General features: G+C 68.2%; 52 protein-coding genes and 2 tRNA genes (2 of these 54 only partly in view). 33 read left to right on the top strand and 21 right to left on the bottom strand.

Going from position 1 to position 57671, the window contains the following annotated elements:
* The 3 genes from ACQUQD_RS20560 to ACQUQD_RS20550 form a co-directional block, all read left to right on the top strand.
* On the top strand, positions 1-121 hold the 3' portion of the coding sequence (locus ACQUQD_RS20560; protein ID WP_428953588.1) for a helix-turn-helix transcriptional regulator. 557 nt of this gene lie to the left of the window's left edge; only the last 121 of its 678 coding nucleotides appear in the window; the start codon falls outside the window, past its left edge; it ends in the stop codon at positions 119-121.
* Between the two features lie 43 nt (positions 122-164).
* Entirely contained in the window at positions 165-1247 is a 1083-nt protein-coding gene (locus tag ACQUQD_RS20555) for an inositol-3-phosphate synthase (RefSeq protein WP_428953587.1), read from the top strand.
* A 116-nt stretch (positions 1248-1363) separates the two neighbouring features.
* Positions 1364-2635, top strand: coding sequence for an MFS transporter (locus ACQUQD_RS20550; protein ID WP_428953586.1), 1272 nt, complete (start codon positions 1364-1366; stop codon positions 2633-2635).
* A 110-nt stretch (positions 2636-2745) separates the two neighbouring features.
* Here the strand turns inward: ACQUQD_RS20550 and ACQUQD_RS20545 are convergent, their stop codons facing one another.
* Positions 2746-4218 (bottom strand): CCA tRNA nucleotidyltransferase, encoded by a 1473-nt coding sequence (locus ACQUQD_RS20545; protein WP_428953585.1) that lies wholly within the window; start codon positions 4216-4218, stop codon positions 2746-2748.
* A 221-nt stretch (positions 4219-4439) separates the two neighbouring features.
* On the opposite strand from ACQUQD_RS20545, the gene ACQUQD_RS20540 reads away from it, so the two are divergent.
* From ACQUQD_RS20540 to trxA, 7 genes are all read left to right on the top strand, one after another.
* Complete coding sequence (locus ACQUQD_RS20540) at positions 4440-6773, top strand: DUF6049 family protein (protein ID WP_428953584.1); 2334 nt, start codon at positions 4440-4442, stop codon at positions 6771-6773.
* A 45-nt stretch (positions 6774-6818) separates the two neighbouring features.
* Positions 6819-9062, top strand: coding sequence for a murein biosynthesis integral membrane protein MurJ (murJ, locus tag ACQUQD_RS20535; protein ID WP_428953583.1), 2244 nt, complete (start codon positions 6819-6821; stop codon positions 9060-9062).
* A gap of 120 nt (positions 9063-9182) precedes the next feature.
* Positions 9183-10916, top strand: a complete 1734-nt coding sequence (locus tag ACQUQD_RS20530; RefSeq protein WP_428953582.1) for a serine/threonine protein kinase — start codon at positions 9183-9185, stop codon at positions 10914-10916.
* A 319-nt stretch (positions 10917-11235) separates the two neighbouring features.
* Positions 11236-11955, top strand: coding sequence for an RNA polymerase sigma factor SigM (sigM, locus tag ACQUQD_RS20525; RefSeq protein WP_428953581.1), 720 nt, complete (start codon positions 11236-11238; stop codon positions 11953-11955).
* On the top strand, positions 11952-12869 hold the full coding sequence (locus ACQUQD_RS20520) for a hypothetical protein (protein WP_428953580.1): 918 nt from the start codon (positions 11952-11954) through the stop codon (positions 12867-12869). Before sigM ends, ACQUQD_RS20520 begins: the two co-directional genes overlap by 4 nt.
* A 141-nt stretch (positions 12870-13010) precedes the next feature.
* The gene (gene trxB / locus ACQUQD_RS20515; RefSeq protein ID WP_428953579.1) at positions 13011-13988 is read left to right on the top strand and encodes a thioredoxin-disulfide reductase; all 978 of its coding nucleotides are present in this window, start codon (positions 13011-13013) and stop codon (positions 13986-13988) included.
* Positions 13989-14035: 47 nt separating this feature from the next.
* On the top strand, positions 14036-14368 hold the full coding sequence (gene trxA, locus ACQUQD_RS20510; protein ID WP_428953578.1) for a thioredoxin: 333 nt from the start codon (positions 14036-14038) through the stop codon (positions 14366-14368).
* Positions 14369-14464: 96 nt separating this feature from the next.
* On the opposite strand, the gene ACQUQD_RS20505 is transcribed toward trxA, so the two are convergent.
* The 9 genes from ACQUQD_RS20505 to rpmH all read right to left on the bottom strand — a co-directional run bounded on the left by ACQUQD_RS20505 (position 14465) and on the right by rpmH (position 21414).
* On the bottom strand, positions 14465-15082 hold the full coding sequence (locus tag ACQUQD_RS20505) for a GNAT family N-acetyltransferase (protein ID WP_428953577.1): 618 nt from the start codon (positions 15080-15082) through the stop codon (positions 14465-14467).
* 307 nt (positions 15083-15389) lie between these two features.
* The gene (locus tag ACQUQD_RS20500) at positions 15390-16493 is read right to left on the bottom strand and encodes a ParB/RepB/Spo0J family partition protein (protein WP_428953576.1); all 1104 of its coding nucleotides are present in this window, start codon (positions 16491-16493) and stop codon (positions 15390-15392) included.
* Positions 16490-17566: a ParA family protein gene (locus ACQUQD_RS20495; protein WP_428957611.1), complete on the bottom strand. Its 1077-nt coding sequence runs from the start codon at positions 17564-17566 to the stop codon at positions 16490-16492. Before ACQUQD_RS20495 ends, ACQUQD_RS20500 begins: the two co-directional genes overlap by 4 nt.
* A gap of 298 nt (positions 17567-17864) precedes the next feature.
* Complete coding sequence (gene rsmG, locus ACQUQD_RS20490; protein ID WP_428953575.1) at positions 17865-18581, bottom strand: 16S rRNA (guanine(527)-N(7))-methyltransferase RsmG; 717 nt, start codon at positions 18579-18581, stop codon at positions 17865-17867.
* A 106-nt stretch (positions 18582-18687) separates the two neighbouring features.
* Positions 18688-19200 carry a protein jag gene (locus tag ACQUQD_RS20485; protein WP_428953573.1) on the bottom strand — a complete coding sequence of 171 codons (513 nt, stop codon included), beginning with the start codon at positions 19198-19200 and terminating at the stop codon, positions 18688-18690.
* 27 nt (positions 19201-19227) lie between these two features.
* Positions 19228-20529, bottom strand: coding sequence for a membrane protein insertase YidC (gene yidC, locus ACQUQD_RS20480; RefSeq protein WP_428953572.1), 1302 nt, complete (start codon positions 20527-20529; stop codon positions 19228-19230).
* A gap of 8 nt (positions 20530-20537) precedes the next feature.
* Positions 20538-20888: a membrane protein insertion efficiency factor YidD gene (yidD, locus tag ACQUQD_RS20475; RefSeq protein ID WP_324774652.1), complete on the bottom strand. Its 351-nt coding sequence runs from the start codon at positions 20886-20888 to the stop codon at positions 20538-20540.
* On the bottom strand, positions 20885-21256 hold the full coding sequence (rnpA, locus tag ACQUQD_RS20470; protein ID WP_428953571.1) for a ribonuclease P protein component: 372 nt from the start codon (positions 21254-21256) through the stop codon (positions 20885-20887). Before rnpA ends, yidD begins: the two co-directional genes overlap by 4 nt.
* A gap of 20 nt (positions 21257-21276) precedes the next feature.
* The gene (rpmH, locus tag ACQUQD_RS20465) at positions 21277-21414 is read right to left on the bottom strand and encodes a 50S ribosomal protein L34 (protein ID WP_006381191.1); all 138 of its coding nucleotides are present in this window, start codon (positions 21412-21414) and stop codon (positions 21277-21279) included.
* Positions 21415-21796: 382 nt separating this feature from the next.
* On the opposite strand from rpmH, the gene dnaA reads away from it, so the two are divergent.
* The 9 genes from dnaA to ACQUQD_RS20420 all read left to right on the top strand — a co-directional run bounded on the left by dnaA (position 21797) and on the right by ACQUQD_RS20420 (position 34531).
* Positions 21797-23815, top strand: coding sequence for a chromosomal replication initiator protein DnaA (gene dnaA, locus ACQUQD_RS20460; RefSeq protein WP_428953570.1), 2019 nt, complete (start codon positions 21797-21799; stop codon positions 23813-23815).
* Between the two features lie 903 nt (positions 23816-24718).
* Positions 24719-25849 (top strand): DNA polymerase III subunit beta, encoded by a 1131-nt coding sequence (gene dnaN / locus ACQUQD_RS20455; protein WP_428953569.1) that lies wholly within the window; start codon positions 24719-24721, stop codon positions 25847-25849.
* 155 nt (positions 25850-26004) lie between these two features.
* Entirely contained in the window at positions 26005-26880 is an 876-nt protein-coding gene (gene gnd, locus ACQUQD_RS20450; protein ID WP_428953568.1) for a phosphogluconate dehydrogenase (NAD(+)-dependent, decarboxylating), read from the top strand.
* A gap of 42 nt (positions 26881-26922) precedes the next feature.
* Positions 26923-28047, top strand: a complete 1125-nt coding sequence (recF, locus tag ACQUQD_RS20445; RefSeq protein ID WP_428953567.1) for a DNA replication/repair protein RecF — start codon at positions 26923-26925, stop codon at positions 28045-28047.
* A gap of 68 nt (positions 28048-28115) precedes the next feature.
* Complete coding sequence (locus ACQUQD_RS20440) at positions 28116-28622, top strand: DUF721 domain-containing protein (RefSeq protein ID WP_428953566.1); 507 nt, start codon at positions 28116-28118, stop codon at positions 28620-28622.
* A gap of 275 nt (positions 28623-28897) precedes the next feature.
* A complete protein-coding gene (gene gyrB, locus ACQUQD_RS20435) occupies positions 28898-30970 on the top strand; it encodes a DNA topoisomerase (ATP-hydrolyzing) subunit B (protein ID WP_428953565.1) in 2073 nt (690 codons plus the stop codon).
* 42 nt (positions 30971-31012) lie between these two features.
* Entirely contained in the window at positions 31013-33625 is a 2613-nt protein-coding gene (gene gyrA / locus ACQUQD_RS20430) for a DNA gyrase subunit A (RefSeq protein ID WP_428953564.1), read from the top strand.
* An 18-nt stretch (positions 33626-33643) separates the two neighbouring features.
* Positions 33644-34312 carry a DUF3566 domain-containing protein gene (locus ACQUQD_RS20425; RefSeq protein ID WP_428953563.1) on the top strand — a complete coding sequence of 223 codons (669 nt, stop codon included), beginning with the start codon at positions 33644-33646 and terminating at the stop codon, positions 34310-34312.
* 145 nt (positions 34313-34457) lie between these two features.
* Positions 34458-34531, top strand: a tRNA-Ile gene (locus ACQUQD_RS20420).
* A gap of 58 nt (positions 34532-34589) precedes the next feature.
* On the opposite strand, the gene ACQUQD_RS20415 is transcribed toward ACQUQD_RS20420, so the two are convergent.
* The 4 genes from ACQUQD_RS20415 to ACQUQD_RS20400 are packed head-to-tail and all read right to left on the bottom strand — an operon-like array spanning position 34590 to position 37690.
* Positions 34590-35747: a tyrosine-type recombinase/integrase gene (locus ACQUQD_RS20415; RefSeq protein ID WP_428953562.1), complete on the bottom strand. Its 1158-nt coding sequence runs from the start codon at positions 35745-35747 to the stop codon at positions 34590-34592.
* Entirely contained in the window at positions 35747-35932 is a 186-nt protein-coding gene (locus tag ACQUQD_RS20410) for a helix-turn-helix domain-containing protein (RefSeq protein ID WP_385710979.1), read from the bottom strand. The genes ACQUQD_RS20415 and ACQUQD_RS20410 overlap by 1 nt, the downstream gene beginning before the upstream one ends.
* The gene (gene repSA, locus ACQUQD_RS20405; RefSeq protein ID WP_428957610.1) at positions 35925-37316 is read right to left on the bottom strand and encodes a replication initiator protein RepSA; all 1392 of its coding nucleotides are present in this window, start codon (positions 37314-37316) and stop codon (positions 35925-35927) included. The genes ACQUQD_RS20410 and repSA overlap by 8 nt, the downstream gene beginning before the upstream one ends.
* Before the next feature lie 26 nt (positions 37317-37342).
* Positions 37343-37690, bottom strand: coding sequence for a hypothetical protein (locus tag ACQUQD_RS20400; RefSeq protein ID WP_428953561.1), 348 nt, complete (start codon positions 37688-37690; stop codon positions 37343-37345).
* Between the two features lie 166 nt (positions 37691-37856).
* Here ACQUQD_RS20400 and ACQUQD_RS20395 point away from each other — a divergent pair, with 166 nt between their 5' ends.
* The 3 genes from ACQUQD_RS20395 to ACQUQD_RS20385 all read left to right on the top strand — a co-directional run bounded on the left by ACQUQD_RS20395 (position 37857) and on the right by ACQUQD_RS20385 (position 39861).
* On the top strand, positions 37857-38627 hold the full coding sequence (locus tag ACQUQD_RS20395) for a GntR family transcriptional regulator (RefSeq protein WP_428953560.1): 771 nt from the start codon (positions 37857-37859) through the stop codon (positions 38625-38627).
* Positions 38628-38640: 13 nt separating this feature from the next.
* Positions 38641-39162 (top strand): N-acetyltransferase family protein, encoded by a 522-nt coding sequence (locus tag ACQUQD_RS20390; protein ID WP_428953559.1) that lies wholly within the window; start codon positions 38641-38643, stop codon positions 39160-39162.
* Between the two features lie 474 nt (positions 39163-39636).
* Complete coding sequence (locus ACQUQD_RS20385) at positions 39637-39861, top strand: hypothetical protein (RefSeq protein WP_428953558.1); 225 nt, start codon at positions 39637-39639, stop codon at positions 39859-39861.
* Positions 39862-40760: 899 nt separating this feature from the next.
* On the opposite strand, the gene ACQUQD_RS20380 is transcribed toward ACQUQD_RS20385, so the two are convergent.
* Positions 40761-41093, bottom strand: a complete 333-nt coding sequence (locus ACQUQD_RS20380; protein WP_428953557.1) for a DUF6344 domain-containing protein — start codon at positions 41091-41093, stop codon at positions 40761-40763.
* A gap of 324 nt (positions 41094-41417) precedes the next feature.
* On the opposite strand from ACQUQD_RS20380, the gene ACQUQD_RS20375 reads away from it, so the two are divergent.
* Positions 41418-41546 (top strand): DLW-39 family protein, encoded by a 129-nt coding sequence (locus ACQUQD_RS20375; RefSeq protein ID WP_003999697.1) that lies wholly within the window; start codon positions 41418-41420, stop codon positions 41544-41546.
* A 215-nt stretch (positions 41547-41761) separates the two neighbouring features.
* Positions 41762-43249 (top strand): hypothetical protein, encoded by a 1488-nt coding sequence (locus tag ACQUQD_RS20370; protein WP_428953556.1) that lies wholly within the window; start codon positions 41762-41764, stop codon positions 43247-43249.
* 234 nt (positions 43250-43483) lie between these two features.
* Here the strand turns inward: ACQUQD_RS20370 and ACQUQD_RS20365 are convergent, their stop codons facing one another.
* Both ACQUQD_RS20365 and ACQUQD_RS20360 read right to left on the bottom strand, forming a co-directional pair.
* Positions 43484-45367: a protein kinase domain-containing protein gene (locus ACQUQD_RS20365; protein ID WP_428953555.1), complete on the bottom strand. Its 1884-nt coding sequence runs from the start codon at positions 45365-45367 to the stop codon at positions 43484-43486.
* Positions 45368-45502: 135 nt separating this feature from the next.
* Positions 45503-46054, bottom strand: a complete 552-nt coding sequence (locus ACQUQD_RS20360) for a helix-turn-helix domain-containing protein (protein WP_428953554.1) — start codon at positions 46052-46054, stop codon at positions 45503-45505.
* Between the two features lie 183 nt (positions 46055-46237).
* On the opposite strand from ACQUQD_RS20360, the gene ACQUQD_RS20355 reads away from it, so the two are divergent.
* A tRNA-Ala gene (locus ACQUQD_RS20355) sits at positions 46238-46310 on the top strand.
* Between the two features lie 87 nt (positions 46311-46397).
* Here ACQUQD_RS20355 and ACQUQD_RS20350 read toward each other — a convergent pair.
* Positions 46398-47096, bottom strand: coding sequence for a DUF5324 family protein (locus ACQUQD_RS20350; protein ID WP_428957609.1), 699 nt, complete (start codon positions 47094-47096; stop codon positions 46398-46400).
* A 264-nt stretch (positions 47097-47360) separates the two neighbouring features.
* Between ACQUQD_RS20350 and ACQUQD_RS20345 the strand changes: the two genes are divergently transcribed.
* Complete coding sequence (locus ACQUQD_RS20345; protein ID WP_428953553.1) at positions 47361-47888, top strand: peptidylprolyl isomerase; 528 nt, start codon at positions 47361-47363, stop codon at positions 47886-47888.
* A gap of 138 nt (positions 47889-48026) precedes the next feature.
* A complete protein-coding gene (locus tag ACQUQD_RS20340; RefSeq protein ID WP_428953552.1) occupies positions 48027-48932 on the top strand; it encodes a rhomboid family intramembrane serine protease in 906 nt (301 codons plus the stop codon).
* Between the two features lie 277 nt (positions 48933-49209).
* Here ACQUQD_RS20340 and crgA read toward each other — a convergent pair whose 3' ends face one another.
* Positions 49210-49467 carry a cell division protein CrgA gene (gene crgA, locus ACQUQD_RS20335; RefSeq protein WP_428953551.1) on the bottom strand — a complete coding sequence of 86 codons (258 nt, stop codon included), beginning with the start codon at positions 49465-49467 and terminating at the stop codon, positions 49210-49212.
* 152 nt (positions 49468-49619) lie between these two features.
* Between crgA and ACQUQD_RS20330 the strand changes: the two genes are divergently transcribed.
* The 6 genes from ACQUQD_RS20330 (at position 49620) to ACQUQD_RS20305 (ending at position 53977) form a co-directional block, all read left to right on the top strand.
* A complete protein-coding gene (locus tag ACQUQD_RS20330) occupies positions 49620-50387 on the top strand; it encodes a DUF881 domain-containing protein (RefSeq protein ID WP_428953550.1) in 768 nt (255 codons plus the stop codon).
* Between the two features lie 30 nt (positions 50388-50417).
* The gene (locus tag ACQUQD_RS20325) at positions 50418-51119 is read left to right on the top strand and encodes a class E sortase (RefSeq protein ID WP_428957608.1); all 702 of its coding nucleotides are present in this window, start codon (positions 50418-50420) and stop codon (positions 51117-51119) included.
* A 72-nt stretch (positions 51120-51191) separates the two neighbouring features.
* Complete coding sequence (locus ACQUQD_RS20320; protein WP_428953549.1) at positions 51192-51353, top strand: hypothetical protein; 162 nt, start codon at positions 51192-51194, stop codon at positions 51351-51353.
* On the top strand, positions 51350-52006 hold the full coding sequence (locus tag ACQUQD_RS20315; protein ID WP_428953548.1) for an aminodeoxychorismate/anthranilate synthase component II: 657 nt from the start codon (positions 51350-51352) through the stop codon (positions 52004-52006). The genes ACQUQD_RS20320 and ACQUQD_RS20315 overlap by 4 nt, the downstream gene beginning before the upstream one ends.
* Positions 52003-53193, top strand: a complete 1191-nt coding sequence (locus ACQUQD_RS20310; RefSeq protein ID WP_428953547.1) for a class E sortase — start codon at positions 52003-52005, stop codon at positions 53191-53193. The genes ACQUQD_RS20315 and ACQUQD_RS20310 overlap by 4 nt, the downstream gene beginning before the upstream one ends.
* 49 nt (positions 53194-53242) lie before the next feature.
* Positions 53243-53977, top strand: coding sequence for a class E sortase (locus tag ACQUQD_RS20305; protein ID WP_428953546.1), 735 nt, complete (start codon positions 53243-53245; stop codon positions 53975-53977).
* 92 nt (positions 53978-54069) lie between these two features.
* On the opposite strand, the gene pknB is transcribed toward ACQUQD_RS20305, so the two are convergent.
* Together pknB and ACQUQD_RS20295 are read right to left on the bottom strand one after the other, a co-directional pair.
* On the bottom strand, positions 54070-56061 hold the full coding sequence (gene pknB, locus ACQUQD_RS20300; RefSeq protein WP_428953545.1) for a Stk1 family PASTA domain-containing Ser/Thr kinase: 1992 nt from the start codon (positions 56059-56061) through the stop codon (positions 54070-54072).
* A 207-nt stretch (positions 56062-56268) separates the two neighbouring features.
* A protein-coding gene (locus ACQUQD_RS20295) for a peptidoglycan D,D-transpeptidase FtsI family protein (RefSeq protein ID WP_428953544.1) crosses the window boundary here: on the bottom strand, positions 56269-57671 show its 3' portion. Its footprint extends 58 nt past the window's final position; the window shows 1403 of its 1461 coding nt (coding positions 59-1461); its start codon lies off the right edge, out of view; the stop codon is at positions 56269-56271.

Genomic DNA, 57671 nt, shown 5'->3' with positions numbered 1-57671 from the left:
CGACCAGCGACGGTCCGGCCCGGGGGACGCAGCTCAGCAGGACACATCTGGAGAGACGGGCGGCCTGCCCCGGCACCGGGACAGCACCCGGCCGGATCCGTCCGACGACACCGCCACGTGAAGTCCGCTCAGGACTTCACCAGTACACACAGGGAGCAACCGGAATGGGTTCGGTTCGCGTAGCCATCGTCGGCGTGGGCAACTGCGCCGCCTCGCTGGTGCAGGGCGTCGAGTTCTACAAGGACGCTGACCCGGAGACCAAGGTCCCCGGCCTCATGCACGTCCAGTTCGGCGACTACCACGTCGGCGACGTCGAGTTCGTCGCGGCGTTCGACGTCGACGCGAAGAAGGTCGGCCTCGACCTCGCGGACGCCATCGGCGCCTCGGAGAACAACACCATCAAGATCTGCGACGTCCCGAACTCGGGCGTCCAGGTCCAGCGTGGCCACACGCTCGACGGTCTGGGCAAGTACTACCGCGAGACGATCGAGGAGTCCGACGAGGCCCCGGTCGACGTCGTCCAGATCCTCAAGGACAAGCAGGTCGACGTCCTCGTCTGCTACCTGCCCGTCGGTTCCGAGGACGCGGCGAAGTTCTACGCCCAGTGCGCCATCGACGCCAAGGTCGCCTTCGTCAACGCCCTTCCGGTCTTCATCGCCGGCACCAAGGAGTGGGCGGACAAGTTCACCGAGGCGGGCGTCCCGATCGTCGGCGACGACATCAAGTCGCAGGTCGGCGCGACCATCACGCACCGCGTGATGGCGAAGCTGTTCGAGGACCGCGGTGTCCGTCTTGAGCGCACCATGCAGCTCAACGTCGGCGGCAACATGGACTTCAAGAACATGCTGGAGCGCGACCGCCTCGAGTCGAAGAAGATCTCGAAGACGCAGGCCGTCACCTCGCAGATCCGCGACCGTGAGCTGGGCGAGAAGAACGTCCACATCGGCCCGTCCGACTACGTCGCGTGGCTCGACGACCGCAAGTGGGCGTACGTCCGCCTCGAGGGCCGCGCCTTCGGTGAGGTTCCGCTGAACCTCGAGTACAAGCTCGAGGTCTGGGACTCCCCGAACTCCGCGGGTGTCATCATCGACGCCCTGCGCGCCGCGAAGATCGCCAAGGACCGCGGCATCGGCGGCCCGATCCTCTCCGCCTCCTCGTACTTCATGAAGTCCCCGCCGGTGCAGTACTTCGACGACGAGGCCTACGAGAACGTCGAGAAGTTCATCAAGGGCGAGGTCGAGCGCTGACCTTCCCCATGAGGGTGTGTTTCACGTGAAACACCCCCCTCCTGTGGGCTGCTGAGGCCCCCGGATCGCACAGGCCGTGCGACCGGGGGCCTCCCGCATATGTGAAGGTGTGCCCCATGGCTGTCGTCCGTGACCTGCGCGTCCTGCTGCGCCTTCGCGACTTCCGGCGCCTGCTCGCGCTCCGCCTCCTCTCCCAGGGCGCGGACGGCGTGTACCAGGTCGCGCTCGCCACGTACGTCGTCTTCTCCCCCGAGAAGCAGACATCGCCCGCCGCGATCGCCTCGGCGATGGCCGTTCTGCTGCTGCCGTACTCCCTGGTGGGCCCGTTCGCGGGCGTGCTGCTGGACCGCTGGAGCCGACGCCAGGTCTTCCTCTACGGCAACCTCCTGCGGGTGTTGCTGGCCTCCGCCACCGCCGCTCTCATGCTGAGCCGAGCACCGGACTGGCTCTTCTACGCATCCGCCCTCTGCGTCACCGCGGTGAACCGCTTCGTCCTCGCCGGGCTCTCGGCCGCGCTCCCGCGCGTCGTCGACGCCGACCGCCTCGTGATGGCCAACGCGCTCTCACCGACGGCCGGAACACTCGCCGCCACCCTGGGCGGCGGTCTCGCCTTCGCCGTGCGGCTGGTCGCCTCACATACGGACGCGGCCGTCGTCCTGCTCGCGGCGCTTCTCTATCTCTGCGCCGCGCTGGCCTCTCTCCGCATGGACGTACGACTTCTCGGGCCGGACAAGGAGTTGGTGCCACCGCGACTCGGAGCCGCCCTGGCCGGCACCGCTCGGGATCTCCTGGCCGGAGTACGCCACCTCACGTCCCGACGCCGCGCAGCACGCGCTCTGGCCGCCATCACGGTGATGCGGTTCTGCTACGGCGCCCTGCTCGTCATGGTGCTCATGCTGTGCCGGTACGCATGGTCGTCCACGGAGTCCGACGGCCTGGCCCTGCTGGGGCTCGCGATGGGCGTCTCGGGGGCGGGGTTCTTCGTCGCGGCCGTCATCACGCCGGCCGCCGCGGGCCGCTTCGGAGCAGGCGGCTGGATCGCGGTCTGCGCCGGTGCGGCTGCCGTCCTGGAACTCGCCCTGGGGCTCCCCTTCGAACCCGGCCCCACGATGGTCGCCGCCTTCGTCCTGGGGCTCACCACGCAGGGCGCGAAGATCGCCACGGACACGATCGTGCAGTCCTCGGTGGACGACGGATTCCGCGGCCGGATCTTCTCCGTCTACGACGTGCTGTTCAACATGTCGTTCGTCGGCGCGGCCGGAGTTGCGGCTCTGATGCTGCCGCCCGACGGCCGTTCCATCCCCCTGGTGGTGCTTGTCGCGGTGCTCTACGGCGCGGTCGCGCTCGTCATCACCCGCTTCCGTACGCGGGTGAAGGGCATGGCCTGACCCGGACACTCATCACGGCTGCGTTGTTTCACGTGAAACAACGCACCGTCCCGGACATGTCGCGGGGCTCTGTTTCACGTGAAACAGAGCCCCGCGGCGTTGCCGACGTCTCAGTCCTGAGAGCGCCCGGCCCACCATTCCTTGAGGGCGGCCACCGCCGCGTCATGCTCCATCGGCCCGTTCTCCAGACGCAGCTCCAGCAGGAACTTGTACGCCTGGCCGATCACCGGGCCCGGCCCCACACCCAGGATCTCCATGATCTGGTTACCGTCGAGGGACGGCCGGATCGAGTCCAGCTCTTCCTGCTCCTGAAGCCGTGCGATGCGCTCCTCGAGGCCGTCGTAGGCGCGCGACAGGGAGTTCGCCTTGCGCTTGTTGCGCGTCGTGCAGTCGGAGCGGGTCAGCTTGTGCAGCCGCTCCAGGAGCGGGCCCGCGTCCCGCACGTAGCGACGTACGGCCGAGTCCGTCCACTCCCCGGTGCCGTACCCGTGGAAGCGCAGGTGCAGCTCGACGAGGCGCGAGACGTCCTTCACCAGCTCGTTGGAGTACTTGAGAGCGGTCATGCGCTTCTTCGTCATCTTCGCGCCGACCACTTCATGGTGGTGGAAGGAGACACGGCCGTCATCCTCGAAGCGGCGGGTGCGCGGCTTGCCGATGTCGTGCAGCAGCGCCGCGAGGCGCAGCGTCAGGTCCGGGCCGTCGGTCTCCAGCGCCATCGCCTGCTCGAGGACGATCAGCGTGTGGTCGTAGACGTCCTTGTGCCGGTGGTGCTCGTCCCGCTCCAGACGCAGCGCGGGCAGCTCGGGCAGGACATGGTCGGCCAGGCCCGTGTCGACGAGCAGGGTGAGGCCCTTGCGCGGGTGTGCCGAGAGGATCAGCTTGTTCAGCTCGTCCCGGACGCGCTCGGCGGAGACGATCTCGATGCGGCCGGCCATGGCCTTCATCGCGGCGACGACCTCGGGTGCCACCTCGAAGTCGAGCTGAGCGGCGAACCGGGCGGCCCGCATCATCCGCAGCGGGTCGTCCGAGAAGGAGTCCTCGGGCGTGCCCGGCGTCCGCAGGACGCGCGCGGCCAGATCCTCCAGGCCACCGTGCGGATCGATGAACTCCTTCTCAGGGAGCGCCACGGCCATCGCGTTCACCGTGAAGTCGCGGCGGACGAGGTCCTCGCCGATGGAGCTGCCGTACGACACCTCGGGCTTGCGCGACGTGCGGTCGTACGCCTCCGAGCGGTACGTCGTGACCTCGACCTGGAAGCTCTGGTCCACGCCGTCGACGCGGGCGTCCTTCTGACAGCCGACCGTGCCGAACGCGATCCCGACCTCCCACACCGCGTCGGCCCACGGACGGACGATCTTCAGAACGTCCTCGGGGCGGGCGTCGGTGGTGAAGTCCAGGTCGTTGCCGAGCCGACCGAGCAGTGCGTCCCGGACCGACCCTCCGACCAGGGCGAGGGAGAACCCGGCCTCCTGGAAGCGGCGGGCGAGGTCGTCTGCGACAGGCGAGACCCGCAGCAGCTCGCTGACCGCGCGGCGCTGCACCTCGCTCAGGGCACTGGCGTTGTCTTCATTGGCGTTCGGCACAACAGGACAGGGTACGTGGCCCCGGGCACCCGGACCGAACCGTTTGCCGGGGCCGCCGCACGAGCGGGAAAGCGGCCCCCTACCCTGGCTCCACGATCTTGTGGAGCGGACCGTGGCACTCAGCCACAGCGCTCCTCGTTACCATGCGTGGACACATCTGCGACCACTGACGACGACGAGGAACGGACGAGCGCGTGGCCGAGGCGGCAGACTTCCCAGGGATGAGTCCCTCACCTGCCCGTCGCCTGCTGCGGCGCACCGGCGCTCTGCTCGCCGCGACGCCGCTCCTGGCCGCGCTGCCCCTGCTGCCCGGCGCCGTCCCCGCGTCGGCGGCCACTCCTGCGAAGGCTTCCGCCGCGACCGGTACGAAGACGGTCGACGTGGCCGTGAACAGTCTCTCGCCCGGTGCGCCGACGGAACGGGACACGATCACGGTCCGCGGCAAGGTCACCAACGACGGCCGGCAGGCGGTCACCGACGCCCACGTAGGGCTGCGGGTCGGCACCTCCTACACCGGACGCTCGGCGATCGACGACGCCGCGAAGAGGGGCACCGGCGGCTCCCCGGACGGCACGGAGGTCGCGGGCAAGTACGCCGAGAAGATCGCGAAGCTGGCGCCCGGCGCGACGCAGGACTTCACCCTGTCCGTTCCGGCGAAGGCACTGCACCTCGGCGCGGACGGCGTCTACCAGATCAGCGTCGCCCTCATGGGCCAGACCGCCGCCCAGCCGTACGGGCAGACGCTCGGCATCCAGCGGACCTTCCTGCCCTGGCAGCCCGGCGCAGCGGACACCAAGACGAGGACGACGGCTCTGTGGCCGTTGATCTCCGACACGCATCTCACCGCCGAGACGGGCACGGACGAGCAGCAGACCCCGGTCTTCAACGACGACAGCCTGGCCCAGCAGATCCGCCCCGGCGGCCGCCTCCAGCAGATGCTGACGCTCGGCAGGGACCTCGACGTCACCTGGGTGATCGATCCCGACCTGCTGGCCTCGGTCGACGCGATGACGGAGGCCTACAAGATCAAGGGTGCCGACGGGAAGTTCACGTCCGGCAAGGACCAGGCGATCGCCAAGGAGTGGCTGAGCGAGCTGCAGACGGCCGTGCAGGGCCAGAAGGTGGTCACGCTGCCGTTCGCCGATCCGGATCTGGCGTCCCTCGCGCACAGCGGCACCAAGGTCGCCGGGTCGCTCGGCCACCTCAAGGACGCCACGGACGCCGCCGTGTCGACCGTGGACACGATCCTCCATGTGAAGGCGGACACGTCCTACGCGTGGCCCGCCGAGGGCGCCGTCGACCCGGACATCGTCAAGGTCGCCACGTCCGCGGGAGCCGACAAGATCATCGCGCGCAGCGACAGCTTCCGGGAGGGCAACGCCCTGGCGTACACGCCGTCCGCCGCGCGTCCGATCGGCGGCGGTGCCACGGCCGTGGTCGCCGACGCCCGGCTGTCGACCGCGTTCCAGGGCGATCTGGCGCACGCGGAGAACTCCACGCTCGCCGTCCAGGAGTTCCTCGCCCAGAGCCTGATGCTCAACCAGCAGACGGACAGGCAGCGCAGCGTCGTCATGGCCCCGCAGCGGATGCCCACCACGAACCAGGCCCAGGCCATGGCGACGGCACTGGGCATCCTGCAGAGCGGTACCTGGTCGCAGTCCCAGAGCCTGTCGGCGGCAGCCAAGGCGAAGCCCGATCCGGACGCGACCACGCGTGTCCCGTCCTCCCGGGCCTACCCGTCGTCCCTGCGCAAGCAGGAACTGTCGGGTGACGCGTTCGAGCAGATCCAGGACACCCAGAGCGACCTGGAGAACTTCAAGGTCGTCCTCACCGACCGGTCCCGAGTGGTGACACCGTTCGGCCGCGCGATGGACCGGGAGATGTCCACCTCGTGGCGGACCAGGAGCGGGACCTCCGAGACGTTCCGCGACGGCGTCGCGTCGTATCTCTCCGACCTCACCAATCAGGTCGCCCTGATCGAGAAGTCCGGAGTGCGGCTCTCAGGGCGCAGCGCGACCATCCCGGTGTCCGTGCAGAACAACCTGTGGCAGGACGTCGACCACCTGGTCCTGCGCCTCAGGTCGGACAACGGCACCCGCCTCAAGATCGGCGGCGGTACCTTCGAGGACAAGACGGTGAAGATCGCCAGCGGGCACAGCCAGTCCGTGAAGTTCACCACCACGGCCAAGGCCACGGGCCCGGTCACCGTGTACGCCCAGCTGTACACCGAGGACAACCAGCCGTACGGCAAGGAAATCGCCTTCAAGGTGGACGCCACCGAGATCACGCCGACCGTGATGCTCGTCATCGGTGGCGGCGTCCTGCTGCTGGTCCTGGCCGGGTTCCGGATGTACACCCATCGCAAGCGCACCACGGCCGCCCAGCAGCAGGAGGACGGCCCGCAGGACGACGCCGCGGCGGCGCAGGACACCCCGGAGGGTGAATCGGCTCCCACCGCACGGGCCGACGTTCCGCAGCAGCCGAGTGACCCGATGGCTGACACCGCTTCGGAAAGCGCGGCCCCGTCGGACACGGGTGAGAGAGTGGACCGTTGAGCGATGTCGTGGCCGGTGGGCCGGGGACGATGAGGTGGGGTAACCATGAACGCGCCGTACGACGGTGACCGTGGCCAGGGCTCGGGTGGCTCTGCCTCGGGCGATGGCCACCCGTACGCCGGCTCCCACGGGGCCGGCGGGCAGGTCCCGCCGCCCCAGCCCGCCCCCGACGCGTATCCGCAGGACGCGTACCTCCAGGACGCCTACGACCAGGATCCGTACCGGGCGAACGACCTCGCCGCCCAGGATCCGGTGACCGAGGCGCTGTACGACCGGGCCGCGCACCCGCCGCCGCCCCCGGGCACGTATCAGGCACAGCCCCTGTACGGGCAGCCGCCCACGAACCAGTACCAGCCCGACCCGCGCGTCTGGGCGCAGACGCCCGCGCCGGAGCCGGACGGCCCCACCCAGTACCTGCCGTACGGCGACGACGCGCGCACGACCCAGTTCGTGGGCGTCGACGACCTGGTGACGCAGGCCGGTGAGGAGCGTCATGAGCCGGACGCCTTCGCGCACCTCTTCCGTGACCAGCAGCCGGGCTACAGCGGGGGCCGTGCCCCGGCCGAGCCGCCGGTCGACGACCCGACCCGGGTGCTCGGCCAGGTAGCGCCGCCGGTGCCCCCGCCGGCCGCGGCTCCGGCCCCCGCCCCGAGGAAGGGCGGCCGCGCCGCGAGCCTCATGAAGTCGAGCGCGGTGATGGCGGCGGGCACGCTCGTCTCCCGCCTCACCGGCTTCGTCCGCACCGTGGTGATCACCGCGGCGCTGGGCGCGGGGCTCCTCGGTGACACCTGGACCGTCGCGTACACGCTGCCGACGATGATCTACATCCTGACCGTCGGCGGTGGTCTGAACTCGGTCTTCGTGCCGCAGCTCGTGCGCGCTATGAAGGAGGACGACGACGGCGGCGAAGCCTTTGCCAACCGGTTGCTCACCCTCGTCATGGTGGCGCTCGCGGTGATCGTCGCGCTCGTCGTCCTCGCGGCACCGCTGCTGGTCCACGCGATGTCGCCGACGATCGCCGGCAACCAGGCCGCCAACAGCGTCGGCGTCACGTTCGCCCGCTACTGCCTGCCCACGATCTTCTTCATGGGTGTGCACGTGGTGATGGGCCAGATCCTGAACGCCCGCGGGAAGTTCGGCGCGATGATGTGGACCCCGGTCCTCAACAACATCGTCATGATCTTCACCTTCGGCATGTTCATCTGGGTCTACGGGACCGCGGCCGAGTCCAACATGGGCGTGACCACCATTCCCGCGGACGGTGTCCGTCTCCTCGGTATCGGCACCCTGCTCGGCCTGACCGTGCAGGCGCTGGCGATGATCCCGTACCTGCGCGAGACCGGCTTCCGCTTCCGGCTGCGGTTCGACTGGAAGGGCCACGGACTCGGCAAGGCCATCAAGCTCGCCAAGTGGACCGTCCTGTTCGTTCTCGCCAACCAGGCGGGCGTCGTGGTCGTCACTCAGCTCGCCACGGCCGCCGGAGAGGCGTCGTCCGTCGACGGCACCGGCATCCTGGGCTACTCCAACGCCCAGCTGATCTGGGGCATGCCGCAGGCCATCATCACCGTCTCGGTCATGGCGGCGCTGCTGCCGCGCATCTCGCGAGCCGCCCACGACGGCGACCCGGGCGCGGTCCGCGACGACATCTCCTCGGGCCTGCGCACCTCGGCGGTCGCGATCGTCCCGGTGGCGTTCATGTTCGTGGGGCTGGGTATCCCGATGTGCACCCTGCTCTTCGGCTCCAGCGGCACCGAGGCAGCGCAGTCCATGGGCTACATCCTCATGGCGTTCGGCCTCGGCCTGATCCCGTACTCCGTGCAGTACGTGGTGCTGCGCGGCTTCTACGCGTACGAGGACACCCGGACGCCCTTCTACAACACGGTCATCGTCGCCGCGGTCAACGCCGCCGCCTCGGCCCTGTGCTACATGATCCTGCCCGCTAAGTGGGCGGTCGTCGGCATGGCCTTCTCGTACGGTCTCGCGTACGCGATCGGCGTCGGTATCGCGTGGCGCCGGCTGCGCAAGCGGCTCGGCGGCGACCTGGACGGGACGAACGTCGTGCGTACGTACGCCCGGCTCTGCCTCGCTTCTGTTCCTGCCACGATCATCGGCGGCGGAATCGGGTACGCGCTCACCAAGACACTCGGTCACGGCGCGGTCGGCTCGATCGCGGCGCTGGTCGTCGGTGGTGCGGCGCTGCTGGGCGTCTTCTACGTGGCAGCCCGGAAGATGCGGATCGAGGAGCTGAATTCGATGGTCGGAATGGTCCGCGGTCGACTCGGCCGCTGACTCGACCGGAATCGCGCACAACCATCGGCGACCTCTGCGTGTCGTGCATAGCGCCGGACTGTGGGCACAATTGGCTTTGGCGTCGGAGTAAGTGCAACGGATGGGGAGGCAGGAACGACGGTGGCGGAACGGAGCACGGCTGCCGTCGACGTGGCCGACAACGGCGGTGACGAACCGCTGACCGCCAAGGCGGACAAGGCGGAGCAGGCCACGGCCGACGGGGTGGCCAAGAGCGGGGAACGGGACACCAGGGCGCGTGAGGAGGCCGTGGACACCGCGGAGACGGGGACGCACATGAGCCCCGGCACGTCCTCACCGCCCGAGCTGCACAGCGGCCACAAGCTGGCGCGACGCTACCGGCTCGAAGAATGTGTCACCCGTCTGGACGGTTTCAGCAGCTGGCGTGCGGTCGACGAGAAACTCCGCCGTGCCGTCGGCGTCCATCTGCTGCCCGCCGACCATCCGCGGGCCCGTTCGGTACTCGCGGCGGCCCGCTCGTCGGCACTGCTCGGCGACCCGCGGTTCGTCCAGGTCCTGGACGCGGTCGAGGAGAACGATCTCGTCTACGTCGTCCACGAGTGGCTGCCCGACGCCACCGAGCTGACGGCGCTGCTCGCGGCGAGTTCTCTCGAGGCGCACGACGCCTACCAGATGGTCAGCCAGATCTCCCATGCCATGGCGGCCGCACACCGCGAGGGCCTCGCCCATCTGCGGCTCACGCCCAGCGCCGTGCTGCGCACCTCCACCGGGCAGTGGCGCATCCGCGGCCTCGCCGTGAACGCCGCGCTGCGCGGCATCACCTCCGACACCCCGCAGCGCACCGACACGGAAGCCATCGGCGCTCTCCTGTACGCCGCGCTGACCCAGCGCTGGCCGTACGAGAACGACGCGTACGGCCTGTCCGGGCTGCCCAAGGGAGTGGGCCTCATCGCCCCCGACCAGGTGCGGGCCGGCGTCCACCGCGGCCTCGCGGAGCTCGCCATGCGCGCGCTGGCCAACGACGGAGCGACGGCGTCCCGCCAGGAACCCCCGTGCACCACGCCGGAGGACCTGGTGAAGGCCATCGGTGAGATGCCCAGGATCCGTCCGCCGGAGCCCGCGTTCACCGCACCGCCGGAGTACCAGCGGACCACCTATCAGCAGGGCACGTACGGCCGTCCTGCCGGGCCCGGCGCCGGCCAGGCCATCCCCACCCCGCCGGCGCCGCTGCAGAGCCGCACCGGCACGGTCCTCAAGTGGGCCGTCTCGGCGCTGCTCATCGCCGCGCTCGGCCTCGGCAGCTGGCAGCTGGCCGACGCGTTGATGGATCGCGACAACTCCAATGGCCAGCAAGAGACACAGCCGTCGGACGTCAGTGAGAAGAGCGGGGAGTCCGTCAAACGCCCCATCAAGATCCAGCAGGCGACCGAGTTCATGCCCAGTGGCTCCGGCATAAAGCAGGATCAGGTCCCGCTGGCCATGGACGGTGACCCCGGAACGGCCTGGGTCACCCCGCAGTACAAGGGCTACGCGAACTTCGGGAACCTGCCGAACCGCAAGCAGGGCAGCGGTCTCGTCTTTGACCTCGGCAGCGTCAAGGACGTGTCCTCGATCGATGTGGACATGTACCGGAGCGGTCAGACCGTAGAGATTCTGGGCACTGACGAGAACGCCGCCGGAAGCTCATCGATCTCCAGCTTCTCTCAGAAGTTCAAGAAGCTGGACAAGGTCGGCAAGACCGTCTCGGTGGATCTCGACAAGCCGATCCGTACGCGATACATCCTCGTCCACATCACGGAACTCCCTCAGGACGGCTCTCCCAGCCTGTTCCGAGGCGGAGTGTCCGAGGTCAAGGTGTACGGCAAGGAGAGCTGACGGCTCTCCGTCCGTCAGTTTCCCGTGGTTTCAGCATCCCGTCGGCCGAGAACTCTCTCGGCCTCTACGATCGATCTTTCGTGGGCTTTCGTCAGACGGGCCAGAGATTTCTGATTCTTGGAAATCTCATGGTTCTGGATCCTGGCGACGCACCGCTGCGGGACGCCCCCCGTGTACGAGGTGGCTGCTGCCTGCGCGATTCCTGACACCGAGATCACGGCGATCCCGGCCGCAACAACGGAGGCCTTTCCCTTTAGTGGTGTCGCGCTTCCCACACCCGGTCCGTAGAGTTCACGAGAGAGGGGGAGGGGGCACACAGGTGCAGGATGATCTGCCGCTCCGGCACGTCGACGACCTAGAGCTGATGCACCGACACACTGAGGGTGACCCGGACGCCTTCGGTGAGATCGTCCGTCGGCATCGGGACCGGCTCTGGGCCGTCGCGCTGAGGACGCTGGGCGACCGGGAGGAGGCCGCCGACGCGGTGCAGGACGCTCTGGTCTCCGCCTATCGCGCCGCGCACACCTTTCGCGGGCAGTCCGCCGTGACGACCTGGCTGCATCGCATCACCGTGAACGCCTGCCTGGACCGGGCCCGCAAGGTGGCCTCCCGGAAGACCTCGCCCGTGGACGACACGGAGCGCCTGGAGCAGCTCCTGGAGCCCCACGAGTCCGCGGCCGCCCCCGCGGAACGCAACGACCTCCATCGGGAGCTCCTGGAAGCACTGGGATCCTTGCCGGCCGATCAGCGGGCCGCTCTCGTCCTCGTCGACATGCAGGGCTACCCGGTGGCGGAAGCCGCCCGGATGCTCGACGTGCCCACCGGCACCGTCAAGAGTCGCTGTGCCCGCGGCAGGGCCAGGCTCCTCCCTCTCCTGACACACCTGCGCACGGAGAACGGTGACAAGGAAAGTGGCGAGAACCCATCCCCTGGAAGGAACCGGACGCAGGGGACATCCGTCCCACCCGCAGCGGGTCCTCGGGACGAGGCAGGACCAAATGATTCGGCTGCGGTGAAGGGCGGAGGTGGGCGAGCGTGACTTCCACGACCGACACGGCAGGGCACCCGGAGGTCACCGAGATCTCCGACCTCGCCGAAGGTCTGCTCCCTGCGTCCCGTACGTCCGACATCCGGCGCCATCTCGACGGCTGTGTCCTGTGCGCCGATGTCTACGCTTCGATGGAGGAGATCCGCGGCCTGCTCGGCACTGTTCCGGGACCGCCGCGCATGCCCGAGGACATCGTCGGCCGCATCGATGCGGCACTGGCCGCCGAAGCACTTCTGGACAGCCTGGCTCCCAGCGCGGCGGAAGAAGAAGTTTCACGTGAAACAGCCGATCCCGTTTCACGTGAAACATCGGCTGTCGACGCTCCGGAGCCTGCTCCACGCTCCGTGGACCGGCCGTCGGGGCACCCTCGCGCCGCCTCCGGCCCCGGGCGCAAGACCCGAGCAACGCGTCGCCGCACGGGCGCGGCCCTCGGAGCCGTTCTGACCGTGGCCGCGCTCGGCGTCGGCGCGCTGCTCCTGCAGAACGGGGGCGGCACTCCCACCGCGAAGGAGAGCGGCTCCGCGGACACCTTCGCCGAGGCTTCGCTGGACACGAAGGTGTCGGAGATGCTCGGCGCCGACGGGGACCCCTCGGCTCCCCCCTCATCGGAGAAGCCGTCCTTCGGCACACAGGACAGCGGTCCCAAGACCCCGCAGACGGTCCCGGTGCTGCCGAAGCGAGCCGCCACCGTGCCGGCCTGCATCCAGCTCGGAACCCACCGCAACGAGGATCCCCTCGCGGCGGAGCAGGGCACGTACGAAGGCAAGAGCGTCTATCTCGTCGTGCTGCCCCACAAGACCGATCCGGCTCATCGCGTGACGGCCTTCATCGTGGACGCCGCCTGTGTGAAGCAGGCCTCCTCCGCGGGCAAGCTGCTATACACCCACGACTACGACCGCGCCTGAGGGCGCCCGAACGCACTCCCGACGTGCACTCGGACACGTCGGGAATGCATGCCCCGTAGGATCCGTTGGGTGGGGTGAGAGTCCTGAGAAGAGGCTCCCCCGGCAGTACGCAGCAGTCCCGCAGAGACGAGGAATCAAGCCGTGAGCGACGTCCGTAACGTGATCATCATCGGCTCCGGGCCCGCCGGCTACACGGCGGCGCTCTACACCGCGCGCGCGTCGCTGAAGCCGCTGGTGTTCGAGGGCGCCGTCACCGCCGGTGGCGCGCTGATGAACACGACCGAGGTGGAGAACTTCCCGGGCTTCCAGGACGGCATCATGGGCCCCGAGCTCATGGACAACATGCGCGGCCAGGCGGAGCGCTTCGGCGCCGAGCTGGTGCCTGACGACGTCGTCGCCGTCGACCTGAGCGGCGAGATCAAGACCGTGACGGACACCGCCGGCACCGTGCACCGCGCGAAGGCCGTCATCGTCACCACCGGCTCCCAGCACCGCAAGCTCGGCCTGCCGAACGAGGACGCCCTGTCCGGCCGCGGTGTCTCCTGGTGCGCGACCTGCGACGGGTTCTTCTTCAAGGACCAGGACATCGCCGTGATCGGTGGTGGCGACACCGCGATGGAGGAGGCCACCTTCCTCTCGCGCTTCGCCAAGTCCGTGACGATCGTGCACCGCCGTGACACCCTGCGCGCCTCCAAGGCGATGCAGGAGCGCGCGTTCGCCGACCCGAAGATCAAGTTCGTCTGGGACAGTGAGGTCGCCGAGATCAAGGGCGACCCGAAGCTCGCCGGTCTGACGCTGCGCAACCTCAAGACGGGCGAGACCTCGGAGCTGCCGGTGACGGGCCTGTTCATCGCGATCGGCCACGACCCGCGGACGGAGCTCTTCAAGGGGCAGCTCGACCTGGACGACGAGGGCTACCTGAAGGTGGCGGCGCCGTCGACGCGCACCAACCTGACCGGAGTCTTCGGCGCCGGTGACGTCGTGGACCACACCTACCGCCAGGCGATCACGGCGGCCGGCACCGGCTGCTCCGCCGCTCTCGACGCTGAGCGTTTCCTCGCCGCGCTCGCCGACGGCGAGGCCGCCGAGCCCGAGAAGACGCCGGCCGCCGGCGTCTGACACCGAACTTCCCCTCCCGCAACCCCCCAAGAAATGAGGAGCCCGCTGTGGCCGGCAACCTGAAGAACGTGACGGACGCCTCCTTCGACGAGGACGTCCTGAAGAGCGACAAGCCCGTCCTGGTCGACTTCTGGGCCGCCTGGTGCGGTCCGTGCCGCCAGATCGCGCCCTCGCTCGAGGCCATCGCCGCCGAGTACGGCGACAAGATCGAGGTCGTCAAGCTCAACATCGACGAGAACCCGGCCATCGCCGCCAAGTACGGCGTCATGTCCATCCCGACCCTGAACGTCTACCAGGGTGGCGAGGTCGCCAAGACCATCGTCGGCGCCAAGCCCAAGGCCGCCATCGTGCGCGACCTCGAGGACTTCATCGCCGAGTAATTCGACGACGTCGTTTCACGGACGGCGGACGCTGTTTCACGTGAAACAGGAACGGGCCAACCCCAGCGGGTTGGCCCGTTGGCGTGAGGGGATCTTTCACAGCGGCCTCAGAGCCGGCTCCTTCTGCACCGCACCCAGCAATCGGTCCAGCGCCATCTCGACGTCCTCCTTCCAGGAGAGCGTCGTCCGCAGATCCAGTCGCAGCCTCGGGTACGAGGGGTGGGGCCGTACGGTCTTGAAGCCGACGGCCAGCAGGTGGTCGGCCGGAAGCAGGCAGGCTGGCTCTTTCCACTGGGCATCACCGAAGGCCTCGATCGCTTTGAACCCCCGGCGCAACAAGTCCTTGGCGACGGTCTGCACGATGACGCGCCCGAGGCCCTGACCCTGATAGCCCGGCAGGATCGAGGCCGTCATCAACTGGACGGCATCGGGGGACACCGGGCTCGTGGGGAACGCCGTGGCCCGAGGAACGTAGGCAGGCGGCGCGTAGAGCACGAATCCGACGGGGACGTCATCGACGTAGACGACACGGCCGCAGGAACCCCATTCCAACAGGACTCCGGAGATCCACGCTTCCTTCTCCAGCTCCGGTGTGCCCGCTCTTACCGCGGCCTCACCGCTGACCGGGTCCAGCTCCCAGAAGACGCACGACCGGCAACGCTGGGGAAGGTCCGGAAGGTTGTCCAGCGTGAGCGGTACGAGCCGACGCCCCATGAAGGCAGTTCCTCGCTTCCTTCGCCCGCTGCGACGCGGGCCGCTGTCAGAGCGTTCCGTTCCCTGAGCAGGCTGCCGACGAATCCGCCGACCGCGCCCAGTCCGAGACCCGCGGTCATCAGTCCGGTGCGACTCACCGATGGCATGACCCCTGCCTCCCCTGTGAGGTGCTGCCGGGTGGATGCGCTCTTCCCGGTCGCATCGTAACCACGATGCGATTCCATCGATACCGTAAGAAAGCAAAGAGCGGGCCGTGTTCCGGTACACACCGGACACAGCCCGCTTTTTGGGTCACATGAGTGGACGGTCAGTCCTGCTCGTCGTGCTCGCTCTCCTCGGCGAGACCGTTCTGAAGAACCGGTCCTTCGCCCGGGGCGAGCGAGCTGAGAATGCGCTCCAGATCATCCATCGAAGCGAACTCGACGACGATCTTGCCCTTCTTCTGGCCCAGGTCGACCTTCACCCGCGTCTCGAACCGGTCCGAGAGCCGCGTGGCAAGGTCACTGAGCGCCGGGGACACCCGCGTGCCGGCCCGTGGTCCCTTCGCCCGCGCCGTGTTCGTGGGCCGCGATCCCATGAGGGTCACGATCTCCTCGACGGCCCGCACCGAGAGCCCTTCGGCCACGATGCGGTGAGCCAGCCGGTCCTGCTCCTCCGAGTCCTCGACCGAGAGAAGCGCACGCGCGTGGCCCGCGGACAGCACGCCCGCCGCGACGCGACGCTGCACTGCCGGCGACAGCTTCAGCAGACGCAAGGTGTTGGACACCTGCGGACGGGACCGGCCGATGCGGTCCGCCAGCTGGTCGTGCGTGCAGTTGAAGTCCTTGAGCAGCTGGTCGTAGGCGGCCGCCTCTTCCAGCGGGTTCAGCTGCGCACGGTGCAGGTTCTCCAGGAGCGCGTCCAGGAGAAGCTTCTCGTCCTCCGTCGCCCGCACGATCGCGGGGATCCGCTCGAGCCCCGCCTCACGGCAGGCCCTCCAGCGACGCTCGCCCATGATGAGCTCGTAGCGCCCGGGCCCCACCTGCCGTACGACGACAGGCTGCAGCAGCCCGACTTCCTTGATGGACGTGATGAGTTCGGCAAGGGCGTCCTCGTCGAACACATCACGCGGCTGGCGCGGGTTGGGCGTGATGGCATCGAGCGGAAGCTCCGCGAAGTACGCGCCCGCAGGACGCTCGAAGCCGTCCACCGCGCCGCCCGCCGGCTCCTCGGTTTCCCGTGAAACATTCGCCTGCGGAAGCGACGCCACCTTCGCCGCCGCCACTCCACGCTCCGCTGTCAGCACCGGCACGGCGGTGGGAGAAGACGAAGCTCCTCCTGCCGCGGCCGCCGGTGCCGTCTTCTCCGGTGTGGGGGCAGCGGGGATCAGCGCGCCGAGACCACGGCCCAGTCCCCTCCGTCGCTCGCTCACTGAATACCCTCCGGCGTGCTCTGCTGGTCAAGTTGAGTGCCCGTGTGGGCATGCTGGGCGTCGTAGTGGATTCCGACTCCGCGCAGCGCCATCTCCCTCGCCGCTTCGAGGTAGGAGAGTGCACCGCTCGACCCCGGATCGTAGGTCAGCACCGTCTGCCCATAACTCGGCGCCTCCGAGATACGGACCGAGCGGGGAATGCTCGTCCGCAGCACCTCCTCACCGAAATGACTGCGGACCTCGTCGGCGACCTGAGAGGCCAGCCGCGTGCGTCCGTCGTACATCGTCAGGAGGATCGTCGAGACGTGCAGGCTCGGGTTGAGATGCCCCCGCACGAGATCCACGTTGCGCAGGAGCTGACCGAGCCCTTCCAGCGCGTAGTACTCGCACTGGATCGGGATCAGTACCTCTGCCCCCGCGACAAGAGCGTTGACCGTCAGAAGACCGAGCGACGGCGGGCAGTCGATGAGGATGTAGTCCAGCGGTTGCTCGTACGCCTGGATGGCGCGCTGCAGCCGGCTCTCACGTGCGACCAGAGAGACCAGCTCGATCTCCGCGCCGGCGAGATCGATGGTGGCCGGCGCGCAGAAGAGGCCTTCGACATCGGCGACGGGCTGGACCACTTCCGAGAGCGGCCTGCTGTCGACCAGCACGTCGTAGATGGAGGGCACTTCGGCGTGATGGTCGATACCCAGAGCCGTGGAGGCGTTGCCCTGCGGGTCGAGGTCGATCACCAGGACGCGTGCGCCGTGCAACGCGAGCGAGGCGGCAAGGTTGACCGTCGTCGTGGTCTTGCCGACCCCGCCCTTCTGGTTGGCCACCACCATGATGCGGGTCTGCTCCGGGCGTGGCAGGCCCTCGCCCGCGCGACCGAGAGCTTCCACTGCCAGCTGGGCAGCGCGACCGATGGGTGTGTCGTCCATCGGGGTCGGTGTTTCACGTGAAACATCCTCCCCCGCCGACTCGGTGCGGGGACCGGGGACCGGATCGGTCATCGGTCCCGCGATGTTGGCGTCGGACCGCAAGGATTCACTCTCCTCGACTTCAGGCTCGCAATGAACAGAGCCTCCCATGCCTTCGGGGTCGAGAACCAGCGAGGCCCTGTCTTCTGTGGACGAATCCCCTTCTGTGGACAACTCCGTGTCCGATTCGAGGGATCCGAGAGGTCTACGGTCGCGGGGAGCGGCCGCTGCGCGGCCGCGACTGATGATGCCATGCAGCAGTGAGCGACGTTTCACGTGAAACACGATGCACCGCAGCCCGGTGCACTCTCGCGCGACACCCCGGGATGTATACGTTTGGCAGCTTTTGTGGAGTACCGCTGGTCGTCAGGACGGATCAGCGGTACTCACGATCACAGCGCCTCGGTGATCAGCGCCGACGCCGGGTGCGCCCCGTGCGCGCGGCCTTGGCACGCTTGGCGGCGAACCGCACACCGCCCGGGCTCTCGCCGACCTCTACACGCACGACCGTGGACAGCGGGTCGACCACGCCCTCACCGACGTGCAGCACCGAGGTCTCCACCGCGCCGAGCTTGCTCAGCGCGGCGCCTGCGCTCTTGACCTCTTCCTCCGCCGTGTCCCCCTTGAGGGCCAGCATCTCCCCGTACGGCCGCAGCAGCGGAACCCCCCACGCGGCGAGCCGGTCCAGCGGGGCCACGGCCCGCGCCGTGACGACATGGACAGGCGTCAGCTTGCCCAGAACCTCCTCGGCGCGACCGCGCACCACCGTCACATGGTCGAGCCCGAGCAGTTCGACAACCTCGGTCAGGAACGTCGTACGGCGCAGCAGCGGCTCAAGAAGCGTGATCTTGAGGTCCGGGCGGACCAGGGCCAGCGGGATGCCCGGCAGCCCGGCACCCGAACCGACGTCGCACACGGTGACACCCTCCGGGACGACCTCGGAGAGCACGGCGCAGTTGAGAATGTGCCGCTCCCACAGACGCGGCACCTCGCGCGGTCCGATGAGACCACGCTGCACCCCCGCGTCAGCGAGCAGCTCCGCGTACCGGACGGCATCCGGGAAGCGCTCGCCGAATACCGCCCGGGCCTGCTCCGGAGCCGGGGGGAGTTCTGCTGCCTCCGTCACGGGGACCGTCCTTCCGTACCGCATTACCGCACTGGGTGGCTGACTAACAGGCTGACAAAGATCGGCCCCGCCTGCGAACAGACGGGGCCGGAAAGCGACGTGCCGATCAGGCAGGAAGCACGACGACGAAGCGCTGCGGCTCCTCGCCCTCGGACTCGCTGCGCAGGCCGGCGGCCTTGACCGCATCGTGCACGACCTTGCGCTCGAAGGGGGTCATCGGCTTCATCTTGACCGGCTCACCGGTGTTCTTCACCTCGGCCGCGGCCTTGGCGCCCTGCTCGGTGAGCTCGGCGCGCTTCTTGGCGCGGTACCCGGCGATGTCCAGCATCAGACGGCTGCGATCGCCCGTTTCACGGTGCACCGCGAGCCGGGTCAGCTCCTGAAGTGCCTCGAGGACCTCGCCGTCGCGACCGACCAGCTTCTGCAGATCGCGAGCGCTCGCGTCGCTCACGATGGACACCGCAGCGCGGTCGGCCTCGACGTCCATGTCGATGTCACCGTCGAGGTCGGCGATGTCCAGCAGACCCTCGAGGTAGTCCGCAGCGATCTCACCCTCCTGCTCGAGGCGGGTCAGGGTGTCGCCACCCTCAGGAGCGGCGGAGGTGGTGCCTTCCGTCACGGGATGGACTCCTTCTTACGTCGAGAGTTACTTCTTGGACGAGGACTTGGATCGCTGCTGGCCCTTGCGCTGGCCGGACTTGGCCTTGCTCCGGCCGTTCGAACCGCCGGCGGGCTTGGCACCGGCCTCCTTGGCCTGAGGAGCGGCGTCCTCCGGCTCGTCCTTCTTCTCCAGCGAGGGCTTCGCCGGCGAGGAGGAATCGGTCTTGGCACCCGGCGTGGCACCAGCACCCGACTGACGCTGCGACTTGGACTGCCGCTTGGGCTGCTGCCGCTTAGCGGTGCCGGCGGGCAGACCGTCCTCGTCCAGGACCTCCGTGGCCGCGGAGCTCTTCACCACGGTGCCGTCGGCCTGCGCCGCGAGTCCGGCCTTGCTCAGGCCGTTGATGAACTTGCGCTCGTGCTCGTTGCGGTCACGGCCCTTGGCGACGATCGCCTTGACGATGTTCTGCTCACGCTTGCTCCGCGTGGCGCTGTGGGTGACGACGTGCTTCTGCAGGCCCTCGAGCATGTTGGCCTGGGCCTTGCTGCCCGGCGTGGGGTTCCGGCTGATCACGTACATCTGCTGGCCCATGGTCCACACGTTGGTGGTCAGCCAGTAGACGAGAACACCGACGGGGAAGTTGATGCCCATGAACAGGAAGATCAGGGGGAAGACGTACATCAGCATCTTCTGCTGCTGCATGAACGGCGTCTTCACCGTGAGGTCGACGTTCTTGGTCATCAGCTGGCGCTGCGTGTAGAACTGCGACGCCGACATCAGGACGATCATGATCGCGGTGACCACGCGGACGTCGGTCAGGGAGGCGCCCATCTTGGCGATCTCGCTGGCGCTGTCCGTGAACTTGGCGGCCAGCGGGGCACCGAAGATGTGGGCCTTCTGCGCGCTGTCCAGGAGCGACTGGTCGATGACGCCGATCTTCTTGTTGTCGGCGATACCGGCGAGCGTGTGATAGAGCGCGAAGAAGAACGGCGACTGCACCAGGATGGGAAGGCACGAGGAGAGCGGGTTGGTACCCGTCTCCTTGTACAGCTTCATCATCTCTTCGGACTGACGCTGCTTGTCGTTCTTGTAGCGCTCCTGGATCGCCTTCATCTGAGGCTGGAGCAGCTGCATGTTCCGCGTCGCCTTGATCTGCTTCACGAAGAGCGGGATCAGGCAGATGCGGATCAGCACCACCAGGGACACGATCGACAGACCCCAGGCCCATCCGGTGTCAGGGCCGAAGACGGCCCCGAAGACCTTGTGGAACTGGACGATGACCCAGGACACCGGGGTCGTGAGAAACGCGAAGACACCGGAAATCGCGTTGACGATATCGGAAATCATGTCCCTGATCAGGCTCCTTGGGCATTGGGCGAAGTCGCTGCGGACGGGCTGTCCTGGGCAGAGGGGCTGTCGCCCTCAACGACGGGGGCCGCTTTCTTGTCCCCGCGCAAGGCGTCGCGGAGCATCTCGTGCCAGCGCGGACGCTTGCGTGGTGGAACGTGGTCGACACCGCCGGGCGACCATGGGTTGCACCGGAGAATGCGCCAGGCGGTGAGGGCTGTTCCCTTGATCGCACCGTGCCGGTCGATGGCTGTGAAGCCGTAGTGGGAACACGACGGGTAGTACTTGCACACCGGACCGAGCAGTGGACTGATGGTCCACTGGTAGATCTTGATCAAAGCGAGCAGTGGGTACTTCATCGCGCGCCCCCTCCCAGCAACCGCTGAAGAGCGGCATCCAGGTCTCGGGCCAGCTGTGCGTGGGTGGCGTCGCCCGATCCGGGCAACGCGCGTACGACTACCAGGCTACCTGGGGGCAACAAGGCCACCCTGTCGCGCATGAGGTGCCGAAGTCTCCGCTTCACCGCGTTGCGTACGACGGCTCCACCCACGGCCTTGCTCACGACGAAACCCGCACGCGGTGGGGAAACGCTCTCCCCAAGCGCGTGCGGGTCCGTTGAACCGCTGCGTAGATGGACGACGAGGAGCGGGCGTCCGGCCCGACGTCCTCGGCGTACCGCGGTCGCGAAGTCTTCTCGCCGCCTCAGCCGATGCTCGGTAGGCAGCACGTCATGACCTGATTACGAGATCAGGCGGACAGGCTGGCGCGACCCTTGCCACGACGGTTGGCGAGAATCGCACGACCGGCGCGGGTCCGCATGCGAAGGCGGAAACCGTGGGTCTTGGCGCGACGACGGTTGTTCGGCTGGAAGGTGCGCTTGCTCACTCGGGGGCTCCAGAAAAAATCGTGTGGTGGCGGGACATCGCCTGGCTGTCACCGTGCGCCCACGAGTAGCTCGCAATACGCCCGAGTGCACCGCTACACGACCCTCAAAAAGCGGGGACCGTGACCTTGCCCATCGGAGGCAGGCGGCAGCAGCCATCGACAACTCGACCTGGTTACGGTACGCGCGGCTACGCCATCCGGTCAAACCAGCGTCACGCGCGAGACACTGTCCACAGGCTGGGGACAACAACTTGAACCGCAGCGGTCGCGCTGACTACCGTGGCTGAACTCCGATTCGTTCCCTTCTCACCGCCCCACCCGATTTTCTTCCCGATCCGTCCCAGAACCACACGTTCGTGGGACCAGCGAGAGAGCGTGCCCTGTGGCTGACGTACCTGCCGATCTTGCCGCAGTGTGGCCACGAGTTCTGGAGAAACTCCTTGGGGAAGACCGCGGGCAGGGCGTCGAGACGAAGGACGAGCACTGGATCCGACGCTGCCAGCCACTGGCACTGGTCGCCGACACGGCGCTCCTGGCGGTGCCCAACGAATTCGCGAAGGGCGTACTCGAGGGCCGTCTCGCCCCCGTCGTGAGCGAGACGCTGAGCCGGGAATGCGGGCGCCCCATCCGCATCGCCATCACGGTCGACGACTCCGTGGGCGAGTCGCCCGCGCCGCCCGCCCCTCCGGTCCAGCAGCACCGCTACGAGGACAGCGAGCAGGCCTCTTCCGCCGGCCAGTCCCGTGACGCGTACGAGAGCCGCGACACGTACGACGGCTACGAGCGCCGTGGTCCCGAGGAGCACGGCCAGGGCCCGCGCGGCGAGCAGCAGCAGGCTCCGCGCGGCGACCAGCTCCCGACCGCGCGTCCCGCCTACCCGGACTACCAGCGGCCCGAGCCGGGCGCCTGGCCGCGGCCGCAGCAGGACGAGTACGGCTGGCAGCAGCCGCGGCTCGGTTTCCCGGAGCGCGACCCGTACGCGACGCCCCCGCGCCAGCCGCAGCACGACTACCGGCAGCAGGAGCGGTCGCCCTACGAGCAGCAGTACGAGTCCGAGCGCGGCCGCTACGACCAGCAGCCGGAGCGCTCTCCGTACGAGCAGAAGTCGACGGAGCGCTCCTCTTATGAAGAGCGGCCCTCCTATGACGAGCGTCCTTCTTATGAAGAGCGCGGTTCCTACGACTCGTCGCACGAGCGCCAGCAACGACGTGACCCGGGTGAGCCGTCGATGGGCGGGCGTCACAGCCGTGACAGCGGTCCCGCGGGGCCCGGTCCCGGTCCTGGCGGCCCCGGCGGTCGCGGCGTGCCCAGTGGCGCTCCCGGTCCGCTGGCCGCGCAGCCCGCGCCGGCGACGGGTCCCGGTGAGCCGACCGCCCGCCTGAACCCCAAGTACCTCTTCGACACCTTCGTCATCGGCGCCTCGAACCGGTTCGCGCACGCGGCGGCGGTCGCCGTCGCCGAAGCACCGGCGAAGGCGTACAACCCCCTCTTCATCTATGGGGAGTCGGGCCTCGGCAAGACGCACCTCTTGCACGCGATCGGGCACTACGCCCGTAGTCTCTACCCGGGCACGCGCGTGCGGTACGTGAGCTCCGAGGAGTTCACCAACGAGTTCATCAACTCGATCCGCGACGGCAAGGGCGACAGCTTCCGCAAGCGCTACCGCGAGATGGACATCCTGCTTGTCGACGACATCCAGTTCCTCGCGGACAAGGAGTCGACGCAGGAGGAGTTCTTCCACACCTTCAATACGCTCCACAACGCCAACAAGCAGATCGTGCTGTCCAGTGACCGGCCGCCCAAGCAGCTGGTGACGCTGGAGGACCGGCTGCGCAACCGGTTCGAGTGGGGCCTGATCACGGACGTCCAGCCGCCCGAGCTGGAGACCCGTATCGCGATCCTTCGTAAGAAGGCGGTGCAGGAGCAGCTCAACGCGCCTCCGGAGGTGCTCGAGTTCATCGCGTCCCGCATCTCGCGCAACATCCGTGAGCTGGAAGGGGCGTTGATCCGGGTCACGGCGTTCGCCTCGCTCAATCGGCAGCCTGTGGACCTGGGCCTCACGGAGATCGTCCTCAAGGACCTGATCCCCGGTGGCGAGGACGCGTCCCCGGAGATCACGGCGTCGGCCATCATGGCCGCCACGGCCGACTACTTCGGTCTGACGGTGGAGGACCTCTGCGGATCCTCCCGCAGCCGCGTCCTGGTGACGGCCCGCCAGATCGCGATGTACCTGTGCCGCGAACTGACCGACCTCTCCTTGCCGAAGATCGGCGCCCAGTTCGGCGGCCGCGACCACACGACCGTGATGCACGCGGACCGCAAGATCCGTGCCCTGATGGCCGAGCGACGCTCGATCTACAACCAGGTCACCGAGCTCACGAACCGCATCAAGAACGGCTGACAGCGGCCCGGTTACGTACCTGTAGGGCGCTCCGAGACACCTCTCGGAGCGCCCTTCTTCGTATGCGCGGACGCTCGCGCTCGCTGCTGTGTACGCACGCGCGCTGAGCCGGTGTTCGATTTCTCGGCGCGTTACGGGTGTTCTCCACAGATGTGCCGGATTTCTTCGGTCCACACCCTGGGGAGCGGGAAGTTGTCCAGACGGTGTCCACAGCGGGGGCTGGTGACAAGCCATCAGGCCAGGTCAGACGGCTGTGGATTGGTGGACAGAAGATCTCCACAGCCTGTGGACAGATTTTTCTTCCACAGGGTGTGCATGTCGTTGTCCACCGCCGACCCACAGGATGACAGCTCTTGTGCACAGTGATCGGGAGCTTCTCCACACGGCTGTCCACTGTTCGGCAACGCGACGCGCCCCGTCACCGTGGCGAGTGAAAGGCGTCACACCAAGGGGGTCGGTTGGGCTGTGGGGAACGTGGGTAAAGCTGGGGACGGCGCTGGGGAGAAGTGCCCCGAGGCTGTGCATCGGGTGTGCAGAACTTTTCGCCGTCCACAGAAAGCGCCGGTTGTCCACGGCCTCGGCCCACAGCCGCAGTGGACAAAAAACCGCCTCTGACCTGCGAACTAAGGGTTATCCACGGTTTCCACAGCCCCTACTACTACTCCCAACTAGAGAGAGCTGGGAATTCGTTTCGAAGACGGGGCTGTGCACAACTCGCTCTCGGCACCTCGACCGCGCCTCGGCACGACTTGACCGAGGCGGGCAACGACTGTCAGTGCCGTGCGTCAGACTGGTCCCCGGTGTTCTCCCCATCGGTGGGCCGAGCGACACCACGTCTGACGACGAAGACCGATGACCAACGCAGGGCGAGAGCAGCCAGCAACACGCAGGAGGCGGCTTACGGTGAAGATCCGGGTGGAACGCGACGTACTCGCGGAGGCAGTGGCCTGGGCGGCGCGCAGCCTCCCGGCACGACCGCCTGCGCCTGTCCTCGCGGGCCTTCTCCTGAAGGCCGAGGAGGGCGCACTCAGCCTGTCGAGCTTCGACTACGAGGTCTCGGCACGCGTCTCTGTGGACGCGGAGGTCGACGAAGAGGGCACGGTGCTCGTCTCCGGCCGCCTTCTCGCCGACATCTGCCGCGCTCTGCCCAACCGTCCGGTGGAGATCTCCACAGACGGTGTACGAGCGACGGTGGTCTGCGGCTCCTCGCGGTTCACACTCCACACCCTCCCTGTGGAGGAGTACCCGGCGCTGCCGCAGATGCCGACCGCGACGGGCACCGTCCCCGGCGAGGTCTTCGCTTCTGCCGCCCAGCAGGTGGCCATCGCCGCCGGCCGTGACGACACGCTGCCCGTCCTCACCGGTGTGCGCATCGAGATCGAGGGCGACACGGTGACGCTGGCGTCCACCGACCGCTACCGCTTCGCGGTCCGCGAGTTCCTGTGGAAGCCGGAGGACCCGGAGGCCTCCGCGGTCGCCCTGGTGCCCGCCAAGACGCTCCTGGACACCGCCAAGGCGCTCACCAGCGGCGACACGGTCACCCTGGCCCTGTCCGGCTCGGGCGCGGGCGAGGGCCTCATCGGCTTCGAGGGCGCGGGCCGCCGCACCACCACCCGCCTTCTCGAGGGCGACCTGCCGAAGTACCGCACGCTGTTCCCGACGGAGTTCAACTCCGTGGCCGTCATCGAGACCGCCCCCTTCGTGGAGGCCGTCAAGCGCGTGGCCCTGGTCGCCGAGCGCAACACTCCGGTGCGGCTCAGCTTCGAGCAGGGTGTGCTCATCCTGGAGGCCGGCTCCAGCGACGACGCACAGGCTGTGGAGAGGGTCGACGCTCAGCTGGAGGGCGACGACATCTCGATCGCCTTCAACCCGACGTTCCTGCTGGACGGCCTGAGCGCGATCGACTCCCCGGTCGCCCAGCTGTCGTTCACGACGTCCACCAAGCCCGCGCTGCTCAGCGGCAAGCCGGCCGTGGACGCCGAGGCGGACGAGGCGTACAAGTACCTGATCATGCCGGTGCGGCTGTCGGGCTGAGTCCGTGACGGGCAGGCCGCTCGGGCGTTCGCCTGAGCGGCTATGCCCACAGGTGTGCATGACCGTCCGGGTTTAGGCTCAGACACAGGTACGAACGCACAGCTACGTGCCGTCACGCACTCCCTCACGCCCCGTCGCAACGTAAGGAACCACTGATGGAGCTCGGTCTCGTCGGCCTCGGCAAGATGGGCGGCAACATGCGCGAGCGCATCCGCCGCGCAGGCCACACCGTCATCGGCTACGACCGCAACCCGGACGTCGCCGATGTCCACAGCCTTCAAGAGCTTGTGGGCAGTCTCAAGGGCCCGCGCGTGGTGTGGGTGATGGTCCCCGCCGGTGCCGCGACCCAGTCCACCATCGACGAGCTGGCCGAGCTGCTCGAGCCCGGCGACGTCGTCGTCGACGGCGGCAACTCGCGCTGGACGGACGACGAGAAGCACGCGGTCGAGCTCGGCATCAAGAACATCGGCTTCGTCGACTGCGGCGTCTCCGGCGGCGTCTGGGGCCTGGAGAACGGCTACGCGCTGATGTACGGCGGCTCCGCCGAGGACGTCGCGAAGGTCCAGCCGATCTTCGACGCCCTGAAGCCGGAGGGTGACTTCGGCTCCGTGCACGCGGGCAAGGTCGGCGCGGGCCACTTCGCGAAGATGGTCCACAACGGCATCGAGTACGCGATGATGCAGGCCTACGCCGAGGGCTGGGAGCTCCTGGAGGCCGTGGACTCGGTGACCGACGTGCGCGAGGTCTTCCGCTCCTGGCAGGAGGGCACGGTCATCCGCTCCTGGCTGCTCGACCTGGCGGTCAACGCCCTCGACGAGGACGAGCACCTCGACAAGCTGCGCGGTTTCGCACAGGACTCCGGTGAAGGCCGCTGGACTGTGGAAGCCGCCATCGACAACGCCGTTCCGCTGCCGGCGATCACCGCGTCGCTCTTCGCCCGCTTCGCCTCGCGGCAGGAGGACTCGCCGCAGATGAAGATGATCGCGGCGCTGCGCAACCAGTTCGGCGGCCACGCCGTCGAGAAGAAGTAATCCACAGCTGTAGAGAACGTTGGGGGAGGTCGGCCCACGACCATGCACGTCACGCATCTGTCGCTGGCCGACTTCCGCTCGTACGCCCGGGCCGAGGTTCCTCTCGACCCGGGCGTCACCGCGTTCGTGGGCCCGAACGGGCAGGGCAAGACGAACCTCGTCGAGGCCGTCGGCTATCTCGCCACCCTGGGCAGCCACCGTGTCTCCTCGGACGCCCCGCTCGTCAGGATGGGCGCCGAGCGTGCCGTCGTCCGGGCGCAGGTGCGCCAGGGCGACCGCCAGCAGCTCATCGAGCTCGAACTGAATCCGGGCAAGGCCAACCGCGCCCGTATCAACAGGTCCTCGCAGGTCAGGCCGCGTGACGTGCTGGGCATCGTACGGACCGTGCTGTTCGCCCCCGAGGACCTCGCGCTGATCAAGGGCGACCCCGGGGAGCGCCGGCGGTTCCTCGACGAGCTGATCACCGCTCGCTCGCCGCGCATGGCCGGTGTGCGCTCCGACTACGACCGCGTCCTGAAGCAGCGCAACACGCTCCTGAAGTCCGCGGCGCTGGCCCGGCGCCACGGTGGCCGCTCCATGGACCTGTCCACGCTCGACGTTTGGGATCAGCACCTCGCGCGCGCGGGCGCGGAGCTGCTCGCCCAGCGGCTCGATCTGATCGCGACACTGCAGCCGCTGGCCGACAAGGCGTACGAGCAGCTGGCTCCCGGCGGCGGACCGGTGGCCCTCGACTACAAGCCGTCCTCGCCGGAAATCGTCGGCCACGCGCGCGAGGAGCTCTACGAGCAGCTTCTCGCCGCGCTGGAGAGCGCCCGCAAGAGCGAGATCGAGCGCGGCGTCACCCTGGCCGGCCCGCACCGCGACGAGCTGATCCTGAAGCTGGGCCAGCTGCCCGCCAAGGGGTACGCGAGCCACGGCGAGTCCTGGTCGTACGCGCTGGCGCTGCGGCTGGCCTCGTACGACCTTCTGCGGGCCGAGGGGAACGAGCCGGTGCTCGTCCTCGACGACGTCTTCGCCGAGCTGGACGCGCGGCGCAGGGAGCGTCTCGCGGAGCTCGTGGCGCCCGGCGAGCAGGTCCTGGTGACGGCCGCGGTCGACGACGACGTACCGGAGGTGCTCACCGGTACGCGCTACGCGGTCTCCGAGGGAGCGGTGGAGCGGCTGTGAGCGACGGCGCGTCCCCTGGAGGGACCGGGGAGAACCAAGGAACCGGGCAGCCGCAGGAACCGAAGTCGGTGCCCGAGCCTTCTGGTGTCGACCTGGCCCGCGTCGCCCTCCGTGCGGCGAAAGAGGCGGCACGCGCGCGTGGTGCCGCGGCGCAGCAGAAGAAGCAGGCCAGGCGCGGCGGCGGACTGAGGTCCGGGGCGCGGGCCGACGGGCGCGACCCGATGGGGCTCGGCCCCGCCATCAACCGGCTGATCACCGAGCGCGGCTGGGAGACGCCGGCCGCGGTCGGCGGCGTCATGGGCCGCTGGCCGCAGATCGTGGGTGAGGACCTCGCCAAGCACTGCGTCCCGCAGAAGTACGACGAGGACGAGCGCGTCCTGGTGGTGCAGTGCGATTCGACGGCGTGGGCGACACAGGTACGCATGCTGGCCCCGCAGCTGGTCAAGCGCCTGAACGAGGACCTCGGGCACGGCACGGTGCGCCGTATCGACATCAAGAATCCCGGCGGTGGCCCCCGCCGCTACGGCCCCTTGCGCGCCCCGGGAAGCACAGGTCACGACGACACCTACGGGTGAGAGCGCGCCCACGGTAGCGGGGGGTTGACACCCCGAAGCGCTGAGTGCCGCTGTGAGCCTCTTGGAGCCCCGCTCCGAATAGGGGGAGTCGGCCGAGACCGGTTCAGGGCGGCACGTGCGGACTCAGGTACCGGCAAACCCCCATCACTGTCGGCGCTACCGGTACACTGGAAGCTAATCCCGCCCCACTTGTGGGACGCACTGAGCAACGCTGACTAGGGCTTACCGAACCAACACGCCGCAGCCGCACCGGCCACCAACCGGGAGCTTGGCTTGTGCTGTGCCAGAAAGGGCGCTTCGTGGCCGATTCCGGCAACCCCAACGAGAACATCCCGTCCACCGACGCAGACGCGCACGCGCACGTAGGGGCCACAGACGCCTCGTACGACGCGAGCGCGATCACCGTCCTCGAAGGGCTGGACGCGGTCCGCAAGCGACCTGGCATGTACATCGGCTCGACCGGTGAGCGTGGTCTGCACCACATGGTGCAGGAGGTCGTGGACAACTCCGTCGACGAGGCGCTCGCAGGCCACGCGGACACGATCGACGTCACGATCCTTCCCGACGGTGGCGTCCGCGTCGTCGACAACGGCCGTGGCATCCCCGTGGGCATCATCCCGTCCGAGGGCAAGCCCGCCGTGGAGGTCGTGCTGACCGTCCTGCACGCGGGCGGCAAGTTCGGTGGCGGCGGCTACGCCGTCTCCGGTGGTCTGCACGGCGTGGGCGTCTCCGTGGTGAACGCGCTGTCCACCAAGGTCTCCGTCGAGATCAAGACCGACGGCTACCGCTGGACGCAGGACTACAAGGCGGGCGTGCCCACCGCGCCGCTCGCGCAGCACGAGGCCACCGAGGAGACCGGCACCTCGGTCACCTTCTGGTCCGACGGCGACATCTTCGAGACCACCGAGTACTCCTTCGAGACGCTGTCGCGGCGCTTCCAGGAGATGGCCTTCCTCAACAAGGGCCTGACGATCAAGCTCACCGACGAGCGTGACTCGGCCAAGGCCGTCGTGGGTGCCGACACCGCCGACGCTTCGGACGACAACGAAGCGCGCTCGGTGACGTACCACTACGAAGGCGGCATCGTCGACTTCGTGAAGTACCTCAACTCCCGTAAGGGCGAGGTCGTCCACCCCTCCGTGATCGACATCGAGGCCGAGGACAAGGAGAAGCTCCTTTCCGTCGAGGTCGCGATGCAGTGGAACACCAGTTACAGCGAGGGCGTCTACTCCTTCGCGAACACCATCCACACGCACGAGGGCGGTACGCACGAGGAGGGCTTCCGTGCCGCGCTGACCGGTCTCATCAACCGGTACGCGCGCGACAAGAAGCTGCTGCGCGAGAAGGACGACAACCTCACGGGTGACGACATCCGCGAGGGTCTGACCGCGATCCTCTCGATCAAGCTGGGCGAGCCGCAGTTCGAGGGCCAGACGAAGACCAAGCTGGGCAACACGGAGGCGAAGACCTTCGTCCAGAAGGTCGTGCACGAGCACCTCACGGACTGGCTCGACCGGAACCCGGTCGAGGCCACGGACATCATCCGCAAGTCCATCCAGGCCGCCACCGCGCGCGTGGCCGCCCGCAAGGCGCGCGACCTGACCCGTCGCAAGGGCCTGCTCGAGTCCGCGTCCCTGCCGGGCAAGCTCTCCGACTGCCAGTCGAACGACCCCACCAAGTGCGAGATCTTCATCGTCGAGGGTGACTCCGCCGGTGGCTCGGCCAAGTCCGGCCGTAACCCGCAGTACCAGGCGATCCTCCCGATCCGAGGCAAGATCCTCAACGTCGAGAAGGCGCGGATCGACAAGATCCTGCAGAACCAGGAGATCCAGGCGCTGATCTCCGCTTTCGGTACCGGGGTCCACGAGGACTTCGACATCGAGAAGCTCCGCTATCACAAGATCATTCTGATGGCGGACGCCGACGTCGACGGTCAGCACATCAACACCCTGCTGCTGACCTTCTTGTTCCGCTTCATGCGGCCCCTCGTCGAGGCCGGCCACGTGTTCCTGTCCCGGCCGCCCCTCTACAAGATCAAGTGGGGTCGCGAGGACTTCGAGTACGCGTACTCGGACCGCGAGCGCGACGCCCTCATCGAGCTGGGCCGGCAGGCCGGCAAGCGCATCAAGGACGACTCGGTCCAGCGATTCAAGGGTCTCGGTGAGATGAACGCCGAGGAGCTGCGCATCACCACGATGGACCAGGAGCACCGCGTGCTCGGCCAGGTCACCCTGGACGACGCCGCCCAGGCCGACGACCTGTTCTCGGTCCTCATGGGCGAGGACGTCGAGGCACGCCGCTCGTTCATCCAGCGCAACGCCAAGGACGTCCGCTTCCTCGACATCTGAGTCGGTCTCAGCTGACCGCCGCAGAAAGGATCTTCACCAGCAATGGCCGACGAGAACACTCCGAGCACCCCTGAAGAGGGCAGCGACATCGCGATGCGGATCGAGCCCGTCGGGCTCGAGACGGAGATGCAGCGCTCGTACCTCGACTACGCGATGTCCGTCATCGTGTCCCGCGCGCTGCCCGACGTACGCGACGGACTCAAGCCCGTCCACCGCCGCGTCCTGTACGCCATGTACGACGGCGGCTACCGGCCCGAGAAGGGCTTCTACAAGTGCGCCCGCGTCGTCGGTGACGTCATGGGTAACTACCACCCGCACGGCGACTCCTCGATCTACGACGCCCTGGTCCGCCTGGCGCAGCCGTGGTCGATGCGCATGCCGCTGGTGGACTCCAACGGAAACTTCGGCTCTCCGGGCAACGACCCCGCGGCCGCCATGCGCTACACCGAGTGCAAGATGGCGCCGCTGTCCATGGAGATGGTCCGGGACATCGACGAGGAGACCGTCGACTTCACGGACAACTACGACGGCCGCTCGCAGGAGCCGACCGTCCTGCCGGCCCGTTTCCCGAACCTGCTGATCAACGGATCGGCCGGTATCGCCGTCGGCATGGCGACCAACATCCCGCCGCACAACCTGCGCGAGGTCGCCTCCGGTGCCCAGTGGTACCTGGAGAACCCGGAGGCCTCCCACGAGGAGCTCCTGGACGCGCTCATCGAGCGCATCAAGGGCCCCGACTTCCCGACCGGCGCCCTTGTGGTGGGCCGTAAGGGCATCGAAGAGGCGTACCGCACGGGCCGTGGCTCCATCACGATGCGCGCGGTCGTCGAGGTCGAGGAGATCCAGAACCGCCAGTGCCTGGTGGTCACCGAGCTGCCCTACCAGGTCAACCCGGACAACCTCGCGCAGAAGATCGCCGACCTCGTGAAGGACGGCAAGATCGGTGGCATCGCGGACGTCCGCGACGAGACGTCCTCCCGTACCGGGCAGCGTCTGGTCATCGTCCTCAAGCGCGACGCCGTCGCCAAGGTCGTGCTGAACAACCTGTACAAGCACACCGACCTGCAGACGAACTTCGGCGCCAACATGCTGGCGCTGGTGGACGGCGTGCCGCGCACGCTGTCGCTCGACGCGTTCATCCGGCACTGGGTGACGCACCAGATCGAGGTCATCGTCCGCCGCACGAAGTTCCGGCTGCGCAAGGCCGAGGAGCGCGCCCACATCCTGCGCGGCCTCCTGAAGGCCCTGGACGCCATCGACGAGGTCATCGCCCTCATCCGACGCAGCGAGACCGTGGAGATCGCGCGTGAGGGCCTCATGGGCCTTCTCCAGATCGACGAGATCCAGGCCAACGCCATCCTCGAGATGCAGCTGCGCCGGCTCGCCGCCCTGGAGCGCCAGAAGATCGTCGCCGAGCACGACGAACTGCAGCAGAAGATCGACGAGTACAACGCGATCCTGGCCTCGCCCGAGCGGCAGCGCCAGATCATCAGCGAGGAACTCCAGGCGATCGTCGACAAGTTCGGCGAGGACCGGCGCTCCAAGCTGGTGCCCTTCGACGGCGACATGTCCATGGAGGACCTGATCGCCGAAGAGGACATCGTCGTCACCATCACGCGCGGCGGGTACGTCAAGCGCACCAAGACGCACGACTACCGGTCGCAGAAGCGCGGCGGCAAGGGCGTTCGCGGCACGAAGCTCAAGGAAGACGACATCGTCGACCACTTCTTCGTGTCGACGACGCACCACTGGCTGCTGTTCTTCACCAACAAGGGCCGCGTGTACCGCGCCAAGGCGTACGAGCTTCCGGACGCCGGCCGCGACGCACGTGGGCAGCACGTGGCGAACCTGCTCGCCTTCCAGCCGGACGAGGCGATCGCCGAGATCCTCGCCATCCGCGACTACGATGCGGCGCCTTACCTGGTGCTCGCCACCAAGGCGGGCCTCGTCAAGAAGACTCCGCTCAAGGACTACGACTCGCCGCGTTCCGGTGGTGTCATCGCCATCAATCTCCGCGAAGCGGCGGACGGTTCGGACGACGAGCTGATCGGCGCCGAGCTGGTCTCGGCCGAGGACGACCTGCTGCTCATCAGCAAGAAGGCCCAGTCGATCCGGTTCACCGCCACGGACGACGCGCTGCGACCGATGGGCCGCGCCACTTCGGGCGTCAAGGGCATGAGTTTCCGTGAGGGCGACGAACTGCTCTCGATGAATGTCGTCCGGCCGGGTACTTTCGTGTTCACCGCCACCGACGGTGGGTACGCAAAGCGGACCAACGTCGACGAATACCGCGTCCAGGGTCGCGGTGGCCTCGGTATCAAGGCCGCCAAGATCGTGGAGGACCGTGGTTCGCTCGTGGGGGCGCTGGTGGTCGAGGAGACCGACGAGATCCTCGCCATCACGTTGTCCGGTGGTGTGATTCGTACGCGAGTCAACGAGGTCAGGGAGACGGGCCGTGACACCATGGGCGTCCAACTGATCAACCTGGGCAAGCGCGATGCCGTGGTCGGCATCGCTCGTAACGCCGAGGCCGGTCGTGAGGCCGAGGAGGTCGACGGTGACGCCGCGGACGCGGACGGCGCCGTGACCGACGAAACGGCCCAGGACGAGACGGCCGTCGTAACGGACGAGGGCGAGCAGTCCTCGGCCGAGTAGCGCGAGGAGTGAGTCATCGTGAGCGGAGCCACGGGCGCAGGCTCGACCGGGACATCCCCCGGTACCGAAACAGAGGGCGGCCGTGGCTCCGCTCGTGACTCGAAGGAATCGCACGAGTCTCATGGATCCCAGGGGGGAACTGTGACGGACACCCGAGGTCCGCAGACCCAGCAGTACGCGGACGGTGGCGGTGCCCTGCCCGGGGAGAGGCAACAGCCGCAGCAGTCGGCTCAGCCGTACCACCCGCCGCAGGCGTACCAGAGCGCACCGGCCGGAGCGGTGCGCAGGCCCCGCACCGGGGCACGCACCACTCCGCGCACCCGTAAGGCCCGCCTGCGGGTGGCCAAGGCGGACCCGTGGTCGGTGATGAAGGTCAGCTTCCTGCTGTCCATCGCGCTCGGCATCTGCACGATCATCGCGTCCGCGGTGCTGTGGATGGTCATGGACGCCATGGGCGTCTTCTCCACGGTCGGCGGCACGATCTCCGAGGCCACGGGCTCGAACGAGTCCAACGGCTTCGACCTTCAGTCGTTCCTCTCGCTGCCGCGCGTGCTGATGTTCACGACGGTCATCGCGGTCATCGACGTCGTCCTGGCGACGGCGCTCGCGACGCTCGGCGCGTTCATCTACAACCTCTCCGCGGGCTTCGTCGGCGGTATCGAGCTCACGCTCGCCGAGGACGAGTAGAGCGGCGGTCAGCGGCTTCTCAGGGCGCCTGCGGGTGGCCTGAGGGCCGTCACCGGGCGGGCCGGGACTATCGATTTTGGGACTGGCCGCCTGGTGCGCTAATCTTCAGAGGTCAGCGCGCGGGACACACACCGCAGAGCGCGGCGGGGCTATAGCTCAGTTGGTTAGAGCGCATCCCTGATAAGGATGAGGCCACAGGTTCAAATCCTGTTAGCCCCACATGCGAAAAGACCCCCAGTCGATATCGGCTGGGGGTCTTTGACATCTACGGCTGACATCAGCCGATCAGCGGATCTTCCAGAAGCTCAGCCAGCAGGGCGACCGCTTCCCGCTCGTCCGAGCCCACCACGTGCGTATAGACGTCCATGGTCATGCTGATCTGGCTGTGCCGCAGGATCGCTTGCGCCACCTTGGGATGGACCTTCAGGAAGGCGAGCAGGGTCCCGCAGGTGTGCCGGGCCAGTCGGACCGTGATGCGGCGGACACCGGCGCGGCTCACCAGGCGGTCGAAGCTCCGCGAGAAGCCCACGGGGTCGATCATCCCGCCGTGCTCAGCCGAGAAGATCAGGTCTTGGCCTTCTGGCTGCTCCCAGTGCTCACCCGCGATCTTCCGTTCCAGCTCCTGAAGCTCCCGGCGTTCCTCCAGAGCGCGAGCGCAGAACTCGGGCAAGGGGAGCACAGCCTGTGAGGACTCGGTCTTGAGGTCTTTGAGGACCAGGCCCTTGCCCTTCTCGCGCTGGACCTGCTTCACCGGCTCGAACTGGCGGGCCTCGAAGTCGATGTCCTGCCAGCGCAGCCCCAGCACCTCACTGCGACGCAGGCCCAGGACGAGCACCAGGACGCAGGCTGCGTACAGCCGATGCGATCGAGCCGTCCGCAGGAACGAGATCGCCTCCCGAGCGCTCCAGGCCCGACCCTTGTCCTTGCTGACCTTGGGCATGTCGACGAGCAGCGCGACGTTGCGCGTCAGCAGCTCCTCACGGACGGCGCGGTTGAGCGCGTTCCGCAGCGTCCGCAGCACCTCGAAGCGGGTAGCTGCGCCGACCTCATCTCGGGTGAGCTGGGCCATGAACGTACGGATCTGCGCCGGGGTCAGCTTGGTCAGCGGCTTCTTGCCCAGATGCGGCACTAGGTAGAGCCGGATCTTGGACTCGTACTTCGCGTACGTGTTGTGCTCGCGCTCCGGCTTCACGATGTGCTCAAGCCAGTAGGCCAGCCACTTCCCGAGGTTCCAGGTCTTGGCAGGCACGGGTACGCCGTTCCGCTCTTGCTCCTGGAGCTTGGCCAGCTTCTCGGACGCCTCGTCATAGGTGGCGCCATAGACGAACTTTCGGACCCGGTGGCCATCGGTGTTCGTCACGTAGGCGGCCCCGTGATACCGGCCGTCCTTCCGCTTGGTGATCGTTCCCCCACCGTTGGGGCGGCGCTTGGCCATCAGGCTGCCTCCTCGTACTCAAGTCGTGAAGCCAGGTACGCGCGCAGGCCATCAGCCGGGATGCGACGACTCCGGCCGATCGTGAGCGAGGGCAGACGATGCGTACGGATCAGGTCGTAGACCGTCGTGCGGCCGACCTTGAGTCGGGCCATGACCTCGGGGACCGTCAGAAGTTCGTCAGTCATCCCAGCCTTCCCCCTCGTCCAGGTCGGCGCGGGCCTCGCGGGCCAGCTCGCGGTTGTCGCGGATCTCGCGGGCGATCGACGCGGCGAGCCAGGATTCGCCGGGAGTGTGGCCCTGTCCGGCGTAGGTCCAGTGGGCGAGGACCAGCGTGGAACCCTCCGAGTCGTCGAGGTCTTCGGGGAGCCCGCGTTCACGGCGTTCCTGGCGGGCGCGGAAGTCGGCGCGGACCTGGCGGCGTTCGCCGAGGGTGGTGGAGTACGCCCGCGACTTCGTCATGAAGTGCCCGCGGAAGCCGAGCATGTGGGCCCAGCGCCACAGCTTCCGGTCCGGGTAGGCGTCGTCCAGGTCGCGGCAGGCTTCGATCAGGCTGCGGGTGTGCGCGGGCAGCGACAGCTTGTCGAGTTCGGCCAGTTCCCCGATCCGGCGGTTGACGGTCTCGGTGGCCTCAGCGGCCTTGGTGGCGTACTTGGCGACGTAGGAGGCGACCGCCTGGTCGGTCAGCTCGACCCCTTCCATGCCGCCGATGGCCTGGACGTCGATCTGCGAGCCCCACCGCAGCACTCGGGCGGGGACGTTGCCGGATGCGGGGAGCGGGACGGCGACGCGGGCGGCGGCTGCCTTGATGGAGTCGTCGAGGAGGGCGACCGTGGCCCATGCCGGCGGAGGGGCGTCGGGGCCGTCGGGACCGTCGAGGCGGACGACCGCGTGGAAGTGTACGGCGCCGCGCTTCTGGAATTCGGCGACCTTGCCGAAGGAGACCCGGCACACCTCTTTCAAGGCGGTTTGGGTCAGGCCCGCGCGGGCGGCGACCTCGCGACGGAGGTAGATGGTGAAGCGGCGCCACAGGTCCCCGGCGTGGTTGTTCCACAGCACGGCCCCGGCGTAGTCGTACCGGCTCGGGTCGAGGGCTGTGCCGAGTGCGGGATCGTCCTCCGCGTGGGAGCTCCCGCAGCGGCAGCAGCCCTTGGAGGGGCGGTTGTGGACCGGCCCGAACGACGGGGCGGTGAGGGTGGCGAAGACGCCCGGGTGCTGGCGGATCTCGCCGGAGATGCCCATACGCGAGTCGCCCGTGATCCCGGCACGGATCAGGTGGTACACGTCGCCCGCGTACGTCCAGGCACAGGAGGGGCAGCGGGAGGCCCGCCGGTTGCCGCAGGCGACCCGGAGCATCCCGCCCGGCTCGTTCTCCGTGCTGTACGAGTACAGGACATCGTGGGTCTTGGCATCACGGGTCACGGTCTGGCCGGTCAGGCGGATCGGGTGGGAGCAGCCGCCGGTACGGCGCACCTGTTCCTGCCAGCGGTCGAAGCCGGGCGCGTTGGCCACCCGAAGCAGGTCGGCGAGGGTGATGGGATCGGTGCCCAGGGAGGCCGCAGCACCGGCCACGGCCTCGGCGGCAACGGGGAAGTCCGTCACGCGCTCACCGCCACGGAGGGGCACGTCGAGGCGAGCAGGGCCCGCACGCGGTTTAGCTGGAAGGCGTGCCGGGACTGGGCGACCGGGCTGACGGGGCCGGGCGCCTCGTCGTACTCGATCAGACCGGAGCCCGTGCAGACACCGCAGAACGGGGAGGCCGACGTGTCCTCAGCCCAGCCCGTGCCCGCGCAGGTGTCGCAGTCCGCCCACACGCTCTTGGTCAGGAAGTACACGCACTCGGCCGGGTCGGTGCAGCGCATCTCCGCACACGCAGGACAGCCACGAAAAGCGCTGGCCTTGAAGACGATCTCGTCGTGCGTAGTGGTCGACGTCGCAGGCATCATGGAGGCTCCCTCAGTTGGGAAGCCGGGGCGGCGAATCTGCTTGGCGGTAGGAGCGCCGCCCCGGTGCGATCAACTGGCTTGAGCCAGTTGCTGGCTTAAGCCAGTAATGCACGAGTTGCTGCACGCGTCAAGACTCTGGCTTAAGCCAGTTGCTATGCTCGGGTGCATGACGACGTCCGGAGCCCCGCAGCAGCCAGCCAGTAGGCGCATTGCGGAGGCTCTACGAACCGCGATCGAACGAGGAGAGCTGGCACCCGGGGACAAGCTGCCCTCCGAGCGAGCCCTTGCCGAACTTCACGGGGCCGCGCGCAACACCGCCCGTGAAGCGGTCCGGATTCTTGCCGAACAGGGGCTCGTGACAGCCCGCCACGGACGTGGCGTCTTTGTGCGAGAACCACAGCGGCTGTTCAGGTTCGGCAGCGATCGCTACTCACTCAAGAATCGCGAGACCGGCCTTACCCCCTTCCGTCTGGAAGCGAAGCGGCAAGGGAAGGTGGCCCGGATCGAGGTTCCGAGCATCGAGCGTGAGGTTCCACCACGCGATGTGGCGGAGCGTCTGAATGTGCCGGCCGACGAGCCGAGCGTCGTTCATCGAGAAAACCACTACTTCGCTGACGACGAGCCCGTGCAGATCGTCTCGACCTACCTCCGTTGGGACGAGGCCCAGGGAACGCTCCTGCTGCAAGCCAAGACCGGCAAGGACGGGATCTACGGGCGCCTTGAGGAACTGGGGCACGTGATGACTCGCGTGCGCGATGAGATCAGCGCTCGTATGCCGACTCCTGAAGAGGCTGCGACCCTCGATCTCCTCCCCGGGGTGCCTGTGCTCGAAGTTCTGCACACCAGCTTGGATCAGCAGGGCGTGCCGTTCGAGGTCTCCAGGTACGTGCACCGCGCTGACCAGACCGGCTTGCTCTATGAACTGCCCGTGGGATGAGTAGGAGTCCGCAGTGACCGATCTCGTTGTTCGCCCCTTCGAGGACGGCGATATCGCCGGGGCCTCAGCGGCACTCGTCGAGGTACACGCCACTGACGGCTATCCCGTTGAAGGGGTTGAAGACCCGAAAGCGTGGCTTACCTCTGACGACGTGTTGGCGGCATGGGTCGCGGTCGACGAGGGGAGGGTGGTAGGGCACATCTCCGTCATGCAGCCGCATGGGGAAGACGCCGTAGTTCTCTGGCAGGAACAGAGTGGTGATCCTCAAGAAGGCATCGCGGTGTTGGCGCGGTTGTTCGTCGTACGAGAGGCTCGGAGGAAGGCCGCTGGCGAGCGCTTGATGCGAGCCGCTATGGACTACGGACAGCGCCAGGAGCGGCGTCTAGTGCTCGATGTCATGACGAAGGATGTCGCTGCCATGCGCCTCTACGAACGCTTGGGCTGGCGCAGGATCGGCGAAGCCGTCCATCAATACGGCGACGGGCAGTCCATCAACGCTGTTTGCTACGTCTCTCCCGACCCTGAGCGACGCTAGACCGTTACAGGTTTCTCTACCTCATCAAGCACCCGGCTGCGCTCCGCTCCGCCGGGCGGGCTTTCCGGCTCCGCTGGGGCTGCCGCTCCTGCCTTCGGCCCGCTCCGCCCCGCTGCGCCGACGCCCGCCCACAGTGGATAGGCCCGGAGGTCATGAGTCGAGCACCCGACACGTTTACGGCCCACGGTCACAGACGATGCCTCCGGCGGGGGATCGGCCGGCACCGGGTGGGAGGGGGCTCCGTTCCCGGCCGCAGGCCCGTGCGTGGTGAGCGTGGGGGGCTCCCATCCCGTCCACCATCGACCCAGGCAGAGCCGAGCAGACGCGGCCCATGGCGTCCAGGTCGTTCGTACAGTGGCGCGCTCCACCTGGACGCCATGAACCACGCCCGCTCCACAGACGTGTGGGTCGACGGCGGACGGGATGGGAGCAGGGAAGGGTGGTGAGTTGAGGTGGGAGGAGTAGCGTCGACGTATGACCCTTCAAGGGCGAGCAGACAAGAGGCTCACAGCGATGCAACGAGCCACTGTCGCCGATCAGCACGCGAACTACTGCAAGGCCCAGTCCGCCGATCACCTAGCCGCCGCAGAAATCGGCAACTTCGACTTCCATTCACGCATGAGCGTCGTGTTCCTCGGCATGGCCGAGGTGCATCAGTCCGCCGCCAACAAGCAGCGCCACGCCGCAACCATCCTCTAAGCCACCCCACCATCGTGTCTGTCAAGAGCGCCTGCCTCGTCTGACATCACCGGCTGACACCAACAAGGGCGTACGGCGCCGATCAACGCCGAACCTCAGCGGCAACCGAACCAGGGTTCAGCGAGCGTTCCTCACGGTCGAGAGACCACCTCGATCGACCTGATAAGGATGAGGCCACAGGTTCAAATCCTGTTAGCCCCACATCATGAGGACCCTCAAGTGGAAACACTTGGGGGTCTTCTGCTGTGCCATGACGTGCGCGTCATGCGTGCGCGTCATGCGTGCGCGTCATGTACGTCCCCGAACCCGGGCATGCCGAAAGGGCCCTCTCAGCCGAAAGTGATGGCTGGGGCCTGGTCTGTCGCTCTGCGGTTTCTCCGCGCTTGTTCTGCGCTTGTTCTGCGGTTGACCGCGCTGTCCTGCTGTCCTGCGTCTTGCTGCCTTGTGGGGCCTGCGGTCCATGGAGGCGGCTTATGAGGGCGCTGCCCTGTGTTTGGCCGCGTACTTGTGCCGCGTATCTGTTGTGCCAGATACCTGTCGTGCTGAGTACCTGTCGTGCTGGGTATCTGTTGTGCCGCGTACGAGACGCTGTCTCGCTGGACGTGGTCCGGTCCGTGGCCACGCTGAGGCTCGTACGCCCTGGCGTCTGCCGCGTCTGCCGCGTCGGCCCGTCGCGGTCCGTAGGTCCTCGTGCGCCGTGTTGTTCCTTGTGCGCACTACTGACTGGCTACGGCTTACTGCGCTAGCTATGGCTCACTGCGCTTGCCGCGCTTACTGTCCACGGCCTTACTGGGGTCCTGCTTTTCCTGCTGCGTTCTTGCTGTTGTGCTGCTGTGTTGCTGCTGTTCCAGCGTGGTGTCCTGCTCGTCGAGCCGGACGGACGGAGGGTCCTGCTTCGACTACGGCTCCGCGGTGAGTGCTTCGCTCGCCAGTTCCGTGTCGCTGTCCGACTGCTCGGTGTCGGCCGGCGGACGGTGGCGGCAGCTGGGGGAGGAACCATGGGCCTCGGCACGGATGCGCTGCTTCATCGTCGGTGGCAGGGACCTCTTGAAGGTCCAGAAGGGAACGGCCGACGTGGCGGCGGGGGCGCTCACCGCCGTGCTGCGGGCCTCCTCCGTCTGCTGTACGGGAGTGGCCGCGGTGGCCGGGGCGACGAGTCCGAGCGCCGAGAAGAGTGCGATGAAGGCAGAGATGACGATGGTCCACAGCGTCATGACCCGGTTCTTGGTCATGGCCCCTCACTTTCAGGTTGGGCGATTTGCGTACTTTCCTCATGATGTGTATGCGGCGCTTGGAGTGTTGGACCGACGCTCGTGGCGCGTCGATCTTCAGATGAACACCACTCGGATGGGCGCAAGAGGCCCGATATCTCATCGATAGAGGCGAATTTCATACTCTGAGGAGAAGTGGGCGTGATCTGTGGACTGAGATCGTCCGGTTCTACTGCTGTGCTCCGGGCGGGAGTTGGGTTGGATGCAGGTCACCGATCGGTCTCGGTCGGTGTGTATAGTCGGGCGCCAGAGGTCCCCTACGTCAACGAAAGACGAGGTCGCGCGGTGAAGAAGCTTCTCCTGGTCGCACTGGCCGCCATCGGCGGGCTCCTCGTGTACCGCCAGATCCAGGCGGATCGCGCCGAGCAGGATCTGTGGACGGAGGCGACTGACTCCGTGCCCACGGGTTCGTGAGTATCGACAACAGTCTCTTCGCAGGCCCCGGTCGCATCAGCGGCCGGGGCTTTGTGCTGCCGGGCTCCGGTTGTCTCGCCTCGCGGACTGCGCGGGGAGGCGGTATTCACGTATGCGACGTCACTTCTCGCGGCAGCCAATGAGTGGCGGGATTCCGGCGCACGGCGGACAGTGAGCGGGCCGGAGCGGCAGGATGACCCTTCATGGGGAGACTCATGAGGCGGCAGGTGGAGGGATGGCGCGGCCGAGGGCTGTGGGCGGTGGCTGCCGGGGCCGGGCTGTGCGCGGTGCTCGCGTTGTCCGGGGCGGCGGTGGCGGCCGAAGACTCCGATCCGTACGTCTATGCCGAGGACGCCCAGAAGGTGAGCGGGGCGCCGAACAGCACTGATGCGCCGCTGCTCAGGACGGGCGAGCCGTACCGGAGTTCGCTCGGGGCCGGGTCGGACGGTGCCGCGTACTACGGCGTCGAGCTGGACGGCGCCGCCAACGCGTACGTCTCGGCGGTTGCCGTGCCGCCGCTCGGGACCGGGGTGAAGGTGGCGTACTCGGACGGCTTCACCGTGACGCTTCAGGATCGCAAGGGCAACCGCTGCGACTCCGAGCGCGCGACGTTCCGCTCCGGTGCCTATCCGCGTCCCGTCGCGGCCGCCGCCGCGCGCCTTGTACGGCCGGGAGGGCTGCGGTGCCAGGCGGCAGGGACGTACTACGTGGTCGTGGAGCGGAAGGCGGACGCCGAGTCGACGCAGGAGGCCTGGGGGCTCGAACTGAAAGTGGCCACCGAGCCGGGGCTGGTCTCCGCGACGCCCACGGAGGGGCCGAAGGCCTGGCCGTCGGCCTCGGTGCGGCCGCCGTCGGGGAAGGCCGCGCGGCGCACGGGCGGGACCGGCTTCAACGATGCGGAGGCGCTGCCTACCGGGGTGTGGAAGGACGGCATCCGGCCCGGCGAGAGTCACTTCTACCGGATTCCGGTGGACTGGGGGCAGCAGCTCTTCGTCGACGCCGAGCTGGGCAGTTCGGCGGGGGACACCTCACGCCGGGGCTTCGTGACGGGCGCGCTCGACATGGAGCTGTACAACCCGGCGCGAGCGTCGGTGGCGGCGAAGGAGACGTCGTACGCGGGCGATCCGACCTCGGCCACGTTCGATCCGTTGCCGCCCGTGGCGTACGAGAACCGCTATCTGATGCGCGGTGATCAGGCGGCGATGCGTCTGGCCGGCTGGTACTACCTCAAGGTCACCCTCAATCCGGCGATGGCGGGGAAGTTCGGGGAGAAGGAGTCGGGGCTGACGCTGCGGGTGACCGTCGACGGTGAGGCACGGCAGGCGCCCGACTATGTGAGGGATCCCGCCGAGTTCCAGGTGACGGCCGCGGACCGGGAGGCCGCGGAGCGGGGAGAGGGCGGTGCCGTCTGGGGGGACTCGGGTTCGGCCGGCGGTGATGCCGGGGGAGGGCGCGGTGACGAGTCCGGCAGCGCGGGGTCTGGAGGGGCTTCCCCGGGCGGCGGGGCTGCTGCTCCGGGTTCGTCTTCTGCCTCTCCCGCTTCCGCCTCCTCGTCCTCCTCGGCGGAGAGCGGCGGGATGATGCTGCTGGGGGTGAGCGGGGTCGGCACGGGGACCGCGTTGGTGCTGTGGCTCGGGGTGTGGCGAGTGGTGGCTGTGCGGCGGGTCAGGGGACGGATGCGGGCTGAGCGCGTGGGGGGCTGAGCGAGCGTGCCGGACTGAGGGAGCGGCCAGAGTTGGGTGGGCGTGCGGACTGAGCTGTGAGCCTGGTCGGCCTTCCCCAGGTCTTGCCCCGGTCTTGCCCAGGTTTTCCCTTCGGCCTTCGCCCGGCCCTCTCCCGGCCCTCTCCCGGCCCTCTCACAACCTTCCTCAGGTCTTCCTCACGTCTTCGTCAGGCCTGACGAAAGCTTTCCGCAGGCTTTCTCTCCGTCTTCTTCGTCAGGTCTGGGTCAGGGCCCAGATGCCCACGGCGAAGCAGAGCGCGGCGATGAACAGGACCGGGATCGTCACTTTGCGGGGTGGTCCCGGCTGGTGTTCGGAGACTGCCCGGCTCCGACCTGGAACCTCTCGGCTGCGAGCGGTGTACAGAGAGTGACGGTCTTGTTGATACGGGACGACGGTGGTCACCGCGTGAGCCGGGTGAGGGGACGGGGAGAGGGAATGGGCGGTCGGGATGTGAGGGGTGTGGGGCAGGCGCCGCGGTACGTGCACCGGTTGCACCGGTTGCACCGGTTGCGTCGGTTGCACGGGTTCAGCAGGTGCTGGCCCCGCGGGCGTTGGGTCGGCAGGCGTTGGCTCCGCAGGTGTGGGCTCAACAGCGGCGGACTCCGCGGCGGACGGTGTCATGGCGGAGAGAGGTACGGCGGAGGGAGGTACGGCAGAGGGCGGTACGGCGGTTGGCTCCGCAGCCGTTGGCATCGCGGGTGTCGGCTGGTGCCGGGGCGGCTCGGGAAGCGGGGCTGGCGCGGCGGGACGGGCCGACGGCATCGGCGGCACCGATGGTGGGGGCGGGATCTGCTCGTCGAGGGGCGTCGGCGATGGGGACGGGCTCTGCTCGTCGAGAGGGGCCGGGGGCGGGAGATGGAAGCTGCCCGTCTCGGACATGGAGGGGACGGACGGTTCCGGCGTCGGATCCGGTATCTGGTCCGAGGCCGGCTCTGGTGCTGGTGCTGGTGCTGGTTCTGGTGCCTGCTTCGGTCCTTGCCCCGAGAAGGGCTCCGATTCGGGTTCCGGGCCGAGGCCGAGCCCGCGGCTGTAACCGTGGCCGGATTCCAGGTCAGGGCTGGGGTCGAGCTCGGCCCCGGCCCCGGCCTTGGCCCCAGTCCCCGCCCCGGCCCCAGACCCGTCCTCAGGCGCAGAGTCGGACGGCGTGGAATCGGTGGGCGAGGGCAGGACCGGAGTTGTCGTGGTCGCTTGCAGAGGGCGGCCTCTGCGGCCCCGGACGGCGGGACCGTTCGGGCCGAACCCCGGTGGGAGCGGCCCGAGTTGGTCGAATACCTCGATCAGCTCGTCGTCGGGGCTCGGGTCCTGCAGCAGCTCGGCGGCGGAGAGAAGGGCCTTGCGCGCCCCGGTGGCGGTACGGAAGCGGGCATCGGGGTCCGGCTGCAGCAATCCGGCGAGGACGCCCCACAGCGGACCGGGGACGCCCACCGGGGCCCCGGGCGTGCCGTGCTCGGCGAAGTGCTCGATCAGGGCCTGGGCGTCCGGCTTGGCGCCTTCGAGGAGATAGAGCGCGACGAGACCGGCGGCGAAGAGGTCCGCGGGAAAGTCCGGGTCGGCGCCCATCGCCTGCTCGGGCGCGAAGTAACCGGGCGTTCCCACCACGTAGTTGGCTTCCGTGAGGCGTGGCTCGCCCTTGCGCATCGCGATGCCGAAGTCGGAGACGCGCAGATGCGGCAGACCGGTGCCCGTGGCCTCGAGCAGGATGTTGGCGGGCTTGATGTCGCGGTGCACCACACCCTCGGCGTGCACGGCGGCGAGCCCGGAAAGGAGCTGGTCGAGGAGAACGCAGACGAACTGCGGTGGCAGGGGGCCGTAGTCGCCGATCAGATGCGCCAGCGAGCCGCCCGCGACCAGGTCCATGGTGAACAGGACCTTGTCGTCGTCCGCGGCCCAGCTCGCGGGGGCCAGGACGTGCGGATGATCGATGCGCAGCGCCTGCTCGCGCACGAACCGCAGCAGTGTGTGGGCGTCGCTCTGCTGCAGGACCTTGGCCGCCACATAGCGGCGGCGCCGGTGGTCCCAGGCCCGCCATACCGCGCCCACTCCCCCGCGGCCGATCGGATCGGCCAGTTCGTACCGGCCGGCGAAGACCTCACCCATGGTCGTGCGTCGCTCCCCTCCCGGGTCCGCGATGCGGAAAGCCCCCTCGGCCGTCCCGCAAGGACCTCCGGTCCGCCCCGTGACCGCCGCCGACGGTGGTCACGGAGCTGGATCCAGCGCTGCGCCCGGTCGGGATCAGCTCTGGTGCGCCTGGTAGTGGGCGACCGCGTCGGAGGTGCGCCCGGCGCCGTACACCCGGAGGAACTCTGCCAGTTCCGGGTGGGTGGGGGCGAGGGAGTCGGCAGCCTCGATGATGTCGCCGGCCGCCGAGACGGACCGCAGCAGCGACTGGATCTCACGCACCACGCGCTTCACGGTCGGTGCGCCCGAACCGGACGCCGTCTGTCCGGTGGTGTTGGTGAGCACCGAGCCGCCCTGCGACTTCTTGATCTCGTCCATGCGCTCGGTGGCCTCGGCGGCGCTGACGCTGCCGTCGGCGACCTGACCCGCCAGGTCCTGCAGAAGCTGCACGCGCTGCACCACGGCGGGATTTCCGATCTTGGCTCGCTGACCGCTCATCAGCTGGGACAGCATGGGCGCGGACAGTCCGAGGACGCCCGCCAGACGGGCCTGGTTGAGGCCGAGATCCTCGATCAGCCTACGGAAGAGCGCCCCCAGCGGCTCTCCGTACCAGCTCCGCTGGAGCTCCCGGGCTCTTGCGGTAGCTTCCTGCTGTGCGGCGTCCATTGCGTCTCCCCATCGCTTCCCCAAGTACGGTGCTTCGCTGCCGCTAAGCACGTGGGGCATCTTACGGAGAGTGGTCGCCTGCCGGGACCCCCAATCCTTTTGCAGGATCCGGGGGGTGACCCGGTACTCTGGTCTGCGGTGCTCGCCCAGGGTGTGAATCCTGCGGTGGGACGCATCGTTTTCGGGGCCTTAGCTCAGTTGGTAGAGCGCTGTCTTTGCATGGCAGATGTCAGGGGTTCGACTCCCCTAGGCTCCACAGCCCGAAGCCCCTCCCGCCAGGTTCTGTCCTGGCCGGAGGGGCTTTGTCGTGCGTCGATATGCGCTGCACGGTGGTGCGCAGAGGTCAGCGGTGGTCCTCCGGGTCTGCCTCCGCCTCGGCCTGCTTGGCCTGGACCTCCGGGTCGAGGACGGCCTGGCCGGTGCCGTCGACGGAGGTCAGCGGGGTGGTGTCGGGCACCTCGGTCGCGGCAGGGGGTTCGACCAGCCAGTCCGGGTTGGCCTGCTTGTCCCACCACTTCCATGCGACGTACGCGCCACCCGCCACAATGCCGAGCACGGCAAGACCCTTGGCGAGACGGCCGGCGCGGGCGCGGCGCTCGTGCTTGCGGGCGAGCTTCTGGATCTCCTTCGGGGAGACCTGCCCGCGGAGTGCGGCGAGTGCGGCGACGCTGCGGGCCGTCGCCTCCTCGCGGACCGGCTGGGCCGCCGCCACGGCCTGCTCGATGCGCGGCTTCGAGTACTCGGCGGCCTGCCGGGCGGCATGGCGGGTACGGACCGCTGCCTCATGGGCGGCGTGGTCGACCTTCGGCGGAACGTGGGTGCGGGCCTGCTCAAGTCGCGGAGCGAGGTGAGCGCCGTACTGGGCGCGGGCCTGCTGGGCGGCCTGCGCGACCTTGGGGCCGAGGACGACGCGCGCTTCGTGCGCATACTGCGTCGCACGGTCCTTGGCCGTCTCGGCGTAGGGCGCCACCACTTCCGCGGCGTGCAGCACGCTGTCCTTCGCCGAGCCGCTCGCGGCGCGCACGCTGTCGATGCGGGTCACGGGATCCTCCTCCTCGGTGGCGTACAGGTGTTTCACCTTTCCACCCTTTTGCGGATCATGCCTGCCGGAAGCGTCAATGCGGTGGTAAGGCTTGATTGGACTCAATAAGGAGCGGTAAGGGGCTTGGCGACGACAATGCCACGGATCGTGGCGCGGGGCGCCTCCTAGGTGTCGAGTAGACCGGTTTTGGGTCGCTCAAACCTCCGGCCCGCATCTGAGCCGTGCGAGGATCGGGAGGGCACAGAAGTCAACGGAAGGCAGATCGTGGCCGAGCAGCTGTACGCCACTCTCAAGACCAACCAGGGCGACATCGAGGTCAGGCTCCTGCCGAACCACGCGCCCAAGACGGTCAAGAACTTCGTGGAGCTCGCCAAGGGCGAGCGTGAGTGGACCAACCCGGAGACCGGTGAGAAGTCCACGGCCCCGCTCTACGACGGCACGATCTTCCACCGGGTGATCAGCGGCTTCATGATCCAGGGCGGCGACCCGCTGGGCAACGGCACGGGCGGCCCCGGCTACCAGTTCGAGGACGAGTTCCACCCCGACCTGGCCTTCACCAAGCCGTACCTGCTGGCCATGGCCAATGCGGGCCCGGGGACGAACGGGTCGCAGTTCTTCATCACCGTCTCGCCGACCGCCTGGCTGACCCGCAAGCACACGATCTTCGGCGAGGTCGTCGACGAGGCGGGCCAGAAGGTCGTCGACGCCATCGCGGCCGCCCAGACGAACCCGCGCACCGACCGCCCGGTCAACGACGTGGTCATCGAGTCGGTCGTCGTCGAGACCCGCTGACGCGCCCCGCCTGACGCGGCCCGCCGGCCGCAGGGAACCAATTCGCCCCGCTCGTCCGTAAGGATGGCGGGGCGCCGCGTTGCCCGCGCGGCGCCCGTATACGCGTACGAGACCGCTCCATCCGAGGGGACGACCGTCATGGACCAGGCGCCCGGCAGCCCGCAGGAACCGCAGGATGCCCAGGGCCTGCCCGGCTGCTATCGGCACCCCGACCGGCCCACCGGAATCCGTTGCACGCGCTGCGAGCGGCCGATCTGCCCGGAGTGCATGGTCAGTGCGTCGGTCGGGTTCCAGTGCCCGGAGTGTGTGCGCAGCGGTTCGGGCACGGGGCACGCGCCCACGGCCAATCAGCCGCGGACCGTCGCCGGGGGCACCGTCTCCGCCGATCCGCGGCTGGTCACGAAGGTGCTGGTCGGGATCTGTCTGGCGGCGTTCCTGGTGCAGATGGCGGGGACGGCCGGGGACCGGTTCACCGACCGGTTCGACATGCTCGGCCTGGCCTGGGTGCCTGCGCTGGGCGGACCGCAAGGGGTCGCCGAGGGCCAGTGGTACCGGCTGCTGACCGCGATGTTCCTGCACGGCAGCTACATCCACATCGCTTTCAACCTGCTCAGCCTGTGGTGGATCGGCGGACCGCTGGAGGCGGCGCTCGGCCGCGTCCGCTACCTGACGCTCTACGTCGTCTCCGGCCTTGCGGGCAGCGCCCTCAGTTACCTGCTCGCCGCGCCCAACCAGCCGTCGCTCGGAGCCTCCGGCGCCATCTTCGGGCTCTTCGGCGCGACTGCCGTCCTGATGCGCCGCCTCAACTACGATCTGCGGCCGGTCATCGCGCTGCTCGTGATCAACCTGATCTTCACGTTCAACCCGGCCTTCAACATCGCGTGGCAGGCCCACATCGGCGGCCTGGCGGCCGGGCTGGTCGTCGGGTACGCGATGATCCACGCTCCGCGCGAGCGTCGCGCGCTGGTGCAGTACGGGACCTGCGCGGTGGTGCTCCTCGCCGTGATCGTGACCGTCGTGGTCAGGACCGCTCAGCTCACTTGAGCCCACCTGTCCACCGATGGTGACCGAGGTTGTCCACAGCGCGTGGCGGATCTTGTGCATGCCGTGGGGAACAACTGTGCCCCTTGTCGCTGACCTGGGTTTTCCCAGGAAGGACAAGGGGCGAACAGATGGTCGAGCGTCACCGGGCCAGTCACACCGGCGTCAACATCCGGTGGGTTATCCACAGATCGTCTGACCTTTTCCCCACTGTGGAAAGTCCTGTGGATAACTCAGTGGATAGCTCGGGGCAGAGCTGGTGGAACGGCCCGGTCGTGGGCTACTTCCACTGGGTGGAGACACCGAAGCCGGCGGCGATGAAGCCGAAGCCCACGACGATGTTCCAGTTTCCGAGGGAGTCGATCGGCAGGGAGCCGTCGCTCACGTAGAAGACCACGATCCAGGCGAGCCCGATGAGGAACATCGCCAGCATCACCGGGGCCACCCAGCCGCGGTTGGTCAGCTTGATATTGGCTGCCTGCTTCGACGCCGGCGGGGGCGTGTAGTCGGCCTTCTTGCGGATACGTGACTTCGGCACGAGGGTCTCTCCTGTCGATGCGCTGCGTGGCCGCGCAGGGGACGTGGGCTGGCTCCGAGCAGCGTACAAGGGGAAGTTCAGAGGAATCCGAGCGCTCCCCCGGGCGTCCGTTAGCGTAGTGCTTCCGCGGCGTCGAAGGAGATAAGGGTACGTTGAGCAATTCTGCCGATCCCGGCAATGGTTCCGCCCGTGGCCGCTTCCGGCCCGTGCGGCTGCTCACTGTGGGCGTTTTCGCCCTCGCCGGACTCATCTTCTTCACCAGTTTCAATACGGCCAAGGGCACCAATATCCGTACGGATGCGTCCCTTTTGAAGCTCTCCGACCTCATTCAGGAGCGCAGCCACAAGAACAAGGAACTGGAAGAGACCAACAGCGGGGTCCGCGGCGACGTCGAGGCGCTGGCCGAGCGCGACGACGGGTCCACCAAGGCCGAGGACGAGAAGCTGGACGGCCTGGAGAAGGCCTCGGGGACGAAGAAGCTCAAAGGCGAGGCGGTTTCCGTCACGCTCGACGACGCCCCGCCGAACGCCACGGCCAAGCTCCCCGGCTACCCCGAGCCCCAGCCGAACGACCTGGTCATCCACCAGCAGGACCTCCAGGCCGTGGTGAACGCCCTGTGGCACGGCGGCGCCAAGGGCATCAAGGTCATGGACCAGCGCCTCATCTCCACCTCGGCCGTGCGCTGCGTCGGCAACACCCTGATCCTCCAGGGCCGCGTCTACTCGCCCCCGTACAAGATCACCGCGGTCGGCGACCCGGAGCAGCTCAAGCAGGCCGTCGCGGCCTCCCCGGAGATCCAGAACTACATGCTCTACGTGAACGCGTACGGGCTCGGCTGGAAAGTCGAGGACGACGGAGCGGTGACTCTTCCCGGCTACTCGGGCACAGTGGATCTCCACTACGCGAAGCCGGTGCAGTAACACCCGAGCCGGGGGAGGCCGTCGGTGTCGGTGCGAGTCGTCGTCAGGACGTTGAGCGAGCTGTGCATCACCGTCGGCGCCGTGATCGTGCTGTTCGTCGCATATGTGCTGTTCTGGACCGGCGTGAAGGCCGACAGCGCGATGGACCGTCAGATCCACGACCTCCAGGACCAGTGGGCCAAGCGGCCCGTCGCCACCGCGTCGCCCGATCCCTCCGCGTCCGGCGCGACGGACTCCTCGCCGCCGAAGCCGGCCGCGTACAAGGACGGCAAGCCGTTCGCCCTGATGTACATCCCCCGGCTCGGTTTCACGTGGAACAAGCCCGTGCTCGAGGACACCGAGGTCGGCACCCTGAAGAAGGGACTCGGCCACTACACGGGCACCGCCCAGCTCGGGCAGAAGGGGAACTTCGCGGTCGCCGGGCACCGGCGCACGTACGGCGACCCGTTCAAGGACTTCCCGAAGCTGCGGCCGGGCGACGCGGTGGTGCTGACCGACGGGACGACCTGGTTCACGTACCGGATCGATACGAAGCCCTACAAGACGCTGCCCAGCGATGTCGCGGTCATCGACCCCGTGCCGCGCAAGTCCGGATACACGGAGCCGGGCCGCTATCTGACCCTCACCACGTGCGAGCCGGAGTGGGGCCACAGCCACCGGCTGATCGTCTGGGGACATCTCGATGCCACTCAGCCTGTGGAGGCCGGGAAACCGGAGGCGTTGCGCCGTTAGTCTGGTGCCGTACGGCGACGGCTGATGGCCGTGCGGCGATGGTGTTGAGGGAGCAGAGAAGGGGAGTCCGGCATGTACGGCTGGATCTGGCGGCACTTGCCGGGGAACGCGTGGCTGAGGGCGGCGATCTCGATCGTGCTGATCCTCGCCGTGGTCTACGTCCTCTTCCAGTACGTCTTCCCGTGGGCCGAGCCGTTGCTGCCCTTCAACGATGTGACGGTGGACGGCCAGTGAGCACGCGTGAGACCCGCAGGACCCGCATTCTCGTCGTCGACAACTACGACAGCTTCGTCTTCAACCTCGTGCAGTACCTGTACCAGCTGGGTGCCGAGTGCGAGGTGCTCCGCAACGACGAGGTGAGCACGGCGCACGCGCAGGACGGTTTCGACGGCGTGCTGCTCAGCCCGGGCCCGGGCGCCCCCGAACAGGCCGGTGTGTGCATCGAGATGGTGCGGCACTGCGCGGCGACCGGTGTGCCCGTGTTCGGTGTCTGTCTCGGCATGCAGTCCATGCAGGTCGCGTACGGCGGTGTGGTGGACCGGGCTCCGGAGCTGCTGCACGGCAAGACCTCGCTGGTCCTGCACGAGGGCAAGGGCGTCTTCGCCGGGCTGCCGAATCCGTTCACCGCGACCCGGTACCACTCGCTGGCCGCCGAGCCCGGCACCGTACCGGACGTGCTGGAGGTCACCGCGCGGACCGAGGACGGCATCGTCATGGGGCTGCGCCACCGTGAACTGCCGGTCGAGGGGGTCCAGTTCCATCCGGAGTCCGTCCTCACGGAGCACGGGCACCTGATGCTGGCGAACTGGCTCGCCGAGTGCGGGGACAAGGAGGCGGTCGGCCGGTCGGCCGGGCTCGCGCCGGTCGTGGGCAGGGCCTCGGCGTGACCGCGCTGCGTCCCGAGCAGGGCGGCGCCGGCGGGTTCGAGGAGGCCGTCAGGCGCCTCGACGACCCGCTGAACGACCCATTGCCGGGGCAGCATCCGTCGCCGTGGTTCCGGGCGGAGGGCGCGCAGCAGGAGGCGGAGCCGGAGCCCGAGCGGCCGCAGCCGGAGCCCGAGTGGTACGACCCCGAGGGGTACGCGCAGGACTGGTACGGCGGGGCTCCTGCCGCGCCGCAGCAGCCGGCGCGGGACGACGAGACCGTGGCGCTGCGCACCGCAGACACCCGGCGAATAGCCGAGCCGGAGCCGGAGCCGGAGCCCGGGCCCGAGTCGGAGCCGGCGTCCGAGACGCCCGTCGTGACCGGTGGCCGGGCCGCGCGCAGGAAGGCCGCCAAGAAGGGCGGCGGTGGCAGACGGCGGGCGTCAGACCCGCAGGAGACAGCCGCACGGTCCGCGCAGGACGACGACGGCAAGCCCCTCTCACGCGTCGAGGCCCGTCGGGCGGCGCGGGCGGCCAAGCCGACCGCCGGGGTGATCGCGAGCCGCGCGATCGGCGAGGTCTTCATCAGCATCGGCGTCCTGATGCTGCTGTTCGTGACCTACCAGCTGTGGTGGTCGAACGTCCGGGCCCACAACCTCGCGGGCAGCGCCCGTCACCACCTCGAGGACGACTGGGCGAACGGCAAGGGCAAGCCGGACTCGTTCGAGCCCGGACAGGGCTTCGCGATCCTCTACATTCCGAAGCTGGACGTCGTCGTGCCGATCGCCGAGGGCATCAGCAAGACGAAGGTGCTCGACAAGGGCATGGTCGGGCACTACGACAAGGACAGCATTCCGACCGCGATGCCCGACGCGAAGACGGGGAACTTCGCGCTCGCGGGGCACCGCAACACCCACGGCGAGCCGTTCCGCTACATCAACCGGCTCCAGCCCGGCGACCCGATCGTGGTCGAGACGCAGGACAAGTACTACGTGTACAAGATGTCGAGCATCCTGCCGCAGACGCCCCCGTCGAACACGGCGGTGATCAATCCGGTCCCCGCGGGCTCGGGGTTCACCAAGGCGGGCCGCTACATCACTCTGACGACCTGCACTCCGGAATTCACCAGTACGTATCGAATGATCGTCTGGGGCAAGATGGTCGAGGAGCGGCCGCGCAGCAAGGGCAAGCCGGACGCGCTCGTCGGCTAGCCGGGCAGCGGCATCGGGCACATCAGCACAAGGACGGGGCACACAGGCAGTGGCAGCGACGACCGACCACGAGGAAGAGGCCGACACGAAGGCCCCCTCGCCCCCGCCCCGTCGCGGCCGGATCGCGACGGCCGTCAGCGTCTTCGGTGAACTGCTCATCACCGGCGGCCTGCTGCTCGGCCTCTTCGTCGTCTACTCGCTGTGGTGGACGAACGTGGTCGCCGACCGCGCCGCGCACAAGCAGGGCGACAAGGTCCGCGACCACTGGGCCCAGGACACCGGGCCGGGGGCGCTGGACACCAAGGACGGCATCGGGTTCCTGCACGTGCCGGCGATGAGCAAGGGCGAGGTCCTGGTCGAGAAGGGCACCTCGTCCAAGGTCCTCAACGACGGTGTGGCCGGCTACTACACGGATCCCGTGAAGTCGGCGCTGCCCACCACCGGCAAGGAGGGCAACTTCTCGCTGGCCGCCCACCGGGACGGGCACGGCGCCAAGTTCCACAACATCGACAAGATCAAGAAGGGCGATCCGGTCGTCTACGAGACCAAGGACAAGTGGTACGTCTACAAGGTCTACGCCGTCCTTCCGGAGACCTCGAAGTACAACGTGGACGTCCTGGACCGGATCCCCAAGGAGTCGGGCAAGAAGAAGGCCGGCCACTACATCACGCTGACGACGTGCACGCCGGTCTACACGTCGCGCTACCGGTACGTGGTGTGGGGCGAGCTGGAGCGGGTCGAGAAGGTGGACAGCGACCGGACGCCGCCGAAGGAACTGCGGTAGCCCCGAGCTCGGCGCTCACGGCATGAATGAGCCCCGCCCCCTGTGAAGGGGACGGGGCTCATTCATGTGCTGGTGTGCCGGTGACCGACGGATCAGCCGTTGTCGCCGATGCCTCCGATGAAGCCGCCGTTGTCGCCGCCGCCGTTGTTCCCGCCGCCGACCGTGGTCAGGGTGACCGTGGTGGATGCCGGGTCGGAGGGGGTGTTGGCTGCCGGGTCCTGCTGCATGACCCGGGCGTTGTCGTCCTGAGGACCGCTGACCTGGATGTTGGTGAAGCCCGCGTCCTGCAGGGCCTTCTTGGCATCCTTCAGGGTCTGGCCCAGGACGCCCGGAACGGCCTTCTGCGCCGGGGCCTTGGCGACCTTCAGCTGGACCGTGGAGCCCGGGTCGGCCGTGGTGCCCGCGGTGAGGTTCTGGAAGAAGACCTTGCCGGCTTCGGCGTCGCCGTTCTCCTCCTCGGTGCAGCTGGCCTTCAGATCGCTCGCCTCGAGCTGCTGCGTCGCCTGCTCACAGGTGAGGTTCTTGCCGCTGGAGACGTCGGGGACCTTGGTGGTCGCCTTCTCCCTGGCGACGGTCAGGGTGATCTGAGTACCCTTTTCGACCTTCTTGCCGTCCTCCGGGTTCTGCTTGATGACCGTGCCGGCCTTGCGGTCGGACTCCGCGGACTCCTTGCTGATGTTGCTGAAGCCCTTGCTGCCCAGTTCGGAGACGGCCTCGTCGTAGGTCAGTCCGGTGACGCTCGGTACCGACACCTTCGGCGCCCCCGTCGACATACGGACGGTGATCGTGCCGTTCTTGTCGATCTTCCTGCCGCTCTTCGGGTCCTGCTCGCAGACGCGCTTGGCGGGCTGGTCCTCGCACGCCATGGGCTCGCCGCGGACGACCTTGAGGTCGACGTTCTCCGCCTTCTGCTGGGCGTCCGCGAACGTCTCGCCCACCAGGTTCGGCACGTCGGGTCCCTCGCTGCCGGCGCTGCCGCTGGAGATCCACTTCCCGATCAGGATCGCCCCGACCAGGACCAGGATGCCCGCGACCACCAGCAGGATCGTCGAGGTGCGGTTCTTGCCCTGCTTGCGGCGGTCGGGGCGGTCGTCGTAGCCGTAGCCGCCGTCGTCCGGATTGACCGGGGGCATCATCGACGTGGGCGCCGCGCCGCCGTTCTGCGGGCGCAGCATCGCCGTCTGCTGGTCGTCCGGGTGGCCGCCGTAGCCGACCGCGCCCATGGCGGCGGTGGCGGCGACGGGCTGACCGTCGAGGCAGGCCTCGATGTCGGCGCGCATCTCGTCGGCCGACTGGTAGCGGTAGTCCGGGTCCTTGGTGAGGGCCTTGAGGACGATCGCGTCCATCTCGGGCGTGATCTCGCCGTCGAAGACGCTCGGCGGCTGTGCCTCCTCGCGTACGTGCTGGTACGCGACCGCGACCGGGGAGTCGCCGACGAACGGCGGCCGGACGGTGAGGAGCTCGTAGAGCAGGCAGCCCGTCGAGTACAGGTCGGAGCGGGCGTCGACCTGCTCGCCCTTGGCCTGCTCGGGGGACAGGTACTGCGCGGTGCCGATGACCGCCGCGGTCTGCGTCATCGTCATGCCGGAGTCGCCCATCGCGCGGGCGATGCCGAAGTCCATGACCTTCACCTGGCCGGTGCGGGTCAGCATGACGTTGGCCGGCTTGATGTCGCGGTGGACGATGCCCGCCCGGTGCGAGTACTCCAGCGCCTGGAGGATGCCGATGGTCATCTCCATGGCGCGCTCGGGCAGCAGCTTGCGCCCGGAGTGCAGCAGCTCGCGCAGCGTCGAGCCGTCGACGTACTCCATCACGATGTACGGGATGGAGACCTGGTCGACGTAGTCCTCACCCGTGTCGTAGACCGCCACGATCGCGGGATGGTTGAGCGAGGCGGCCGACTGGGCCTCCCGGCGGAACCGGGCCTGGAACGACGGGTCGCGCGCGAGGTCCGCCCGCAGCGTCTTCACCGCCACGGTGCGGCCGAGCCGGGTGTCATGCGCGAGGTAGACCTCCGCCATGCCACCACGGCCGAGCACCTGGCCCAGCTCGTACCGGCCGCCGAGGCGACGCGGCTCTTCCATGGTTACCTACCAGCCCTCTCCGTCGGTCCCGACCGTCCCGTGCGGGGTCGGGCGGTGTGCTGTCCGGGCATACCGTACCCGGCCTGCCCGACGTGACCTGGCCGCCACCGGGAGCCGTGACAGGACCGGTATCGCCACGTGCGTCTATGTGAAGAATGGGTGACCGGGCTCACAAGGAGCGGTGAACCTCCTTGTGAGCCCGGTCTCCTACTTGCTGTTGATGACCGCTTCCATCACGCTCTTCGCGATCGGGGCGGCGAGACCACCACCGGAGATGTCCCCGCGGTCGGCGTCGCTGTCCTCCACGACGACGGCCACGGCGACCGGGGTTCCCGAGCCCGTCTTCGCGTAGGAGACGAACCAGGCGTACGGGGTGCCCTCGTTGTTCACACCGTTCTGGGCCGTACCGGTCTTGCCGCCGACCGTGACGTTCGGGATCTTCGCCTGGGTTCCGGTGCCGGTGTTGACGACCGTCTCCATCATCGACTGGAGCTTCTGCGCGTTGTCCGAGGAGAGCGGCTGGCTCATCTCCTTCGGCTCCGTCTTCTCGATCGTGTCGAGGTTCGGGGCCTTCAGCTCGTCGACCATGTACGGCTCCATGAGCTTGCCGTCGTTGGCGATCGCGGAGGCGACCATGGCCATCTGCAGCGGGGTCGCGGCGGTGTCGTACTGGCCGATGGAGGACAGGGCCACCTGCGAGTCGTTCATGCCGTCCTCGAACCGCGACGCGTTCGAGCGGACCGGGACGAACTGCTGCTCGTTGAAGCCGAACTTCTCGGACTCCTTGAGCATCTCCTCGTTGCCCATGTCCTGGCCGAGCTTGCCGAACACCGAGTTGCAGGAGACGCGCAGCGCCTCACGCAGGGGCACGTTCTCGCACTGGATGGCGCCCTCGTTCTTCAGCTCCGTCCGGGTGCCCTTCATGATGAACGGGACCGGGGAGTCGGTCTTCGCGTCGACGTCGGTGACCTTGCCGCTCTCCAGCGCCGCGGCGGCCGTGACCAGCTTGAAGGTGGAGCCCGGCGGATAGGTCTCGCGCAGCGCCCGGTTCAGGAGCGGCTTGTCCTTGTCCTTGTCCAGCTTGCTGAACGTCTCGCCGTCCTTGTTGGTGTTCCCTGCGAACGACGAAGGGTCGTACGAGGGCGTGGACGCGAGCGCGAGGATCTTGCCGGTGGACGGCTCGATGGCGGCGACGGCACCCTTGCCGCGGTTCTTCAGGCCGTCGTAGGCGGCCTTCTGGGCTGCGGCGTTGAGGGTGGTGACGACGTTGCCGCCCTCCTTCTTCTTGCCCGTGATCATGTCGAGCGTGTTGCGGAAGAAGAGCCGGTCGTCGTTGCCGGTGAGGATGCCGTCCTCGATGTTCTCGATCTGGCTCGCGCCGACGACCTGCGAGGCGTAGCCGGTGACGGGCGACCACATGGGCCCGTCCTTCCAGGTCCTCTTGTACTTCAGGTCGGTGCCGGTGGTCGCCTTGGACCCGGTGATCGACTTGCCGTCGACGATGATGTCGCCGCGCGGCGTGGAGTAGCGGGCGATGGCGACGCGGCGGTTCTCGTCGTCGGAGGAGAGCTGGTCGGCCTTGACGTACTGGAGCCAGTTGTCACGGATCA

The organism is Streptomyces sp. cg35 (assembly GCF_050410835.1).
GTDB lineage: Bacteria > Actinomycetota > Actinomycetes > Streptomycetales > Streptomycetaceae > Streptomyces.
This window is presented reverse-complemented; position numbering and strand designations above follow the sequence as displayed.

Excerpts from the sequence above, each read along its gene's own strand:
- ACQUQD_RS20555 (WP_428953587.1), top strand. The coding sequence starts at position 165 with ATGGGTTCGGTTCGCGTAGCCATCGTCGGCGTGGGCAACTGCGCCGCC.
- ACQUQD_RS20550 (WP_428953586.1), top strand. The coding sequence starts at position 1,364 with ATGGCTGTCGTCCGTGACCTGCGCGTCCTGCTGCGCCTTCGCGACTTC.
- ACQUQD_RS20540 (WP_428953584.1), top strand. The coding sequence starts at position 4,440 with ATGAGTCCCTCACCTGCCCGTCGCCTGCTGCGGCGCACCGGCGCTCTG.
- murJ (WP_428953583.1), top strand. The coding sequence starts at position 6,819 with ATGAACGCGCCGTACGACGGTGACCGTGGCCAGGGCTCGGGTGGCTCT.
- ACQUQD_RS20505 (WP_428953577.1), bottom strand. The coding sequence starts at position 15,082 with ATGGGGCGTCGGCTCGTACCGCTCACGCTGGACAACCTTCCGGACCTT.
- ACQUQD_RS20495 (WP_428957611.1), bottom strand. The coding sequence starts at position 17,566 with ATGGGAGGCTCTGTTCATTGCGAGCCTGAAGTCGAGGAGAGTGAATCC.
- yidC (WP_428953572.1), bottom strand. The coding sequence starts at position 20,529 with ATGATTTCCGATATCGTCAACGCGATTTCCGGTGTCTTCGCGTTTCTC.
- yidD (WP_324774652.1), bottom strand. The coding sequence starts at position 20,888 with ATGAAGTACCCACTGCTCGCTTTGATCAAGATCTACCAGTGGACCATC.
- gnd (WP_428953568.1), top strand. The coding sequence starts at position 26,005 with ATGGAGCTCGGTCTCGTCGGCCTCGGCAAGATGGGCGGCAACATGCGC.
- recF (WP_428953567.1), top strand. The coding sequence starts at position 26,923 with ATGCACGTCACGCATCTGTCGCTGGCCGACTTCCGCTCGTACGCCCGG.
- gyrA (WP_428953564.1), top strand. The coding sequence starts at position 31,013 with ATGGCCGACGAGAACACTCCGAGCACCCCTGAAGAGGGCAGCGACATC.
- ACQUQD_RS20415 (WP_428953562.1), bottom strand. The coding sequence starts at position 35,747 with ATGGCCAAGCGCCGCCCCAACGGTGGGGGAACGATCACCAAGCGGAAG.
- ACQUQD_RS20410 (WP_385710979.1), bottom strand. The coding sequence starts at position 35,932 with ATGACTGACGAACTTCTGACGGTCCCCGAGGTCATGGCCCGACTCAAG.
- ACQUQD_RS20400 (WP_428953561.1), bottom strand. The coding sequence starts at position 37,690 with ATGATGCCTGCGACGTCGACCACTACGCACGACGAGATCGTCTTCAAG.
- ACQUQD_RS20395 (WP_428953560.1), top strand. The coding sequence starts at position 37,857 with ATGACGACGTCCGGAGCCCCGCAGCAGCCAGCCAGTAGGCGCATTGCG.
- ACQUQD_RS20385 (WP_428953558.1), top strand. The coding sequence starts at position 39,637 with ATGACCCTTCAAGGGCGAGCAGACAAGAGGCTCACAGCGATGCAACGA.
- ACQUQD_RS20380 (WP_428953557.1), bottom strand. The coding sequence starts at position 41,093 with ATGACCAAGAACCGGGTCATGACGCTGTGGACCATCGTCATCTCTGCC.
- ACQUQD_RS20370 (WP_428953556.1), top strand. The coding sequence starts at position 41,762 with ATGAGGCGGCAGGTGGAGGGATGGCGCGGCCGAGGGCTGTGGGCGGTG.
- ACQUQD_RS20365 (WP_428953555.1), bottom strand. The coding sequence starts at position 45,367 with ATGGGTGAGGTCTTCGCCGGCCGGTACGAACTGGCCGATCCGATCGGC.
- ACQUQD_RS20360 (WP_428953554.1), bottom strand. The coding sequence starts at position 46,054 with ATGGACGCCGCACAGCAGGAAGCTACCGCAAGAGCCCGGGAGCTCCAG.
- ACQUQD_RS20340 (WP_428953552.1), top strand. The coding sequence starts at position 48,027 with ATGGACCAGGCGCCCGGCAGCCCGCAGGAACCGCAGGATGCCCAGGGC.
- ACQUQD_RS20320 (WP_428953549.1), top strand. The coding sequence starts at position 51,192 with ATGTACGGCTGGATCTGGCGGCACTTGCCGGGGAACGCGTGGCTGAGG.
- pknB (WP_428953545.1), bottom strand. The coding sequence starts at position 56,061 with ATGGAAGAGCCGCGTCGCCTCGGCGGCCGGTACGAGCTGGGCCAGGTG.